Source organism: Palleniella muris (assembly GCF_004792655.1).
GTDB classification, from domain to species: Bacteria; Bacteroidota; Bacteroidia; order Bacteroidales; family Bacteroidaceae; genus Prevotella; species Prevotella muris_A.
In genome coordinates, this window is record NZ_SRZC01000020.1 from 1 (window position 1) to 57671 (window position 57671).

Consider the following 57671-nt stretch of genomic DNA (forward strand, 5'->3'; position numbering starts at 1 on the left):
GCTATGCCCGTGCATGTGGAGAAATCAAGCCAGATGGAGCTATTTTAAATGATTTATTAGCCCGAACTTGCGTAACTATTAGAAATATGCTATACATAGGAATCGACATCAGTAAAGCAACATTTGTGGCTGCATTCCCGGCAAAAAACGGCTACATGACAGAAACATTCACCAATGACACTAAAGGTATCCGCAAGTTCATCGGCAAACTTTCCGCCGGCATGCATCATTGTGTAATGGAGGCTACAGGTAACTATTGTTTCCTTCTTCTCTACTTATTGGAGCGTGCAGGAATCACAGCAAGTCTTGTCAATCCGAAAAAGATAAAGAACTGCTCGCGTGTGATGATGTCAGTTACGAAGACCGACGAGAAGGATGCCCGCCTGATAGCCGATTTCGGCAAGAAGATGCACCCGGCTACCTATAAATTCCATTCGGACAGTCTGATGTTGCCAACACAACTTAGCTTGCAAGGAATGTTACCGGCGATTGAGACAACGTGGCAAATCAGGGAAACTTGCTATGGTTGCCGTAGCCAACAAGCTCATAAGGCTGGCGTTTGCAGTTGTCATGTTCAATAACCCTTATGTTGACGGATTTGTCTCAACGAAGCCAAATACAGGCGCATAAAACAGCCAATGGGACAAGCCGGACGGATGGTATAAAACGCTATGATATGGACTCATATGTTGAAATACATCAAATAATCGAAGGTGAATGCTATTTTTTGCTTTTAATATAGTTCGTCCGCTAAAACTCCACAAGTTGTTGTGAAATCACGTTTTCATAGGAAATGTTTCTCATAAAATATGGCGGAGTCACAGTCCTTACGGTAACCGCCGGCTTCAGCCGTGCGGATTAGAGCTAATCTACATTAGTTGTGTGGCAGTGCCACACTCCTTTCTGTTTCAATTCCTTACACCCACAATAAAAGAGTGTGGTTCCACCACACAAAGTGAGCTCCTCTGTTTATAGCCGCACGGCTGAAGCCGGCGGTTACCGTAAGGGCTGTGGCTCCGCCACACTTTACAGCTAAATCATGTTGCTGTATGCGAGGATAGGGGTTTGTCACAACTGAAAAAGATGAATGATAATGTGTTGTATATGTTTACCGGACAGCAATATTTTGTTTTTATATCACTTTAGCCCTCATATTTTTCACCTTTAAGATACACCTCACGGATGAGGGGAGTGTGGTGCGCATAAAGGTAGAATTCGAGTGAGGGAAGTGGGGCGGTGATGTAGAAATTCGCAATCTTTCCCCGTGTTATTGTTCCGACAGTGGAGTTTAGTCCCATAGCATATGCACCGTTGATTGTTGTGGCGTTCAAGGCTTGTTCCGGTGTTAGGCGCATCCGTATGCAGGCTAATGAAGCCACGAAACGCATGTCACCAAAGGGAGAAGAGCCCGGATTATAGTCAGAGGCGAGGGCAACGCCCAAGCCCATGGCAATCATTGTCTTCGCGTTGGCATAAGGGAGATTGGAGAAGAATGAGCAGCCCGGCAGCAAGGTCGGCATTGTTCGTGTGCCTTTCAACGCATTGAATTCCACCGAAGTAGTGTTTTCAAGGTGGTCGACAGATAGCGCATTGTGCTTCACTCCCACCTGCACACCACCCGAAACTGCCAGTTCGTTGGCATGAATCTTAGGCACAAGTCCGTATTTCTCCGCTGCTTCAAGGATTTTTTCTGTTTCTTCAGGAGTGAAATAACCTTTGTCACAGAACACATCCACATAGTCAGCCAGTTGTTTGCGTCCTACTTCCGGAATCATCTCGTTGCATACAAGGTCAACATATTCACTCTGTCTGTCGGCATATTTTCGTCCCACGGCATGTGCACCGAGGAAAGTGCTTTTGATTTCCGCCTTTGTGGTTTGCTTTATGCGCTGTATGACGCGCAGCATTTTCAGTTCATCCTCAGTGTTGAGTCCGTACCCGCTTTTTATTTCTATGGCACCTGTACCTTTGCAAATCATCTCATCGACGCGGGTCATAGCCTGACTGTAAAGTTCCTCTTCGGTGGTATTGTGCAGCAAATCGGCAGAGTTTAGTATGCCACCACCGCGTTTGCCAATCTCCTCATAGCTCAGTCCGTTAATCTTGTCAAGCCATTCCGTCGCGCGGTTTCCTGCATAGACAATGTGCGTATGCGAGTCGCAGAAGGACGGAAAAATCCACCCTCCGCCAACGTCTGTTGTCTGTCTGTCGTCGGTTTCAGTGCTTTTTTCCAAAGAAGACATTGCACCATAATCCACAATCCGCTCTCCGTCAACAAGCAGCCAAGCGTTGTGCAAGATGCCGAGACTGTTCATCTCAGCACCCTGCTTTCTTTCCATGGTGCTCTCGTCTATGCCAACGAGAGCACCTATGTTTGTAAACAGCATCATTTTGTTATAAGTTTTTTGTTTCTCAAAGAGTTTTTTTTGTCGCTCGAAGAACTCAAAGAAAGGAAAGAAATTCTCTTTCTGCGCAAGTGAGTGTGCAAGCGCGAAGCAGTTTCTTTTTCTTCTTTATTTTCTTCGAGCAATGTTTCTCTTTGAGAAGTTATGGGCGTTGACGGTCTATAAACTCAATGGAAGTGTTAATCAACGGGTACATTACCGTGTCATTCTCTATGAACGGCACCTCCTTTCGGTAGTCAGCGACCATTTCTTCAAGCACAGGAGAAGTCTTCAACGGACGGCGGAACTCAAGTGCCTGTGCAGCATTGAACAGTTCTATGGCAAGCACGGCTCTTACATTCTTTATTATTTCCACCAGTTTTGTAGCGGAGTTCGCACCCATGGAAACATGGTCCTCCTGTCCTTGGGATGACGGAATGGAGTCGCAGGAAGCAGGCCAGCAAAGCACTTTGTTCCTGTTAATGATTGATGCGGCAGCATACTGCGGAATCATGAAACCGCTGTTCACGCCCGGTTTTGCCACAAGGAACGACGGCAGTTCGCGCGCTCCGGAGATAAGGCGGTAGATGCGGCGTTCGGAGATGTTTGCCAATTCTGCCATTGCGATAGTCAGGAAGTCCATAGGCAACGCTATCGGTTCGCCATGGAAGTTGCCTGCCGAGATAATCATATCCTCGTCAGGGAACAGGGTTGGGTTGTCGGTGACAGCATTAATCTCCGCTTCGATGACACGCTCCACATGGTCAATGGTGTCCTTGACCGCTCCATGTACCTGTGGCATACAGCGGAAAGAATACGGGTCCTGTACATGTTTTTTCGGCTGTTTGATAAGCTCGCTGCCCTCAAGGTAATGGCGCACAGCCTCGCCGGTCTTTATCTGTCCGTTGTGCGGGCGAATGTTCTGAATCTGCGGATAGAACGGTTCGATGCGTCCGTCAAAGGCATCGAGTGAGAGAGAGCCGATTTTGTCAGCCATTTTGCTCAGTCGTTTGGCATTTATCAGTGACCAAACGGCATGGGCAGACATGAACTGTGTGCCGTTCAGGAGTGCCAATCCCTCCTTTGAACGCAGTGTAAGTGGTTCAAGGTTAAGCTCTTTCAGTGCGTCGGCAGCATTCATTCGTTTGCCTTTAAGGTCAACCTCACCCAGCCCGAGGAGTGGGAGAGAGAGGTTTGCCAACGGTGCAAGGTCGCCGGAAGCACCAAGAGAGCCGAGTTTGTAGACTACCGGCAACATGTCGTTGTTGTAGAAATCCACGAGGCGTTCCACTGTGGCGGGCTGCACACCGGAATGTCCGTAGCTCAGCGACTGCACTTTCAGGAAGAGCATCAGGCGGACAACCTCCGGCTGAACCTCCTCGCCAACATTGCAGGCGTGGGACATGACAAGGTTTTTCTGTAAGTCCGCCAGTTGGTCTTCTGCAATGGAGATGTTGCAAAGAGAACCGAAACCGGTGGTGATTCCATAGATTGGTTTGTCCGGTTCGTAGGACTTGTCGTTCAGGTATTCACGGCATTTGGTGATGCGTGCACAGGCTTCGTCGCTCAGTTCGATGCGCATCTGCTTCTCGATAATCTCTTCTATGTGGTCGAGTGTTAGTCTCTCGGATGTTATGTAGTGTGTCATGATAGGAGGTTTTTTGTTAAAGTTTTTGGTCAGTACTGTCAGTTTTGTCAATATTGTCAAAACTGTCATTATTGACGATACTGTTACTGAATTATTCTTTTCAGGCTTTCGCGGATAAGTTCGTCATCGGCGAGGTTTGGCAGCGTGACTTTCAGGTCAGGAGTGCGCTGCATCTCGCGCTTTATGGCGTCCATGGCACCGTTGTTGCGTGCCCATGAGCGGCGTGCGATACCGTTGTTCACATCCCAAAAAAGCATGCGGTCGATGCATTCGCGAGCCTGCTCCGAGCCGTCAATGACCATACCGAAGCCGCCGTTGATGACTTCTCCCCAGCCTACACCGCCGCCATTATGTATGCTGACCCATGTCGCTCCGCGGAACGAATCGCCTATGACATTCTGTATAGCCATGTCGGCACAGAGGTTGGAACCGTCATAAATGTTCGAGGTTTCACGATAAGGGGAGTCTGTTCCAGACACATCATGGTGGTCGCGTCCAAGGACAACAGGAGCCGTAAGCTCACCCTTTGCAATGGCATCGTTGAAGGCGCGGGCGATTCTCATGCGCCCCTCTGCGTCAGCATAGAGTATGCGTGCCTGTGAACCGACAACGAGATGGTTTTCTTCCGCCTTGCGAATCCAATGCAGATTGTCCTCCAACTGTCCGCGTATGTCGTCGGTGCAGGTCTTAGTCATAGCCTCCAGTACCTCGCCCGCCAAGCGGTCAGTGACAGCAAGGTCTTCGGGCTTGCCTGAAGAGCAGACCCAGCGGAACGGTCCGAAACCATAATCGAAGAACATAGGTCCCATGATGTCCTGCACGTAGGACGGATAACGGAAACCGCCCGGCTTCGTATCATCCACCACATCGGCACCGGCTCTCGATGATTCCAATAGGAATGCGTTGCCATAGTCGAAGAAATACATGCCTCTGTCTGCCAATGTGTTGATTGCAGCCACCTGTCGGCGCAATGACTCCTGCACCTTTTCCTTGAACAACTGTGGGGCATCAGCCATCATCTTCTGGCTTTCCTCGTAGGAAAGTCCGGCAGGATAATAGCCTCCAGCCCACGGATTATGCAGCGATGTCTGGTCGCTGCCAAGGTCTACATGTATGCCGTCGGCAGCCAAACGCTCCCAAAGGTCGACGATATTGCCTTGGTATGCCAGTGAGACAACCTCCTTATTCTCAACCGCCTTCAATGCTCGTGGGATAAGTTCGTCAAGGGAAGCATGCACTTCGTCCACCCAGCCTTGTGCCTTACGCTTCTCCACTGCCTTCGGATTTATTTCGGCGGTGATGCTCACCACGCCGGCGATGTTGCCCGCTTTAGGCTGTGCACCCGACATTCCGCCCAGTCCGGCAGTGACAAAAAGTTTGCTGGCAGGCACTCCTCCAAGTTTTCTTGCTGCGTTAAGCACAGTGATTGTCGTGCCGTGGACAATGCCCTGCGGACCGATGTACATATATGAGCCGGCAGTCATCTGTCCGTACTGTGAGACACCCATGGCGTTCATGCGCTCCCAATCGTCAGGTTTTGAGTAGTTTGGTATGACCATACCGTTGGTAACGACAACCCTCGGTGCATTGCTGTGTGATGGGAATAGTCCGAGTGGATGCCCTGAATACATCACAAGTGTCTGTTCGTCGGTCATCTCCGACAAGTATTTCATCACCAGACGGTATTGCGCCCAATTTTGGAACACCGCGCCATTGCCTCCGTAGGTAATCAGTTCATGCGGATGTTGTGCCACTGCAGGATCAAGATTGTTCTGTATCATCATCATGATTGCAGCTGCTTTGCAGTTCTTTGCGGGATAATCGCCGATAGGGTGTGCATACATTTCATAGTCAGGACGGAAGCGGTACATGTAGATTCGTCCATAACGATGCAGTTCCTCAGCAAACTCCGGTGCAAGAACTGCATGGTGGCGTGGCTCGAAGTAGCGCAGCGCATTGCGCAAGGCAAGCTCTTTCTGCTCAGGAGTGAGTATGTCTTTGCGCCGTGGTGCGTGGTTCACGGCAGTGTCGTATGCTTTTGGTGCCGGCAGTTCCTGTGGAATTCCGGTCATCAGGTCTTTTCTGAAATCTTCTAAAGTCATAGTGTTATTAGGTTTTAGGTAGTATGTTTTAGGGGATGGAGTGGAGGACTTTTAAGGTCTTTAATGCCATTGAATTTTCCTTTCGACAATGCTTAAAATCTCCGCTTCAGCCTCAACAGCCTTGCCGGCAATAACCTCAGCCTCGTCGACAAGAGTTTGTGCGCGATTGCGGTCATCCAATCCGGAAGCATTAATCTTCACATTAAGTTTCGCACCAAGCACAGCACTACGTGCCGCCAATGCTCCTACACCGGCGTCACTGACAGAATTCGGGTTGCCACTCTCAGCCATAGCCTTCAGCAATGGGAATATTCTTGCTGCAGTCTTCATGGTGCGGATCGGAATCTCTGTTGCATAAAGCGTGGCAGCCTGCAACGCCTCGTTTCGCAACGTGATGTCCTCCGGAGTGTTCTTCGGCATTTTCAATGCAGCCATGATTCTGTTGAAGGCGGCAGTGTCCTCGTCAACCAATGCCAACAGTTCTTTCAGCAATGCCTGCCCTTCCTCGGCAGCATTGCTGAACTTTTCCCATTCTTCGTCCCATCCCGGCTTATGTGCCGACAGATTGGCAACCATAGTGCCCAAAGCTGCTGCCAATGCTCCCATGTAAGCAGAGATAGAACCGCCGCCGGGAGCAGGCGACTCGCTTGCCGTCTCATAGGCGAAAGCACTGCAAGTCATGTCAACAAGGTCGTTGGCATGCTTTTCGCTGATCATGTTTTCAATGATTTTCTCCTCCGGCTTGAAAGGATAAAGTTCGTCAAGTCCCATGGACTTTATGGCAATGCGTATAATCTCTTCATCGGAAATGCCAACGGAACGTTTTTGCTTCTTAAGGAAATACTTGCCTGCTTCAATCAGTGTGCGTCGCGGGACAAGCCCCACAATCTCCGTTCCTGTCACTCGGACACCGCGCTCGTTGGCAGCACGGCACACTTCGTCGAAAGCCACATGGAGTGGGGTGGCGTTTATGTCCGTGATGTTCATCGAAACCTGCACAATCCCATATTCCTCAATATACCAGCCTATGGCTTTTGTCCCCGGCAATGTCCCCGGAATCATCACTTTCCTGCCATTCTCGTCAAGCATGGCTTTGTCAGTAACTTTTGGTCCTATTCTTTTCGGGCGTCCTTTCTCACGGACATCAAAGGCAATGGCGTTGGCACGCCGTGTGGAGGTTGTATTAAGATTAAAGTTTACTGCGATAAGGAACTCGCGCGCACCGACGACAGTCGCACCGCTCCGTGCCATCATCTCGTCATACGGACGTGCACCGAAGTCTGGGGCTTCTCTGTCGGTCATAACCCTTTCCGCCAAAGCCTCGTATTCTCCTTTGCGCACAATGGCAAGGTTCTTGCGCTCAGGTGTGGCTGCGGCAGCCTCATAGCAATAGGTTGGGATATTAAGTTCGTCGGCAATTCTCTTTGCCAATACCTTCGCCATTTCCGCACATTCTTCAAGTGTAACGCCGGAAACAGGCACCAAAGGCAGTACGTCTGTGGCACCGATACGTGGGTGGGCTCCCTTGTGCTTGCGCATATCTATCAGCTGCTGTGCTCGGGCAACACCCTGGAAAGCACCTTCCACAACGGCTTCGGGACTGCCTACGAAAGTAACAACAGTACGGTTGGTTGCCTCGCCCGGGGCAACGTCAAGCACACGGACACCGTCAATCTGCGCTATGGCACTGACAATGCTGTCAATGACAACTTTGTCTCGCCCTTCACTGAAGTTAGGCACACATTCGATAACTCTTTTTTCCATAGTTTAGTAGTGTTTAGGTTTTTCATTGCAAATATACTCATTTTTTTTTCATTGGCATAAGATTATTTCGTTTTTTTCTTAAAGATTGAATGAATCATCTGCAAAAACGGTCAATTTTTTTGCGGATTGAAATATATTTGCAAGCAAAAGATAAATAGCTATATGACTGAAACTGAAATAATCAACAAAAGACTGGCACGATATGGAAGAAATGCCTATAATAGGGCAAAAAGCGAAGACAAAGCTTTTATCATTATAGGAAACAGTATCTATCGCATGTCAGCAGACGGCAGCAAACATAAGGTTGAGGAGTTGCCTACCACACGAGTGAAAGCAAAGCAGAAGAACTTTATTATAAAATAATTATGGTCTCCAAACTTCATAAACGTCTCAGAGGTTTTGCGGGTCCTAACGGTTCTGGCAAGTCTACCATTACGAAAGTTGTCATAGAGCATGTTCGTTTAGGTGTGTATGTGAATGCCGATGAATTGAAGGTCATTCTTCAAAGAGACAGAATGTTGGATTTTTCTGATTATGAAGTTATATTGGATGGGGAATGCTTTATGGAAGGATTCCGCAATTCATCCTTAGCGTCAAAAATACATGATGTAGATGACACTCTTTCAAATATAGAAATATCAGAGAATAAAATCATATTGAAGGACGATTATGAAGTTGAGGACTACTTTGTCTCATATATCACATCATTTATATGGAATAAGCTGCTTGAAACCTCACATAAGTTTACTATAGAGACCGTGATGTCGCATACTTCCAAGTTGGAATTCATGCGGCAAGCACAGAAAGCCGGATTTAAAGTATATCTGTATTTTGTGTCTTTAGTCGATCCGGAATTGAACAAACATCGTGTTTTGACAAGAGTGGCACAAGGAGGACACCCTGTTGATGAAAATAAAATAAGTCAGCGCTATTATAGGACAATGGAAAATCTTTATGAAGCCTTGCGTATTGCTGATAAGGCATATTTGTTTGACAACAGTACAGGTGCCCCAAATATGTTTGCTGTAAAAGAGGACGGTTCCCTATCGGTGATTTCCGACTATATTCCCAAGTGGTTTGCAACTTATGTTATTGATGCAATGGAGAAACTGCCAACATAAATTGTTGAATATATGGAATGATACTGTTTGAGGAGTTCTAAGAACGTAAAGAATCTGGGTGATATATGAAAATATTTTCACAAGTTCTGTGGTTTTGATAATGTTCATCATCTTTGTAGTGGAAAATCAACCAATAACAAAATCCTCATGCGGATTCAATAATCTGCATGAGGATTTTTGTTTGTAGTTATAAGAACAAATTAAACAAATATCCTGACAAGATGATGAACAGTGAGATAGTGCCGAAGAAGATAGCAATAAGTCTCCATGTCATCACCTTTTTAAGCATGGTGGCTTCGGGGAATGAAAGCCCTACCACAGCCATCATGAAAGCAATGGCAGTGCCCAACGGTATGCCTTTGCTTACAAACACTTGAATCACAGGCAATATGCCTGCTGCATTGGCATACATTGGCACTGCGAGGATGACGCTCAGTGGCACTGCATACCAATGGTTGGCGGACATGTACTGCTCAAAGAAGCCTTCGGGGACATAGCCGTGAATAATTGCTCCTACTGCAATACCTATTATAATATACAGCAGTACTCCTCTGACAATTCCACAAGCGTCCTTTGCAATCCGGGGCAAACGCTCACGGAACGAGATGCGCCCACTTTCCCACTGCTCACTTTGTGCCATTGACTGTGCTTGCAACTGCAGAACCCAAGGACTGAGGAAGCGGTATAAATTCATTCTGCCAAGGATAATTCCTCCAAGTACGCCCAACAGAATACCGCTGACAACATACACGAGTGTCACTTGCAATCCAAACGAACCGAGGAACATAGCCACTGCCACCTCATTCACCAATGGGGAGGTGATGAGAAATGCAAATGTCACACCTAAGGGAATACCGCCTTTGACGAAACCAATGAAGAGCGGAATGCTGGAGCAGGAACAGAAAGGAGTTATTGCTCCAAAGATACTTGCCAAAAGATACTGTGCTCCGTACATTTTATGTGTAGTGAGATAGACGCGCAGTCTTTCTATGGGGAAATAAGCGTTGATGATGCCCATCAGGATGCTGATGAAGAAGAGCAGGATGACAATTTTAATGGTGTCATAGACAAAGAAGTTTAGGGCTGCTCCCAAGTGTGTGGAGGCATCCAACCCACACACTGCATATATCAGCCAGTCAGCAAATTGTTGTATCATAAGTTCTATTTTGTTATGCGATAAAATATGTGTAACAATAATTGATGCCTACAATGATGAACACCAAAGCCACAATGCGGTTGAACCAACGTTGGAATGCGTTTATCTTGCCCATTGCACGTCCCATGGAACTCACACTGAATGCCAGCAGCCAAGCCACCAAAAGCACTGGCAACGCTGTGGCTATGGCGAAGACCAATGGCAAAAGATACCCACCGCTTTCGGCTGCTGACATAGGGATGAGCATACCGAAATAGAACAGTCCGCTTGTAGGACAGAACGCCATTGCAAAGAGTATGCCAAGCAACAGGCTGCCAACAGGACCGCTCAGACGCTCTGTCTTTTCGCCCGCCGAGAAGCCAAACTTACCGCCAAAGCTTACAAATTCACTCGCAAGCATAAGAAGGCCAATCAGCACCAAAGCCGGTCCGAGCACTGCTTCGCCCCATTCGGAGATGGTCTGCTGCAGGCTGAACGTGTCGGCTCCTGTCCTTATAATATAAATAAGGAGTGCCCCCAATCCCGTATAAGCCATGCAACGTCCGACGGCATAGAGCACACCGCTCCACAATACGCCCGAAGACTTGCCGCCATCCAGGCTTTTGCGAGCAATGAAGGCTATGGCAGTGATGTTGTTGGCAAGCGGACAAGGGCTTAAGGCGGTCAGCAAACCGAGCAGGAAGGCTGTGAGCACAGGAACCTGACTGTTGTCTGACAGTTGTTGTAAGAACTCCATTACTTGTTGGCGTTAAGGATTTTGGATTTCAGTTCCAAGCGGAATCCTTCGGCGTTTCTCAGTGCATTGGAGAAAGCAAAACGAGTCATGTCCTCGGTTTTCTCGTTATTTCCTTTGCCGGACACAATGTAAAGCGACGACCAGGACACTTTGTATTTCTGAGCCAGCTTCTTGCCTTTCGGAGTGGAAATGTCTATAACGCTCAATTTTGCCTTGCCTTTCAGTTCCTGCACCACGGTCTTTGTCTCCTTTTCAATAGCCATGCACGTCTTGCAACGCTGCTTGCCATGGAAATAAAGCACATCGACGTTCTGAGCCATCACTGTCATACTGACTGACAGCATGGCAACCATTATGACGAAAAACTGCCTCATAACAACACTTCTTTTACTTGTTCGTAACTCAATTTCCCTTTTGCCACGACTTTCCCGTCCACTACCAGAGCCGGAAGCGACATGACGTTGTACTCCATAATCTTCATGATGTCCTCCTCCTTTTGCACGGAAGCATCCAGATTAAGGTCGTTTACCACTTTTTCCACTGTAGTGTACAAGGCTTTGCATCCTGCGCAACCTGTACCAAGAACTTTGATTTCTTTCATAATGATATATAAGATGCAAATTTGTAGTTCGCAAAACAACGAACATTAAAAGCATGGTTAAAGGCGGCACACCGATATGAAAGGTTAAACCGCCTTGATTCTTTAAGTAACTTTCAATAGTTACTTATCCGCAGCAAGAGCCTTCTTCCTTGCATACACACTGACTCAAAAACTCCCCAAACAGGCTGCGGGCCATCTGCCAGTTCTCACGGTTGATGCAATATTTCACTTTGGGAGTCTCTATTTCGCCTTGGATTAATCCTGCTTCTTTCAGTGCTGTCAGATGCTGGCTGACAGTGGCTTTGGCAATGGGGAGCTCATCGTGTATGTCACCAAAATAGCAGGTCTTCTGCCGGGCAAGAAAGGTGCAGATGGCTATGCGTGCCGGATGACCCAGTGCTTTGGCAAACTTGGCAAGCAGTTCCTGCTTGATGGTGTATTCTTTTGATGTCATGGCGCTTTTTGTTTGTTGTTTGCAAATTTACGAACAATAATTGTTTTTACCAAATTAAAAGCGGGAATTTCATTTACATTAACAAAATCAAACTATTCGCAAGAAGGGCGAAGCGATAGGGGATAATTAGAAAACTCAGTGCCTTTTTCCCTCCGGAGAATTGCGTAGAAATATTTTTCAGAATGTTATTCGTAAATTTTGCATAATTTTTAATTTTGTATAAGTGGTTGATTATTAGTCTGTTGGTGAATATGTGGTGTTTATGGTTGGCTGTTTTTATGGCGTTTTGCACTGCAAAAGGTAACGATTTGCAGTGTAAAACCTTACCTTTTGCAGTGCAGAAGCTTATTGTTTAGTGCTCGTTTCCTTATGTTCTGCTGCCAAAATTGCCTTTTTTTGAGGCTGAAATAGTAAGGGAAAGGAGGCAGAAGTGTGTATTCTGCCCGTTATGATAAATAGGACATTAGAAAACCCATGTCATTTTTGGCATACTGTTTGTTGGTTATGGAGTAGGGGATTTTTCGCCTTGTGATGCGTGACCCGTCACAGAAGGCATAAGGAGAAATGATGCATTGTCATCCGATAAGATTCACTCATAAACCTATAAAATAATATAATATTTATGCACTTATATGTATTTTTGTTGCTTTTAGTGGAAAAAATGATACCTTTGCAGATATGAATGTACCACAGGATATTGTTTCAGTGGGTATATGAAATACAATAAAGACAAATAAATAAAACAAGAACAAAGTTATGGAATACAAAGAATTCGACCGTATGGTCAACGAAATGGAAGGCGGTTCACGCCGTTCCTATGTGCCGTCAGTGAGTTTTCCGGCACTCATGCGCAAGGTCTACACATGGATGACACTGGCAATGATTATCACAGGTATCACCTCCTATGGTGTGGCAAACTCTCCGGGACTCATCGAAATGATATTCGGCAACCGCCTTGTCTTCTGGGGACTGATTATCGCTGAGTTCGGACTTGTCTTCGGAATTTCAGGAATGCTCCACAAAATCAGTGTTGTGACAGCCACGATGATGTTCATCCTGTACAGTGTCATCAACGGTGCGGTGCTGTCAAGCATCTTCCTGCTCTATACGATGTCAAGTATCGGACAGGTGTTCTTCATCACTGCCGGCACTTTCGGAGTGATGTCATTGATTGGTTACACTACAAAGACCGACCTCACATCCATGGGCAAACTGCTTATGATGGCACTTATCGGCATCATCATCGCCACAGTGGTCAACATGTTTGTCGGCTCTACCGGTCTGCAGTCAATCATCAGCTATGCCGGAGTGCTTATCTTTGTCGGACTGACGGCTTACGATTCGCAGAAGATTAAGCACATGCTCTATGAGCAGGATGCCGACGATGAAGGCGCACAGAAGCTCGCATTGGTAGGTGCTCTGACACTTTACCTTGATTTCATCAACCTCTTCATCTATCTTCTCCGCATTCTCGGAAGCAGGAGAGACTGATGATGCAGTGTACTGCAGGAGACTGTTCAGGCATTAAGATGCTTCTCTGGCATTCCCATGCAGCCATGAAATTTAATCTTTCCGGCTCTAAAGCAACCTCTTTGTCAAGGTTCTTTAGAGCCGGAACTGTTTCTGAATATATGTGAAAATGTATGTCATTGGGTGGAAATCAATATGTAAAAACATGATATTTATTTTGTATATTGAGAAAAACTCATTATTTTTGCAGTGCGAATTATAATTCAGTAGAATATGAATACACTGACAACCAATACCACCAATGCTATGCCATGGCGAATTACAGATATGTATATGACTGTATTGTCTTCGTTAAGTGTGGATGGCAAACTCGACTTGATTGGCAAATTGACAGAGTCCATACGTAACAATACAAAGGTTGCAAAACCCGTTGCGGATGATATTTTTGCCTGTTTTGAAGGAGATTGGAATGATATTTGGGAACATGAAGTTTGAATAGGATTGATTCAATGTCTACATGAAAGTAGTTTGAGAGATGTTATATTAAAAACGCTGCACCACAAAAAGTTATTAAGGACTTCTGTGGTGCAGCGTTTTCTATTGCAATGTGTTTGCAGTGTGCTGTATGGAAGAGTTTATTTGTCTGCCAATTCCTTTGCCTTTTCCAATGCTACGTCAATGTGCGGACAGATATGGTCCTCACCGATAAGGTCGTAGAAATGAGCCTTTTCCAAGACATCGTGAACCTTTGGGTTTACTCCGGACAGGACAACGTCGATGCCCTGCTGCTTGGAGGAGATGATGATGTTGGTGAGGTTATGGATGCCCGTTGAGTCGATGAACGGCACATGACGCATGCGTATGATGCGGACGGCAGGCTTTTCGTTGAAGCGCGACATGAGTTCCTCGGCTTTATTGCCCGCTCCGAAGAAGTACGGACCGTCAATCTCGTACATTTCCACGTTGTTTGGAACCACAAGGTGCTCATCGTTGTGTGCGGAAAGGTCAGACTCCGCTTCGATGTCTATGTCGCGCACGAGATGCACATCGCTGGTTTCCGCCATGCGTCGCATGAACAACAAGCATGCAATGATTATGCCTACTTCGATTGCAATGGTGAGGTCGAAGATGATTGTGAGGAAGAATGTCACAAGAAGCACTGTGACATCGGACTTAGGATTACGGAGTATACCAAGGAAAGACGGTATTCCGCACATGTTGTATGACACCACTACAAGTACTCCGGCAAGGCAGGCCATCGGAATATATTGTGCCAACGGCATGAGGAACAGGAATATAAGCAGAAGCACAACTGCATGGATGATTCCGGCAACCGGGGTCTTTCCGCCGTTGTTTATGTTTGTCATGGTACGTGCTATGGCACCTGTTGCCGGAATGCCTCCAAAGAGAGGGCACACAAGGTTTGCAAGTCCCTGACCGATAAGCTCGTTGTTGGAGTTATGGCGGTCGCCGATCACACCGTCAGCGACTGTTGCGGAGAGAAGAGACTCAATAGCTCCGAGGATGGCAATGGTAAGAGCCGGAGAGACCAACCCTTTGATTGTCAGCCATGATAGCTCAGGAACTTCCGCGCCCGGAAGCTCGGAAGAGATGTTGAACCTGTCACCGATGGTCTCAATGCTTTCCACACCGGCATACTGTTTGAGCACAATGGCAACGATTGTCGTTGCGATAATGGCAATCAGGGAGCCGGGAATCTTTTTGGAAATCTTAGGAAGAAGTACGATAATGAGCACTGAGAGCACGCCAATGCCGAGTGACCAAAGGTCGATGGTGTCAAAATTTTGGAAATAGCAGATCCATTTCTCGATGAAATCAGAAGGCACCTTGTCTATTGTAAGGCCGAAGAAATCCTTCATCTGTGTGGAGAAAATGGTTACTGCAATGCCTGAAGTGAATCCTACGACAATAGGATAGGGGATATATTTGATTATTGTGCCGAGATGCAATAGTCCGAAGAGGACAAGGAACACGCCCGCCATCAGTGTGGCAATGGTGAGTCCGGACATGCCATACTGCTCTATGATGCCGTAGATGATGACGATGAACGCTCCCGTGGGACCGCCAATCTGCACTTTGCTGCCTCCAAAGACAGAAATCATGAATCCGGCAACAATAGCCGTGATTATGCCTTTCTCGGGAGAAACTCCGGAAGCTATGCCGAACGCAATGGCTAACGGCAGTGCCACAATGCCGACGATGATGCCCGCCATAATGTCTGCCACAAGAGTTTGCTTGTCGTAGTTCTTCAGGCAAGAAATAAGTTTTGGTTTGTACATGATGTTGTTTTGATAATCTTTGTTTGAGTATTTTGAGTTAGGATTGCAGTAACGTTCAAGCATAATTATTTGCACAGCATTCTGTCATTATGGAAAGAATGCTGTGCATACAACCATACCAATATGACAGTTGCTGTTGTTTTGGTATGGGGTTACTTGCAGGAATTATTTGTTTTTCAGCAAATCCCTGATTTCAGCCAGTAACTTCTCCTCATTGGAAGGCTCGGCAGGTGCTTCCGGCTTGGCAGGAGCTTCTTCTTGTTTTTTCTTCAGTGAGTTGATGCCTTTTATCATCATGAAGATACAGAAGGCTACTATAAGGAAGTCAACGATGTTTTGGATGAACTGTCCGTACTTTACCTCAGCGTCAATGACTTTGAAGGATAGGCCGCTGAAATCGACGCCTCCGGTGAAGAGACCGATGAGAGGCATGATGATGTCGTTGACCAGACTTGAAACGATTTTGCCGAATGCTCCACCAATGATTACACCAACTGCCATATCCATGACATTGCCACGCATGGCGAATTGCTTGAATTCATCAACAAATTTACTCATAAAAAATTGATTTATATTATTTAAAAGTTTGATTTGTAGTGCAAAAGTACTACATTTTTTGTTAAAGTGGCAATTGTTTCCAAGAAAAGTTGTAAATTTGCAGTGTCAAAAATGACATACGTTAGGTATTATCTTTAAAATAACAACAAAAATGACAAAAATTGGTATTAACGGTTTCGGCCGTATCGGTCGTTTCGTTTTCCGCGCTTCAATGAATCGCGATGACATTCAGGTTGTAGGTATCAACGACCTCTGCCCAGTAGACTACCTCGCATACATGCTCAAGTATGACACAATGCACGGTCAGTTCGACGGCACAATCGAGGCTGATGTTGAGAACAGCAAGCTGATTGTTAACGGTCAGGAAATCCGCGTGACTGCAGAGCGCAACCCGGCTGACCTTAAGTGGAACGAAATCGAGGCTGAGTACGTAGTTGAGTCAACAGGTCTCTTCCTGACACAGGAGAAGGCACAGGCTCACATCGAGGCTGGCGCTAAGTACGTTGTTATGTCAGCTCCTTCAAAGGACGCTACTCCAATGTTCGTTTGCGGTGTGAACTTCGACAAGTACGTTAAGGGTACACAGTTCGTTTCTAACGCATCTTGCACAACAAACTGTCTCGCTCCTATCGCTAAGGTCCTCAATGATAACTTCGGTATCACAGACGGTCTCATGACAACTGTTCACTCTACAACTGCTACACAGAAGACTGTTGACGGTCCATCAATGAAGGACTGGCGCGGTGGCCGTGCTGCTTCCGGCAACATCATCCCATCTTCAACAGGTGCTGCCAAGGCTGTAGGTAAGGTTATCCCTGAGCTCAACGGCAAGCTGACTGGTATGTCAATGCGTGTTCCTACTCTCGACGTTTCTGTAGTTGACCTTACAGTTAACCTCGCTAAGCCTGCAACATACGCTGAGATCTGCGAGGCTATGAAGAAGGCTTCTGAGGGCGAGCTCGCAGGTGTTCTCGGCTACACAGAGGACGCTGTCGTTTCTTCTGACTTCCTCGGTGACCCACGTACATCTATCTTCGACGCTAAGGCAGGTATCGCTCTTACAGACACATTCGTTAAGGTTGTGTCTTGGTATGACAACGAGATCGGTTACTCTAACAAGGTTCTCGAGCTCATCGCACACATGAAGAAGGTTAACGGTTAATCTTTTTCTCCATTGTGATTGGAAGGAAACGTTTCCGAACAATCAATGGAAAACGGGATGATCCGTTGAAATATTACAAAGCCACTTGGAATAGTCCGAGTGGCTTTTTCTGCATTTGCAGTGTCTTTGTTAGGCGCGTTTTCATACGAAAAATGGGTACGGAACAGGCTTTCAGGCACTTGTTTTTGGATTTTTCGTTTTTTTTGACTAATTTTGCAACAGATTTTACACTAACAAGACTAAATAACTAATGAGGAAATTTTTTATTACCGCATGCTTCATGGCATTGGCGATGTCTGAAGCATCGGCAGGAACCCAAGTAAAGGAAAAGTTGAACCGCGCTCCCGTGGCAGTTAAGACATCAGAGGGAATCTTGGTGTCTTGGCGTTATTTGAAGGCTGACGGTGATGCAACATTCACGTTGTATCGTAATGGTGAGAAGGTAAAAGAAGGTATCACTGATGTCACAAACTATCTTGATTCGGACGGACACAGTGGTGATGTCTACAAAGTCGTGTCAAGCAAGGGCGATGAGGCTTCCTGTGAGGCATGGGAAAGTATTTTCAAGAAAATCTCCATTCCGCGTCCTGCTGCACGCAAGGACAAGAATGGAAGTACGACAGGACGCTATCGTCCTGACGACTGCTCAGTGGCAGATGTTGACGGTGACGGCGATTATGAGCTGATTGTCAAATGGCTGCCGGACAACAGCCGTGACAGCGGAAAGGATGGAATGGCTTCTCCTGCATATCTGGACTGCTATGAGTTTGACGGAACCCGGAAATGGCGTATAGACATCGGTCACTCCATACGCTCAGGGCAGCACACCTCGCCGTTCATCGTCTATGACATGGACGGTGACGGTAAGGCAGAACTTATAACAAAGACAGGTCCTGACACCAAGGACGGCAAGGGCGTTTATGCAACTCAGGCAGCAAAGGACAATGCGATAAAGGCTATCAGTCCTGATGCAGTGACGGTTAACAGCAAAGGACGTGTCACTGTCGGAGCAGAGCTTCTTACTGTATTTAACGGTGAGACAGGTGCTGCCATGCATACAATATGGTATTCGCCAAACCGTGCTATGATCGATTTCCCTTCTGCTGACGGTACTTATAATTCAAAATGGGGAGACACAAGTTATAACCGTGGTGAGAGATACAATGCGGCAGTTGCGTATCTTGACGGACAGGCTTCATTGCCGACAGCTGTCCTTCAGCGAGGATATTATACGGCATGCTATATATGGGCTGTTGATTGGAATGGTACAGAGCTAAAGACCAGATGGTTGCATAAAGGCAGTTCAAAGGACGCTTGGAACGTTGTTGATGCAACAGGCAAGACTCTTTTTGCAGGAACCGGTAAGTCAAGCTATGGTCAAGGCGTTCATGGCATTTCCGTAGGCGACGTGAATGGCGACGGCTATGACGACATCGTTACAGGCGGTGCTACAATAGGACATGACGGACAGTTGATGTGTTCGACAGGCATGGGGCATGGCGATGCCATTCATCTTGCAGACTTGTGTCCTGACCGTCCGGGTTTGGAGGTTATGATGCCTCATGAGGAAAATCCTTTTGGCTATGATGTCCATGATGCGACGACCGGAGAAATTCTTGCAAGTGCTGTAGGCGAGGAGGACAATGGGCGTGGTTTGGCTGCGGACTTCATCCCTGCCAACCGTGGCTTTGAGTTCTGGTCATCGCATGACGGCAATACTTACGATTGTGCAACAAACAATGTTGTTCTTGCGAAGAAGGCTGACACAAGTTTCCGCATTTATTGGACAGGAGACCCGTATGACCAGACATTTGACGGTCGTTACGATAAAAATACATATTTTTGTTCTCCACGTATCCGAGCATATAACACCGCATCAAAGAACATAACAACCTTCTTGGAATTTGCCGGATATGGCAAGCCACAGACTGTCAACACAACAAAGGCAAATCCATGCCTTCAGGCTGACATTCTCGGTGACTGGCGTGAGGAAATCATAATGACAGGCTATGAGACGGACTGGAGCGCACCGACATGCGACATTCTTATCTATTCAACCCCTGAACCTACACGCTACAAGGTTCCTTGCCTTATGGAAGACCATCTCTACCGTATGGGTGTCGTTTGGCAGAACTCTTCTTACAATCAGCCTCCTCATCTCGGATTTTATCTTCCTGACTATCTTGGTGTTGACGGAGCGACCTATCAGACAAATGTCAAGAGCCATGCTCCGGAGGTCGTTCCTGCTACCGATGGTTCTGAAGCATTGAAAGCTCCTGCTGAGGACAAGGGAGTGATTGTCGGCGAATGCTATACCGCAGGCGCAAATGGTGAGATTACAGCTTCTGAATCAAACGGTTATCTGAAAGTGCGTACCGGCAATGCAGACAACACTATAACGTTCTCCGTGAATGCAGGTTATATCATTACAAAGATGTATGTGGAAGGTTATTCAAACAACACTTCCACCACAGCCGACCGTTCAATCACTATGACAAGTGTTGCGGTTGACGGTGCGGACATTGCTGAGAGCACACTCGTTTTCCCGGGTGGCAAGGCAGGGCAGACACCTGTTAACCGTACTTACAGTAATCTTGGTGCAAGGCAGGCGATTGTGCTGAACTTTGATAATTCAAAGATTACCACATCTGATGTCGATTCCAAGGGAAAGAACAAACAGATAATGGTGAAAGTCACTTTCACTTATGAGAAAGTGCAGACCGGCATATCAGAGATTGCTGTGCCTGAAAAGGCTCAGGGCAATGCTATCTACAACCTTGCCGGTCAGCGTGTTGCAGAAGGAACGAAAGGCATTGTTATAAAGAACGGAAAGAAAGTTTTTGTGAAATAAAATCATGTTAATGTGAATGGCGGTGTGCTAAATGCTGCCATTCACATTTATATATACGTAACAAATGAAAAGAAAGATGATAACAATTGTTGGACCGACAGCATCCGGTAAGACAACGTTGGCGGCACATCTTGCTGCAAGCTATATTGCTGAAGGACAACCGGCAGAGATAATATCTGGTGATTCTCGTCAGGTATATCGTATGATGGATATTGGAACGGGTAAGGATCTGTGCGACTATTCTGTTGACATGTCCACCAAAGCTATGCAGAAGTGGGCGTTGCCCGGCGTGCCTGCAATCATTGATGTCCCTTATCATCTGATTGATATTTGTGAACCTGGAGTCAAGTACAATATATTCCAATACCAGCAGGATTTTCTTAATGCATACTCTGATTGCCAGAGTAGGGGAGTGCTACCAATACTTTGCGGAGGTTCAGGACTTTATGTAGAATCGGTAATCCGTGAGTATAATCTTTCTCCCGTGCCAAAGAACGAACAGCTTAGGGCTGAGATGTCAACAAAATCCATGGAAGAGTTGACCGCTATCTTGACGGATTTGAAAGAGAGGAACAACTCCGACATGCACAACAAGACTGACGTAGACTCGCCGCAGCGTGCCATAAGGGCGATAGAGATTGAAACTTATAATGCAGAGCATAAGACGGAAGACAGACCTTTCCCCATGATAGACACTGTCGTGATAGGTGTAGACATACCGAGGGACGAACGCCGGAGCAAAATCAGTTCCCGCCTTAAGGCAAGGGTTGATGAGGGGATGGTCGAAGAGATAAGAACCATTCTTGATAATGGCGTGCATCCTGACGACCTGATATACTATGGTCTTGAATATAAATATGTGACAGAATATGTCATCGGCTGCCGTTCTTACGAGGATATGCTTGAACAGTTGGAGATACATATCCATCAGTTTGCAAAGCGTCAGATGACATGGTTCCGGGGTATGGAGCGGCGTGGTATAAAGATTCATTGGGTTTCGGCGCTTCTTCCGATGGAGGAAAAAGTAAGCCGGATACGTGAGATATATGAGTCTGTCTGCCAACTGTCTGAAAAGTGAAAATAAGGATGTAAGTGGCAATACTTCGGCAAAACATGGAATATATATAGTAAATAATGTTAAAAAAGAAGTTGTTTGATATTAATCAAGCAACTTTTTTGCTATCTTTGCCATAATGTTAGAGGAGCATTTAGGATGTTCTTAAGAAATCTATGAAATAAATATTATTAACCTTAAAATACAACTATGAGTTATCTTAAATTTGAGAAGGCTACGATGACCAACTTGGAAGCCGTTTTGAGCAAGGAACTGCTGCGCACAAACCGCTCAGGGGCTTATAGTTACTCTACTCTCGTAGACTGCAACACAAGAAAGTACCATGGTTTGCTTGTTATACCGGTTCCGGAGATTGATGATGACAATCATGTGCTGCTGTCATCTTTGGATTGCAGTGTTGTCCAGCATGATGTAGAGTTCAATTTGGGTCTTCACAAGTATCAGGGAAACAATTATGCCCCGAAAGGACATAAATACATCCGGGAGTTTGACTGCGACCATATTCCGACAACACTTTATCGCGTGGGAAGTGTTGTGCTGAAGAGGGAAAAGATTTTCCAGCATTACGAGAACCGCATACTTATACGATACACTCTTGTTGACGGACCGTCACAGACAAAGCTCCGTCTGCGTCCTTTTCTCGCCTTCCGCAGCGTGAATGACTTGTGCCATGAGAATGGTGTTGCGTCACGTGAATACCAGGAAATAGAGAACGGCATAAAAACATCCTTGTATGCCGGCTATCCTGAGCTTAACATGCAGCTGTCAAAGAAGAACGAGTTCGTCTTTGCTCCTGACTGGTACCGTGGCATAGAATATCCTAAAGAACAGGAGCGTGGCTATGCTTTCCAGGAAGATTTGTATGTTCCGGGATATTTTGAGGTGACAATGAAGAAGGGGGAGAGCGTTGTGTTTGCAGGCTGCACCTCAAAGATAAAACCTTCTACTTTGAAAAAACTTTTTGATGAAGAGTGCGACCATCGTCCTGCAAGAGACAATTTCTTCCGCTCTCTTTACTCTTCAGCGCATCAATTCTACAACCATAAGAAGGATGGCTCCTACATCATAGCCGGCTACCCATGGTTCAAATGCCGTGCAAGAGACACATTCATTTCTTTGCCTGGTCTTGCACTTGCGATAGAAGAGCCGGACCGTTTTGAACTGATAATGAAAACGGCAGGCAAGGCTCTTAATGATTTCCTTATAGGCAAGCCTTTACAGTATGACATTGCGGAGATAGAACAGCCTGACGTTCCGTTATGGGCTGTTTGGGCTATACAGCAATATGCTCACTCACAGGGTGAAGAGAAAGCATTTGAACTGTATGGCGAACTTGTGTGGAACATTATCAATACCATAGAGTCAGGCAAGCATCCTAACATATTTGTTGCAGACAACGGACTGCTGAGAATCAATGGTTCTTCAAAGGCAATGACATGGATGAACTCGACAGTGTACGGCAAGCCTGTCGTGCCTCGCTCCGGTTATGTCGTGGAGATAAACGCTTTGTGGTACAATTCCCTGAAGTTTGTTGCTGAATTGGCACGCTTCAAAAATGACAATTTCGCGTCTGACAAATATGAGAGCAAGGCTAATGCCATCAAGCAGTCTTTCCAAGAGGTGTTTGTGAATGAAAGCGGCTACCTTTGGGACTATGTAGACAATGGTGTGCCTAATGCAGAGGTGCGCCCGAACATGATATTTGCCGTTGCGCTTGACTATTCACCATTGGAGACAGCACAGCAGAAGAGTGTCATATATTTCTGTACCCGTGAACTGCTGACGGCTAAGGGACTCCGCTCCCTGTCACCGAAGAGTGGCAAATACACACCGTATTATGTCGGCACACAGAACCAGCGCGACTGGGCTTATCATCAGGGAACAGCATGGCCTTGGCTTGGCGGCTTCTACATGGAGGCTGTCATGAAGCTGCACAAACGCTCACGCTTGTCGTTTGTGCACCGTCAGATGGTTGGCTTTGAGGATGAGATGTTCTATCATGCAGTAGGAACAATGCCGGAACTATTTGACGGCAATCCGCCATTCCATGGCAGAGGTGGCTGTGCTTTCGCGATGAATGTTGCGGAATTGCTCCGTATGTCAAAACTACTTGAATCTTATACCTATTAACAATAAGGAGGAAAACATACTATGAAAGTTCTAATGTTTGGATGGGAGTTCCCTCCTAAAATCTATGGCGGACTTGCTGTAGCTTCTTACGGCATCACGAAAGGCTTGTCATTGCAGGGTGATGTGGAGACAACATTCTGTATGCCAAAGCCATGTGGTGACGAAGAGAAATTCCTGAAAATAATCAACATGTCACAGGTGCCTGTCGCATGGCGTGACGTGCAATATGACAATATAAAGAATCGCTTTGTCGGTCATACAGCGGAAGATTACTATCGTTTCCGTGATCACATCTATGCTGATTTCAACTACATGCAGGGGCTTGATGACATGGGATGCATGGGTTTTGCCGGAGGTTATCCGGGAAATCTGCATGACGAGATAAACAATTTCTCCATCATTGCCGGTGTTTTGGCGAGAAGCGAGCAGTTTGATTTGATTCACGCCCATGACTGGCTGACATTCCCTGCTGGAGTCCATGCCAAGATGGTAAGTGGCAAACCATTGTGCATACATGTCCATGCGACCGATTTCGACCGTTCGCGTGGCAAGGTGAATCCTACCGTCTATTCCATAGAGAAGAACGGAATGGACCATGCTGACTGTATCATGTGCGTGTCAGAGCTGACCCGTCAGACAGTCATCAACCAGTATCATCAGGATCCACGCAAATGTGTTGCCATGCACAATGCCGTTTATCCGCTTTCGGAAGAGTATCGCAATATTGTTCCAAAGAAGATTCCTAATGAGAAGGTTGTCACATATCTCGGACGTATCACTATGCAGAAAGGCCCGGAATATTTCATAGAGGCAGCAAAACTTGTATTGCAGCGTACACAGAATGTCCGTTTCTGCTTTGCCGGTTCCGGTGACATGATGAATGCTATGATAGAGCTTGCCGCTCGTTATGGCATTGCTGACAAGTGCCATTTCCCCGGCTTCCAGCGAGGACGTCAGGTTTATGAGTGCTATAAGAATTCCGATGTGTTTGTCATGCCGTCAGTCTCTGAGCCGTTTGGCATAGCCCCATTGGAAGCAATGCAATGCGGTTGTCCGTCCATCATCTCCAAGCAGTCAGGTTGTGGAGAAATCCTTACCAATGTCTTGAAGGTCGATTATTGGGACATTCATGCCATGGCAGACGCGATCTACTCATTATGTACGAATGAAGGCTTCCATAAATACATAGCCGAAGAAGGCTTGAAGGAGGTTGACCAGATTACATGGGAGAAAGTCGGTTGGCGCATACGCCAGTGCTATGACCAGCTTCTTGCGAAAGGATGGTTTGACAACGAGGAATATCTCCGTAACTACATCAAGTGATGAAGCTGCTTGACTATAAGCATAACAGCATAGAAACAACAAAAAAGAAAAGCGATTTTAATCGCATCCAAACATAAAACAAGCTAAAAGAACCACGCTATGAAAACAATATGTTTATATTTTGAGATACACCAGATAACACATCTCAAACGTTACCGCTTCTTTGACATCGGTACAGACCATTACTATTATGATGACTATGCAAACGAGCAGAGTATCAACTATATTGTAAACAACTCTTATATGCCTGCTCTTGACACCCTGCAGGAGATGCTTGACACCGCACCGGGCTTTAAGGTTGCGTTCTCTATCTCAGGTGTTGGTATGGAACAGTTGGAGATGCATGCCCCTCAAGTCATCGAGAAACTGCAGAAGATGAATGAGACAGGACGTGTGGAATTCCTGACAGAACCTTATTCTCACGGTCTTGCTGGTCTTGTCAATGAGGAAAGTTTCAAGCGTGACATTGAAAAGATGTCCGACAAGATTCAGGAATGCTTTGGCAAGCGTCCTACGGTAGTCCGCAACTCATCCCTTATCTATACAGATGAGATTGGTGCACAAGTTGCATCTCTTGGTTATAAGGGTATGTTGACAGAAGGTGCAAAGCATGTCCTTGGCTGGAAGTCCCCGCATTATGTCTATAACTGCAACATGGCACCAAACCTGAAACTTTTGCTTCGTGATGTCAACCTGTCGGACGATATATCACTCCGTTTCAGCAACACATCTTGGCCGGGTTATCCGTTGATGGCGGACACATACATGAACAATATAGCATCTTGCCCGGCAGAAGAGCAGGTTGTGAACATCTTCATGGAGCTTACAGCTCTTGGCATAGCACAGCCATTGTCAAGCCATATCCTTGACTTCCTGAAGGCGTTGCCGTCACAAGCAAGCGAAAGAGGCATAGAATGGGCTACTCCGAGTGAGGTGCTTGAAAAGTTCGACTCAGTAGGTTCCATCGATGTTCCTGACACATTGTCATGGGTTGATGAAGAGCGCGACTGTTCGGTATGGCTTGGCAACCAGATGCAGCAGGAGGCTTTCAACAAGCTTTACTCTGTCGCTGACCGTCTGCTGATAGCCAATGATCCTCGTCTGTTGCAGGATTGGGACTACCTACAGGCATCCAACAACTTCCGCTTCATGACCACCAAGGCAAGCAATTGGAACATTGACCGTGGCATCTATGACGGTCCGTTCGATGCGTTCACAAACTACATGAACATCCTTGGTGATTTCATCTCCCGCGTCCGTGCACTTTACGGTGGCATTGACAATGAGGAACTGGAGAATATGCTTACCACAATCACCAACCAGACAAAGGAGATTGAGAAGCAGCAGAAAGAGATTGAGCGTTTGCAGGCAAAGCTTGCAAAGGTTCTTCCTGCTGAAAAGCCTGCCAAGAAATCTGCCACAAAGAAGACTACAACAGCCAAGAAAACAGCAAAGGCTGAGGCTAAGAAATAATGTGCCGGCTTTATTGCAAGCGAGAGGCATTTTGCATTAACTAATGGCTGTTTGTCTCTTGCTGATTGAAAGTTTAGGAATAAGAAGAAAGGAGGTTGTCTCACACTCATGAGATAATCTCCTTTTCCTATTTAAAACCTTATTTTTTATTTATTTGTGTCCGGTAAAACACAAAATACATCTCTGATTGTGCACGCAATGTATGGATGTTTTTGTGCAGAAAACCGCGTTAGCGGTGACAAGACAAACCCCTTTTGAAGAAAACCTCATAAGATGGTGATATACAAGAGCTTTGCTGCATGTCATTGTTTTTTTTACCGGACAACAATAATTTTTATTGTTACAAAACCCTTTGGGAATTACGCCACATGTTGCAGTGTTGACTTTTGTTGCCTGTCGATAACCGGTGCTTCTTTACACCATGCACGAATAATGGTCTACCACTCCGAGAAGTCGGTGGTCATCGTCTGTAACAAGCACACTGTGGATTTTATGCTCGTGCATTATGTTTTGGATTTCCGATATCTTTGCCGTCGGAGCCACACACTTCGGTTCCCGGGTCATAATATCATCGACAGTATGGTTAAAGAACTCAGCCTGCCATTTCTCCATGGCACGCCTGATGTCGCCATCTGTTATGATTCCAATGACTTTCCCGTCTTTAAGTGCCACGCCAAGCCCGAGTTTTCCTTTGCTGACATGTATGATAGCCTCTCCAAGATGCATCTCTTGCGGAATTATAGGCATGTCATCCGTGCGCATGACATCGCGTGCTGTCGTGAGAAGCCTTTTGCCAAGTTCCCCTCCGGGGTGGAACTGTGCAAAGTCGCGCGGCTTGAAGTCACGCACCTGCATGAGTGCCACAGCCAGAGCGTCGCCCATGACAAGCTGCGCCGTTGTGCTGCTTGTCGGTGCAAGATTAAGCGGACAAGCCTCTTTCTCCACCTTCGTGTTGAGATGTACTGTACTGTATTTTGAAAGTAACGAGTCCGGGTTGCCGCTCATGGCTATTATCGGAATGTTCATGTGCAGTACCATAGGTATGAATCGAAGCAGTTCGTCAGTCTGTCCGGAGTTGCTTATTGCGAGGACAATGTCATCCTGTGTCATCACTCCAAGGTCACCGTGGAACACGTCCAATGGGTTGATGAAGAATGACGGTGTACCTGTACTTGACAGTGTCGCCGCTATTTTTGCCCCGATATGCCCGCTCTTTCCGACACCGGTCACAATAACCTTGCCGTGGCATTCGTGTATCATCCTTATGGCACGCTCAAAGTTTTCGTCAAGGCTTGGTATCATGTTCAGCACTGCCTGTGCTTCCTCTTTCATGCATGCGATGGCATAATCGCGTGCTTTGGATAGTCTGTCATTCATTTTTATTGTACGTTTTTGTCAGAAACGCTGTTTATTTTACAATATGTCGGTCATTGTCAATCCGCGATAACCAATTCCTTTATGAGAGATTCGAGTTTCTCCAATTCGAGCATGTTCGCTGCATCACTCAGCCCGTTGTCAGGGTCAGGATGCACCTCGAAGAAATATCCCGTGGCACCGAATGCCTTTGCGGCCTTTGCCATTGCAGGGACAAACCTCCGGTCGCCACCTGTTTTCCATCCACCGGCTCCGGGACGCTGCACGCTGTGTGTACAGTCCATAATCACGCGTGGGACGATGTCAAGCATGTCAGGTATGTTTCTGAAATCCACAACAAGGTTGTTGTAGCCGAAACAGTTGCCACGCTCGGTGAGCCACACGTCCTTAGCACCCGCTTCAAGCGCTTTCTCGACAGGATACCGCATGTCTTGTCCGCTAAGGAATTGCGCTTTCTTGATGTTCACCGTGCGCCCCGTCTTTGCAGCAGCCACCAGCAAGTCAGTCTGCCGGCAAAGGAAAGCCGGAATCTGGATTATGTCACACACCTCAGCCACGACCTCAGCCTGTTGGCTTTCGTGTATGTCAGTAAGTATTTGAAGACCATACTTGTCCTTGATGTCGCCGAGCATCCTCATGCCCTGTTCTATGCCGGGACCTCGGAATGATTTTATGGATGTACGGTTAGCCTTGTCGAAACTTGCCTTGAAGACAATGTTTGTGGACAAGCGGCTGTTGATTCTCGTGATTTCCTTGGCAATGATGTCAAGAAGTTCTGCCGATTCTATGACACATGGTCCGGCGATGAATATTGGTTTCATAATATGTCTGTTGTTTATGAAATGTGCTTTGTTTGCATATCCATGGGCAAAGGTACTGATTTTTTTTGTATTGCGGCCATTGATTGTTGCTTTTTTTGTTTGCGTATGCTGACATTTTTGTTGTGCAGACGCAATCATTGCCGACAGCGATAATTATCATGTATTTTTTTTGGAAAGTCGGATGATTTTTGTATCTTTGCAGATGTGCAAGGGCAAAGGTAACGCTTTACTGTGCCAAAGGTGGCACTTTGCATTGTGAATGCTAACCTTTTGCATGGTCAAAGGTAACCTTTTGAAATGTTATTTTACCTGTTTTGCATAATGTGTTGTGTATAAGTATGTTGTGCAGTGTCGTTAAATTGAAATGGATGATAACGCTTGTTGTGGATAATCATAAAATTTCACATTAATATATATTATGAAGATAGTAGTTCTTGACGGATATACAGTCAATCCCGGCGACATCAGCTGGGACGAGATTAGCAATCTCGGAGATTTCGTTTGCTATGACCGCACCGCTGCCGAGGACGTTGTCGAGCGTTCATTGGATGCGGACATAATCCTTACAAACAAGGTGGTGATAGGCAAAAAGGAGATGGACAGTCTGCCGAAGCTGAGATATATCGGTGTGCTGGCTACCGGTTACAATGTCGTGGACTATCGGTATGCCCGTGAGAAAGGCATCACGGTAACCAATATTCCTGCTTACAGCACTGATTCTGTAGCTCAGATGGTCTTTGCCCATCTGCTCAATGTTGTCAACGGTGCAGCCCATTATGCTGACGAAAACCGTCGCGGGCGCTGGTGCTCCTCACCGGATTTCAGCTATCAGGATGTGCCTCAGCGTGAGTTGGCGCAGATGACTATCGGGATATTCGGTCTTGGAAACATCGGTAGGAAAGTGGCAGAGATAGCACATGCTTTCGGCATGGATGTCATGGCTGTGACGAGCAAGGAGCAGGATAGGCTGCCTGAGTATGTACGGAAAGTGACATGGGAAACCATGCTTTCGGGCTGTGATGTCATCTCCCTGCACAGTCCGCTTGCCGATGACACGTTTGAGATGATTAATGCCGGCACCCTCGGGCGTATGCGTAATGGCTGCATACTTATGAATATGAGTCGCGGGCCGTTGGTGAATGAGCAGGATGTAGCCAATGCACTTGCCTGCGGCATTCTCGGGGCATATTGTGCCGATGTGCTGTCCGTTGAACCTCCAAGTGCGGAAAACCCTCTTCTGAAGGCTCCGCGCTGCTATCTTACCCCGCATATTGCTTGGGCGACAGTGGAGGCAAGACAACGTTTGGTACATATATGTGCCCAAAATATTTGTGAATTTGTTAGAAAAACGCCGCAAAATGTGATAAACTGAAAGTAAAATACAAATTTCTGCTTAAAGTTTTGGTGGATAACAGATTTTTGACTAACTTTGCAATATGATTGTGGGAGCATGCCTTTCATGGCGCACTTCCGTCAAGTTTGGTAAAAAGGAAATAAAGATACAACAGATTATGAAACATAAACTCCGCAGTGCTGTCTGTACAGAGGGACGCCGTATGGCCGGTGCCAGAGCCCTTTGGGTAGCCAATGGTATGAAGCGTGAGCAGTTTGGCAAACCGATTATAGCCATTGTCAATTCGTTCACACAGTTTGTTCCGGGACATACACATCTACATGAAATCGGTCAGATAGTAAAGGGTGAGATTGAGAGCATGGGATGCTATGCCGCCGAGTTCAACACCATTGCGGTTGATGACGGCATAGCCATGGGGCATGACGGCATGCTTTATTCGCTGCCTTCGCGTGATGTCATAGCGGACTCTGTGGAGTATATGGTCAACGCCCATAAGGCGGATGCCATGATTTGCATCTCGAATTGTGACAAGGTCACTCCGGGTATGCTTATGGCAGCCATGCGCCTTAACATCCCTGCTGTGTTTGTCTCCGGCGGACCTATGGAGGCAGGAAAGTGGAAAGGTGAGAATGCCGACCTTATAACGGCTATGGTTAAGGGCGGCGACCCTACGGTCAGTGATGAGGAACTTGCTCAGATAGAGAACTGCGCATGCCCCGGTTGCGGTGCTTGTTCAGGTATGTTCACAGCCAATTCCATGAATTCTCTTACTGAGGCGATAGGGCTTTCGCTTCCGGGAAACGGCTCAATATTGGCAACTCATGTCAATCGTATACAGTTGTTCAAGGATGCTGCGCGCCAGATTGTCAAGAATGCTTTGGCATACTATGAGGAGGGGGACGATTCAGTCCTGCCGCGTTCCATTGCCACCCGTCAGGCTTTCCTTAACGCCATGACGCTTGACATAGCCATGGGGGCATCTACCAACACCGTGCTTCATCTCCTTGCTGTCGCTCAGGAAGGAGAAGTGGAGTTCAGCATGTCAGACATCGATGCCCTTTCACGCAAAGTTCCTTTCCTTTGCAAACTCGCTCCTAACTGGCAGAAATACAGTATTCAGGAGGAAAATCGTGCCGGTGGTATTCTCGGTATCCTCGGTGAGCTTGCCAAGGGTGACCTTCTTGATCTCTCATGCAAGCGTGTCAACGGTGCAACACTCGGCGATGACATCAAGAAATACAGCATAACGGGAAGCGAGATTGACCCGGAGGCAGACCGCATCTACCGTTCCGCACCGGGAGGAAAGTTCTCTACAAAAATGGGTTCACAGGATACACGCTGGGAAACTCTTGATACAGACCGCGTTAACGGTTGCATTCGTGACATAGAGCATGCCTACACAAAGGATGGCGGTATGGCAGTACTCTTCGGAAACATAGCACAGGACGGCTGTGTGGTGAAGACTGCCGGCGTTGCTCCTGAGCTTTGGCATTTTGAAGGTCCTGCGGTAGTGTTTGATTCTCAGGAAGATGCCTGTGAGGGAATCCTTGGCGGAAAGGTGAAGAAGGGCGATTGCGTCGTGATAACTCACGAAGGGCCGAAGGGGGGACCGGGCATGCAGGAGATGCTTTATCCTACTTCCTACATCAAGTCGATGCACATGGGCAAGGAGTGTGCGCTGATTACCGACGGCCGTTTCTCCGGTGGAACTTCAGGACTGTCGATAGGGCATATCTCTCCGGAGGCAGCCAATGGCGGCAATATAGGAAAAATCAAGGACGGCGATATAATTGTAATAGACATACCAACCCGTTCCATAAATGTGAAACTTTCAGATGATGAACTTGCAGCCCGTCCGCAACAGCCATTGAAGCGCAATCGCGTTGTGTCAAAAGCTCTCCGTGCTTACGCCCAATCGGTATCTTCGGCAGATAAGGGTGGTGTAAGGATAATTGACTAAATAAGGAAAATGACAGAAAAGATTTCAGGAGCAGAGGCATTGATGCGCTCACTTGAGCATGAGGGTGTGGACACGCTTTTCGGTTATCCGGGTGGCGCGATTATGCCGACATTTGATGCTTTGTATGACCATAGAGACAGATTGAACCATATTCTTGTCCGTCATGAGCAGGCGGCTGTGCATGCGGCACAGGGCTATGCGCGTGTCAGTGGCAAGGTGGGCTGTGCGCTTGTCACATCGGGACCGGGTGCTATGAACACCATAACGGGCATTGCCGATGCGATGATAGACTCCACTCCGCTTGTCGTCATCTGCGGTCAGGTGGGTGCGGCAATGCTTGGCACGGATGCTTTTCAGGAGATTGATGTTGTAGGTGTTACACAGCCGATTTCCAAATGGAACTATCAGATTCGCCGTGCCGAGGATATTCCATGGGCTGTTGCTCGCGCTTTCTACATCGCTCGGAGCGGACGTCCCGGTCCTGTGGTGCTGGATTTCGCAAAGAATGCCCAGACGGCGATGTTTGAATATGAGCCGCAGCATGTGAATTTCATACGCAGCTACAACCCTAATCCGCTTTCCGACGTGTCCACAATCCAAGAGGCGGCACGCATGATTAACGAGAGTGTGAAGCCGTTCATGCTTGTCGGTCAGGGTGTTGAGATAGCCGGAGCGCGTGAGGAACTGCTTGCTCTCTGTGAGAAAGCGCAGATTCCTTTCGGACAGACAATGCTTGGACTGTCGGTTGCGCCTACCGACCATCCGCTGAACATGGGCATGCTTGGCATGCACGGTAACCTTGCGCCGAATGTGATGACCAACCAATGCGACCTGCTGATAGCTGTCGGTATGCGTTTTGATGACCGTGTCACAGGCAATCTGAAGACATACGCCAAGCAGGCGAAGGTCATACATTTTGAGATAGACCCTTCTGAGGTCAACAAGAATGTGAAAGTCAGCCTTGCTGTGCTTGGCAACTGCAAGCAGACCCTTGCCGATGTCCTGCCGTATGTTGACGAGGCGAAGCATGATGCATGGATTGACGGATTCAAACCTTATGCCGAGAAAGAATACAATAAAGTGATTTCTCCGGCACTTAACCCCACAGAAGGCCCTCTGCTTATGGGCGAGGTTGTGCGCAAGGTCAGTGAATTGTCCAATAATGAGGCTGTTCTTGTGACGGATGTCGGGCAGAATCAGATGTTCGGATGCCGCTATTTCAAGTACACCAAGCCTCGCTCTGTAGTCACTTCCGGTGGTGCCGGCACAATGGGATTCGGCATTCCGGCGGCAATAGGCGCGACATTCGGTGCTCCTGACCGTACAGTATGCATGTTCTGCGGTGACGGCGGATTCCAGATGACGATACAGGAACTGGGCACAATAATGGAGCAGCAGTGCCCTGTCAAAATGATTATCTTGAACAATAACTATCTTGGCAATGTCCGCCAATGGCAGTATATGTTCTTCAATAAGCGGTATTCGTTCACTCCGATGCTCAATCCTGATTATGAGAAGATTGCAGAAGGCTATGGCATTCCTTGCCGAACCGTCATTGACCGCAAGGACCTTGACGCTGCTGTTCATGAGATGCTGTCAACAGAGGGGCCATACATACTTCAGTGTGCGGTGAAGGAAGAGGACAATGTTCTGCCAATGACACCTCCGGGCGGAAGTGTCGATGAGATGCTTCTGGAGGTGAACTAACGGATTGTTCCATAAGTAACTGTTGGAAATTAGTTTTAGTATAAACATAACTTAAATATAAAGTAATTTACAATAGTTACTTAAAGACAAACATATTGTCATAACAAGAAAACAGAAAAATGGAAACGAATAAGAATGTCGGTGCTGCGGAATGTGGCGATTGCAACACTTGCGGAAAGTGTGATGAACAGCAGGAGATTACTCCGGAGCTGCGTGGATTCAATGATGCAGTGCGTGCAGCTGCTTCCAAGGATTACAATTCTTATGAGAAGAATCTTGCCCGTCAGCGCAGGGCAACACTTGAGGTGGATTCTGCCAAAGGGACACAGTATGAGCGCTTTTCACGCAATGCCGTGGTGCGCCCTTCCGTTCCGGGGCATGAGGGTGCGCTTCTCAACAGCCGTGCCGGACTGACATTGTACACGCTGATAATATATTCCGAGAACTATGCCGGCATACTGAACCAGATAACTGCTGTCTTCACGCGCCGCCAGGTGAATATAGAGTCTCTCAATGTTTCGTCATCCTCGACTCCCGGTGTGCATAAGTACACAATCACCTGCTATTGCAAGAAGGAAATGGCAGAGATGCTTGTCAAGCAGATTGAGAAGAAGATTGATGTCCTGCAGGCAAACTGCTTTGTCGATGACGAGATATTCATGGTCGAGACATCGCTGTTCAAGTTATCTACTCCCATGGTTCTTGCCAATCAGGAAATATCCCGCAGTGTGCGGCACGCCTCTGCACGAATGGTGGAAGTTAACCCTACATATACCATTGTGGAAAAGACGGGTGTCACGGAGGAGGTGCTTGGGCTGTTCAAGCAGTTGGATGGTTTTGGCTGTGTCCTCCAGTTCGTGCGCTCAGGACGCATAGCAATCACACGCTCTTGCATAGAGCGCCTTGACCAGTATCTCACACAACGTGAGGAAGAGCGTGACAACCAAATAGAATAATTAATCCTTGACACAGTAGTAATATGCAGACATCCATAGAGGAAAGATTGGAAAAGTGGGGCAGAGTGGGGCGTTACGAGAATGTGGCGGAGCCATTCCACTGTGATGTTGGTCACAGTCTCTTTATGGGACATCTCGGCAACCATCTGCTCAATGCGGCAGATTTCCACTCCTCCGACAGAGGTTTTGGAATGAAGTTCCTTAACACAGTTAACAAGACTTGGGTGCTGTCACGCCTTGTAATCGAGATGACGGACATGCCGAAGCAGTATGAGCATTTCTTTGTCGAGACATGGGTGGAATCGGCGATGCGCTATTTCACAAACCGTAATTTCCGCATAGAGTCTCATGACGGTCGCTCCATAGGCTACGGTCGCTCCATTTGGGCCCTCATAGACACTGAGACACGGCAGCCATGCAACCTGATGGACATCCGCGACGGTGAAATAGCCTGTTGGGTAGATGCAGACAAAGAATGCCCGATAGCCAAGCCGGGAAGGGTGAAAATGTCCAAGGACGTACCTATGGTAGCGGAGATTGCAGCGAAATACAGCGACATAGATGTCAACGGACATGTCAATTCAGTGAAGTACATAGAGCATGTGCTTGACCTCTTCCCACTGGACTTCTATCAGGACAAGTTCCTCTCCCGCTTCGAGATAGCCTATGTTGCAGAATCCCATGCCGGCGACACATTGCGCTTCTATAAGGAGCAGATGTCCGAAAACGAATATGAGGTGCGTATCACCAAAGCCGTATATGATGACGAGAATAATGCTTCAGAGACGGAATGTGTGCGCTCATCAGTGAAATTTATAGAGAAAAACAAATAATCATACATAACAATCAAAATTATCACACTATGGCAAAAATGAATTTTGGTGGCGTTATCGAGGAGGTAATGACACGTGAGGAATTCCCACTTGAAAAAGCTCGTGAAGTACTTAAGGACGAGAAGATAGCGGTTATCGGTTATGGAGTACAGGGACCGGGACAGGCTTGCAACCTTCGCGACAACGGTTTCGACGTCATTGTCGGCCAGCGTCAGGGCAAGACCTTCGAGAAGGCCATCGCCGACGGTTGGGTTCCGGGCGAGACACTCTTCTCCATCGAAGAAGCTGCCGAGAAGGCATCCATCGTCATGTGCCTGCTCTCTGATGCGGCAGTGATGTCCGTATGGCCTACATTGCAGCAGTATCTCACTCCGGGCAAGGCTCTCTACTTCTCCCACGGCTTCGCCATAACATGGTCTGACCGCACAGGCTGTGTACCTTCAAAGGACATCGATGTCATCATGGTAGCCCCTAAGGGATCGGGAACATCACTCCGTACAATGTTCCTCGAGGGACGCGGACTTAACTCTTCTTATGCTGTTTACAACGACGCTACAGGTCGTGCTTGGGAGCGCACCATAGCCCTCGGCATCGGTATCGGCTCAGGCTATCTCTTCGAGACAACATTCCAGCGTGAGGCAACATCCGACCTTACAGGCGAGCGCGGCTCACTGATGGGCGCCATCCAGGGACTGCTCCTTGCACAGTACGAGGTGCTCCGTGAGAACGGACACACTCCTTCCGAGGCATTCAACGAGACCGTCGAGGAACTGACACAGTCACTCATGCCACTCTTTGCCGCCAAGGGAATGGACTGGATGTACGCCAACTGCTCTACAACAGCGCAGCGCGGTGCACTCGACTGGATGGGTCCTTTCCACGACGCATGCAAGCCGGTGGTGGAGAAGCTCTACGCTTCCGTCAAGTCAGGCAATGAGGCACAGATCTCCATTGACGCAAACTCAAAGCCTGACTATCGCGTAGGACTTGAGAAAGAACTCGCTGCCCTCCGTGAGTCAGAGATGTGGCGCACAGCAGAGGTTGTACGCCAGCTCCGCCCGGAAAACAACTGATAATGTGTTTAGCCATTTAGCATTAATAGGTGTGTGCGATGGTGGAACAAATGAGATGCGCTCCCTTCCCAAAAGGTTGTCAGAACCTTAGGAAGAGAGCGCATTCGTTTGTCTGTTTTAATCATTCCGAAACTTGTGTGGGAATAATGATGTTCCCACGCAATTATACGCAAGTTCGGGCTAATAAATCATTTAAAATAGCTCCATCTGGCTTGATTTCTCCACATGCACGGGCATAGCCTCGGGCTTGTTGTCAAAGAAGCAGTATGCAGTCAGTGCCGATCAGATGTTCATTATGAAGTTGTGCACAGACCTGTGCCTTGAATGTACAATCTCCGCCTTGTTCTTCAGCAGGTCATTGATGCATTCGATGACATACCTCTTCCTCAGCATTATCTTGTCATACATTGGCATGAGCTTGTTCTTCATGTTCGCCTTCAGTCCATGGACAAGGTGTATCCCGTTGCTGAAGAGACTTTCGAAGAGTTCCTTCTTGATATCCCCCCTGTCGGCAAAGACCTTCCCATAAAGCTCCTTTGTGAACACGCTCCATGCCCTGTCGTCCCTGTCATCAACGTTAGCGCCTGTAAGACAGAATGTTATGACCTCACCTCTGTCGTTGCACATAAGATGCAGCTTGAATCCGTGGCACCCCCCCATGGTCCCCTTTCCATCCGTGGCAAGACCTTCGAACACCTTGTTGAAACAGCGCCTCACGTTATGGCACACCGGAATCATCGTGCTGTCAACGAACGTTATCCCAGAGCACTTGCCGAAAGCCTGCAGCCTCATGAAAAGCATAAGAGGGAAGAAGACGCGCGGCATGAGTTCCACGAAGCGGTTGTAGGATACGGCGGAAGGGAAATCCTTGGCAAGATGCCCCTTGATGAAGAACATGTAGTAGTGCTTGAAATTGGCGAATGTGCCGAAATGGTAGCATACAAGGATTGTCATTATCTCGCTCTCGGACATCATGCATTCACGCTTCCTGCGCTTGCGACCGTCCATGTCAGAAAGGCGCAAATACATGTTTTTTTCAAGTTCTGCGTGCAATTTCTTTGAAAACTCGTCGATAATACAGAAAATTTCAGTAACTTTGCAAGTGGTAATCATCGCTTATGTTTTTAGTATGTTATTGATTTTCATTTACAAATATACAAAATATTTGCGAGATTACCAACTTTTTCGGGGACTTTCTTATCCCGAACTCGCGTAATTATGGCAATGATTTGATTCTTGTTAATGAGAAGGTTTCATCATTAGTGTTGTCATACATAACCAATTTTTCTGATGTTAGTGTTTTTATGGTAAAAAGAGCCTTTGCAGATCCATGAGATGCAATCATAGTATTGCCTTTGACTGTATAACTGTAAGCTACAGACTCGTCTATTTCTTTGTAGTAATACCATCTATAGATGAAATCGCCTGAGGTTGTGAACTCCCAGATGAGATTATCATCACTATTGAACTCCGGATCCTCTGCCCATATACCAACCAGTTCGGAAGGAATTGCTGCATTGTTTTCCTCATCGTCATCACTGCACGATGTGAATACTGTAACCATTGCTAACATAGCAATCATTAAAAATAAATACTTTTTCATTGTATATGTTTTTTATGTTCCTTCCGCTCCTCAAAGGATGTTTTGTTATAGAGACGTGGAGCTGTATGAACCACGTCTTAACGAACTTGGCGGTAGGAAAAGCCATAAAGGAAAGAATGGAACAACAGCTCCACGCATATACTACGTGGAGACTATAACGCCTCTTTTTTACTAAAATGTCGCTGATAAGGATATAATATCCAAATCTGTTTGCAGATTTAGTAAAAAACTTTCAAACTCCAAAGAAAACAAAGATAAATATGATTTTTCTATAAAATAATTTGGTTTGTAAAATAAACTTTATTACCTTTGCATCAGAATCAAGAGCGGAAACGCGCGACCGCTCTTTTTTCAGAAGATAACGGTTTATAAAATAAACCTAATTTCAAACTCTTAAAACTTTTGATCATGAACGACAAAAAACTTACCCCACAGGAGAGTATGGAACTGATTACCTCCATGATTCAGAATTCCAAACAGCGTGTTGCTATGCCTGACCTCCGTATTTCAGTTATGTGGGCGGTTGTTACAATTCTGACTGCTGCCATTACATGGGTTCTTATTACTGTTACGCACAATCCTTGGTTCAACTTTGTCTGGTTCGCTATTCCTGCCATTGGAATACCTGCAAACATATTTCTTGCATCCAAGGCAGACCGTATAAAGACAGCCAAAACATATGTTGATTATGCAACAGACAGGCTGTGGCAAATTGTAGGTTATATTGCTATCGGTATCAGTATTGGTTGTTTCATTGCCCAACAATGTGGATACCCGCAAGCATGGCTTGCCATGTTGTTCTATGCTTTTATCATTGTAGGTTTCGGGGCAACCATAACCGGTGTGCTTCTAAAAGAGAATTCATACGTTTTCGGTGGTCTGTTTTCTGTTTTTTCAGGAGCAGCAGTGATTATCTGTACCCTTTGCCGCATCCAATTGCTGTATTCATGGGTAATACCACTCTACATGCTCTGTTTTCTTCTGATGTTCATCGTTCCGGCATTTGTTATAGCCAAGAAAATAAAAAGTAGAGAAAAATGAAAGAGCTTGACCCATTGTTGCACTCTCAACTGAGATTGGCTGTAATGTCAATTCTTATGAATGTGGAAGAAGCTGATTTTGTCTATCTCAGAGAAAAAACAAGTTCTACAGCCGGGAATCTCAGTGTGCAGCTTGACAAACTTTCTTCGGTCGGATACATTGTGTTGGAGAAAGGGTTTGTAGGAAAGAAGACCCGAACCGTTTGCCGTGTGACAGACTATGGACGTAAGGCTTTTGAGCAATATGTTAAGGACCTGAAGCAACTACTTAATTTATAGTATTCTTGTGTAACGTAAATTGGTCCATGACTTGAAGGCATGCCTGCAAGTCATGGACCAATTTGTTCTGTAAAACATTGTCTGCAGAAAACGTGACATTGGTAAAATGCAAAAAGGACTCAGTACTTTTGCACCAAGTCCTTTTTATTCATTTTTGCGGAGAGAACAGGATTCGAACCTGCGAATCGGTTTTGCCGATTACACGCTTTCCAGGCGTGCCTCTTCAACCACTCGAGCACCTCTCCAAGGCATGTTTTTGCGTTTAGCGATGCAAAGGTAGCAATAATTTTCTGTATATGCGGTAAATGGCGGGGATTATTAGAATATTTTAAGAAATCTGTTTGCATGCCTTGTTTTGCTGTCCAAATCTTTTTTATGATTTCTTGCATATATCAGTACCGCCACAACAGAAAAATACATTTCTTGTTTAACAGTCTCGAGTTTGCCGAGTCAGCGACTCGGCAAACTCTTGTCGCTGACTCGGGAAAATACTCTTTTCTGGATGTTGTTTTAGTGTTGTTGGGGGCGCTTGTTTTCTGCGGCAGGTTTACTCGCGTACGAGAGTAATGTCGTCCACAAGGCAGCGTGCGTTGGCATTGCCTTTGGCGTGGATGCCAATCTTCACTTTGCCACCAGTCAGGCGGATTCCCTTCAGTTCGACGGTCTGCCATTCGCCCTTTTGCTTTTTGGCAGAGGTCTTGAACGTGCGTCCTCCTGTCTCGGCGAAGAGCTGGAGTTGCTTCAGTGGCTGCTCTATCTTGACTTTTGCCGTCAGAGTGTAGCTGCCGTCAGCCAAAGGCACGTATGGCGTGGCGGTTATCTCCTGGCTGACACGACGCTCGAAATGTTGGCGGTCAGTGATGAGAAGTGCCATTTCGCCGACGGTTTGCCGTCTGTCCTCTCGGCTTTTCGCGTGGTTAAGGCGAGGGGAGAGTGTGTCTGCCACAGTGGCGACGCTGCCCTTCAGGAATTCCGTTGTCCACCCTGTGAGGTACTCTTGGCGAGGCTTTGCGGCGAGAGGGATAATCCTGCGGTCGGCATCGAAGCTGCCGTTTATGGCGAAATTGTTCTTGCTGCCGACGCTCCATGAGGCGTTCTTCGGGTCAAGATGCCATTCCGAGAGGGAGTTGAAATGAGGGACTTCCCCGTCAAATGACAATGGCACCCATTGGTTGTAGCCTATGCCGTTGCCTGCGAACTCCGCCCAGCGGTCGCCGCAGTACAGGACAAGTTCGCCGTTTGTCCCACGCAGTGTGTAGAAAAAGCCCGTTTGCGAGAGGTGGGCATAGTCACGCTCGCTGCCCGGCATTATCTGCATGGCGTTGCTTATGTTCAGCGGATAGTCGTTGTCCGGGCGTTTGTAGTAGGCAATCGCCTCACGGTAGGGGCCTTTCACATTGTCGGCGACAAGGAAATAGGCATAGGAACAGTCCCAGCCGTAGAGGTTTGAGGCGCAGAGATAGTACTTTCCGCCATACTTGAACATGCAGTTTCCTTCGCGGCCTGCTCCATCATAGACCTTTGTGCAGTCCAAAAGACCGATTGAGTCGTCCTTTGTGCGTCCGATTTCCGCTACGAAGATGCGGTTGCGCCCGTTGCCTTTGCTGCACACCAAGTAACCTTTGCCTGTGTCCTCATCCACGAAAACAGTCTGGTCGCCGGTGTTTGTCGTGCCCACCATGTCCTGCATGTTTATCAGTCTGCCCCATTTGAACGGGCCGGCTGGATTGGCAGACTCGGCTACAAGCACCCGGCTGCCGCACTGCACGAACATGGCGTAGACACTGTCCACCTTTACTACGCCGAGTCGTCCCAGCCATGTCTGTCCCGCATGCTTGTCAATCTCCTCATGGCTGACGGCCTCGCCAAGGGATTTCCAGTTGACCAAATCGTCAGAGACGTAGCATGTCACGCAATCATATTGCGCATTCGGCAGAGTGACCGAAGGGTCTTTGCGGTATTCCTCCGCAGCATAGTATTTCACGCCGTACCAGTAATAGCGCATTTTCTTTGTCTCCGGGTCTTCAAAGCGGAATATGCCTCCGCCTTGCGAATAGATTGTCTCCCCGTCGACTGTCTGCCGGAAGCAATCATTGCGTATTGTTCTTTCTGTGTTTTCAGGCTTTGCGAAACCATTTGCCATGGAGGCTGCAATAGCCAAAAGCATTAGGAATTGTTTCATTTTCAGTTTGTTTTGTGGTTTTATTTTAGTCCGAGTTCTTGCTCTATCCAGTTTGTTTTGTGGAGCAGTTCGTCACGTTGGTTGGATACACTGAGCCCCAAAAGCCGGATTTTATGCTCCTTGTCAAACTCTACATCGGCGAGAAGTCTTTTGGCAACAGGGAGTATGTTTTTCATGTTTGAGAACACGGTGCTGCCGGTATGGCTTCTTGTTATTTGCGTGAAATCATGATATTTCACTTTAAGTGTCAGTGTATATCCTTCAAATCCCGATTTGTCAAGCCGACGTATGAGTTCTTCGGCAATATGGTAGAGTTCGATGATTACAGCCGATTTCTTGTAGATGTCCTTCTCGAATGTTGTCTCACATCCGACACTCTTGCGCTCCCTTTCGGCAATCACGGGGCGCTCGTCTATGCCACGGGAAAAATTGTAGTACACCCTGCCTGCTTTGCCAAACTCCTTTGTCAGCCCTTGCAGTGACCATTGGCGCAACTGGAATCCGCAGTTTATCCCTAATTGGTGCATGCGCCTTGCCGTGATGTTGCCGACTCCCCAGAATTTCTCTATCGGTAAGGAAGCTATGAAGTCAAGCGCTTTTTCAGGTTGGATTACGCATAGTCCGTCCGGTTTGTTGTAGTCGGATGCAATCTTTGCGAGAAACTTGCAGTAGGACACTCCTGCTGATGCTGTGAGTGCCAGACGTTCTTTTATTTTTTGCTTTATCTCGCATGCTGTCTGTGTGGCAGAGACATTCCCATGTTTGTTGCTTGTGACATCGAGGAATGCCTCGTCGAGAGATATCGGTTCGATGAGGTCGGTGTATTCATGGAATATCTCATGTATCTGTTTTGACACGCGCTTGTATTTGTCATGGTCTCCTTTGATGACAATAAGCTCCGGGCAAAGTTCCAAGGCACGCTTTGTGGACATTGCGGAGTGCACGCCGGATTTCCTTGCTTCATAGCTTGCCGTTGACAGCACTCCACGGTCGGAGAGTCCGCCAACGGCACACGGCTTGCCTCTGAGTTCGGGATTGTCCCTTTGCTCCACAGAGGCATAGTAGCTGTCCATGTCGATATGAATGATTTTGCGTGTCAATTCTGTTATGTTAAGTAACTATTGTAAATTACTTTATATTTAAGTTATGTTTGTACTAAAACTTGTTCTTTTCCGCCGCTTAGTGCTTGTCACTCAGTCACAATGCCCGCATTGCTCCTTCGGCTCCGCACACTAATCGACTAAAAAACAACTGCGTTTTAGTATAAACTAATTTCCAACAGTTACTTACCTTATCTCGTCGAGCAATTTGCTGAAAGAGTCAATCATGGCAGAAGGGTGGGATGATGCGATGCGTTCTGCCGGGTGGTTGCCGTAAGTGATGGCTATGGTACGGCATCCGGCACTGTTTCCCATTTCGATGTCAAACGTTGTGTCGCCCACGACAAGAGCCTCGCCGGCATTGATGTGCATCCGTTCCAAAAGTGCCAGCACCATGTCCGGCGCCGGTTTGGGTGCAAGATTGTCAGAGTTGGTTATCTTCGTTTCAAAGAATCTCCCTATATCGTGGTGTTGGAGAATCATGTCCAAAGACTCAACGTTCCTTGATGTGCATATCGCAAGCCTTATGCCTTTGTCGTGCAGGCTTTGCAGTGTCTCCTTCACTTCGGGGAATATGGTGATGAGCGAAGCCTCCACTGTGGCAAACAGGCGGCGGTAGATCTCTGTGGCTCTGTCAGTATCCTTGTCATCAAGCCCGTTCAGTATTTGCAATGCCTTTGGCAATGGGAGTCCGATAGTGGCGCGCATGTCCTGCTCCGAAGGTATTGGCAGTCCCATTTCTTGGAAAGTGCACTCCATAGTCTTAACAATCCCCGGTGCTGTGTCTGCCAGAGTTCCGTCAAAATCAAAAAGAATAGCTTTTACCATGGTTCGTTTTTATATTAGTGTTCTTGTTTGTATGATTCAAAAAACAAGCCCAACTGTCAAAGGTTAAGCTTGTTTTGTATCGTTTTGCTTATTTGTTGCACTTTCTTTCCCTGCTTCGAGATGTCCGAGGCTACTTCTTCGCTTACCCCTTTCACGGCGTCGGTCACCTCCATTCGTGCCGAATGGATAGAGGAAAGGAACTCGCTGAACGCCGATTGCATCTTCGATGGCTGGCGCTTCTTTCTGTCTGCGTCAGGGTTTGTCACGATTTTTATTCCTTTCTCGCGTATGGAGATGTCAAGGTCAGAATCAGCCATTATCGGGTCGCCGTCATAATGTATGACTCCCGGTTCTGTGCGGTGGATGCGCACATGCTTGGAGCGGAAAGTCTTTATCTTAGAATTCTTGTCAAGTGTCTTGTTGAACATGTCTATCGACACCTGTGCAGCCTCAAGCATGTCAAACGGTTCCATGATGATGATGTCCATCAGCCCGTCACGCATGGAAGCCTGTGGTGCTATGTAGGCATCATTGCCATATTGCGACGCGTTGGCTATGGATATGAGGAACGCCTCATGCTTCTTTGTGCCATTCTCGTCCTCTATGATATATGTCTCTGGCTTGTACTTCAGCCCTTCCTTCAGCACATTCTCGACATAAGTGATGGGGCCGCGCTTGCCGGCGTTTGCGAATTTCATGGATATGAAAGCGTCAAACCCCATGCCGCATGTGCAGAAGAAAGGCATGGAGTTTATCACGCCATAGTCAAGGTCATGGATTTCGCATTTGTTGATTACCTCAATTGCACCCTTTGCATTCAGTGGCAGCATCAGGTGGCGTGCAAGACCGTTGCCGGAGCCGCATGGGATTATGCCGAGAGCCGTATGCGTGTTGACAATGGCACGCGCCACCTCATTGACGGTGCCGTCTCCGCCGACAGCGACAGCAATGTCGTAGTTCTCCTCGACAGCTTTGCGAGCCAGTTCCGAGGCATGCCCCGCATATTTTGTCTCAGCTATGGTGTAACAAAATTTGTCCTTGTCAAGAATCGTGTCAATAAGGTTGGGAATCCCGGCCTTGCTGATTGTCCCGGAAATAGGATTGAGTATGAAAACAATTTTCTTTTTATCCATAATTGAAATATGTGCAGCAGATGACAAAAAGATTGTCACTCACTGTGGCATTTAGTTGCAAAATTACTAAAAAAATCAATGATTTGCGCAATAGATATAAAATATTTTTACATGAAATGCACTTTTTTTACTCCTTTGTGTACTTTATTAAAGTTTTTTTGTACCTTTGCATACAGAAAAATCATATTATACGAAAGTATACCTATATAAAATGGGACAATTATCAGAAAAATTCAAGAGTTATCGTCTGCCACAGAAGTTTATGGAGGCAGGTGTGTATCCTTATTTCCGTGAGATACTCGGCAGGCAGGGTACAGAGGTGGAAATGGGAGGTCATAAGGTGCTTATGTTCGGCTCAAATGCATATACAGGTCTTGTTGGTGACAACCGCATCTGCGAGGCTGCCAAGGCAGCAATAGACAAGTATGGTACAGGTTGTGCCGGCAGCCGTTTTCTTAATGGCACGCTTGACATACACGTGAAACTGGAAAAGGACCTTGCGGAATTCGTGCATAAGGATGAGGCTTTGTGCTTCTCAACAGGATTCTCTGTTAACGCAGGCGTCATTGCTATGGTTTGTGGTCGTGAGGACTATATCATCTGTGACGACCGCGACCATGCTTCCATTGTTGATGGCCGCCGACTCAGTTTTGCAAAGCAGTTGAAATACAAGCATAACGACATGGAAGACCTTGAGAACATCCTCAAGAAACTTCCTTACGAGGCTGTGAAACTTATCGTTGTCGATGGTGTCTTCTCCATGGAGGGCGACCTTGCCAACCTCCCTGCGATAGTGGAACTGAAGCATAAGTACAACTGCTCTATAATGGTTGACGAGGCTCACGGTCTTGGTGTGTTCGGCAAGAACGGACGCGGTGTGTGTGACCATTTCGGACTTACGGACGAGGTTGACCTCATCATGGGCACATTCTCCAAGTCTCTTGCTTCTATCGGCGGTTTCATTGCCGGCGATTGGGACACAATCAATTTCCTGCGTCATAGTGCGCGCACATACATCTTCTCAGCGTCAAACACTCCTGCAGCGACAGCAGCAGCGCAGAAGGCTCTCGATATTCTTAAGGAAGAGCCGGAGATTATAGAGAAATTATGGGATGTGACCAATTATGCCCTTAAGCGTTTCAAGGAAGAGGGCTTTGAGATTGGCGATACAGAGTCACCAATCATTCCGCTTTATGTGCGTGATGTTGACAAGACATTCCTCATAACAGCACTTGCTTTCGAGCGTGGTGTGTTCATCAACCCTGTTGTGCCACCGGCTTGCGCTCCGACAGATACGCTTGTGAGATATGCTCTCATGGCAACTCACACAAAAGAGCAGGTTGACCGCTCAGTGGAAATCCTGAAGCAGATATTTGTGGAGCAGGGTGTGATCAAATAGTCCTTGCGCAAAGTTTATTTGCTAATATGTTCGTGAAAGCGAACCTCGTTTTATAAAAATATCTCCTTGCAAACCGGCAATGTGCCATGTGCAAGGAGATATTTTTATATTGTTATCGTCCGGAAAAAAAACAATGACAAGCACCAAACTCTTATATATCATCATTTTATGAGGTTTTCTTCAAAATGGGCTTGTCTTGCAAACCGCTAACGCGGTTCTCTGCACAGGAACATCTGGATATTGCGCGCGCAATCAGAGATGTATTTTGTGTTTTACCGACACCAATATATTTTTTTTGTTGTAATGTTGTGGGATGTAGATTGTCACTTTTGATACCCATTTGACCGGCGTCGCGAAAGGTATCACTTTGTAGGGCAGATTGTTACTTTTTGCGTTGTAAAGTGTTATCTTTTGCGGGATAAAGTGACACCTTTTGCTCTGTTGTTTGTAATCCGGTGAAAATCAAATGGTTAATATTGTTTGCTATTTTGTGAATTCGTAGATTTCAAAATCCCTGTATGGCCTGACAAACAGCATTATCAGTTTGTTGTCATTTATCTTGTAAAGCGTGCCGGCAACAGAGTTCCGGCTTCCGTATTCTGTTTGTGGCTCATCGTTCACAGACCATCCGCCAAGGAATATCATTGATGTTGGCTTGTTGGCATATATGAATCCCGATTTGCGTTGGCTGCCGGCTGTCTTTTCAAAGAATGGTTTGCCGTCTTGTTTTGTGAAGCGGCAGGCGAAGTAGTGGTAGGTGAATATTCCGTTGTTGTTTACTTGTATGGAGCGCACGCGATGATACCCGCGTAAATCTTCAAGTGAAATTTCATGTTCTTTTTGGTTTAAAAGTTTCTCGACAGCCTTACGGTTCTTGATGCCATGATCACTGTTGTCAAGTGTTGACAATATGCCCAGTGCCTTTTCCTTGCACATTACCAACGCGTCGTAGTCGTCATGTAAGATTGTACCTCTTAGTGACGGGCTGACATAAGACTCCTCCAATGCCTTTGCTGACATTTCTCTTTGCATGCCATTGTTGCTGCTTTGGGCACACAAATTTATGTCTTGGAATAACAATAAGATTGTAATGGCTAATATCGTTTTTGTCATTTTTTTTGATGTCGTGGTTGTTATGGAAATTTCCAATGCAAAGGTAATAATTCAATCTGAATGGCGCAAACTTTTCCGGCTAAACATCAAACAATGTGGATGTGATATTAATAATATAATGTATATAGTCCGGAAAAGGATTGATTTATGTCTAATCATTGACGAAGATGTAAAAAAAACGCTTTATAATTTGCATGGTTCGGAAAAAAGCAGTAACTTTGCATTCGCAATTCGGGGATGATTCCTGAATGATGCGAAAACAAAACCTTTCGGGGTGTAGCGCAGTCCGGTTAGCGCACCTGCTTTGGGAGCAGGGGGTCCCAGGTTCGAATCCTGGTACCCCGACAAAACAAAGAGACTTAAGCACACTGCTTAAGTCTCTTTTGTTTTATCCGGTTTTAATGGAGATACATTTTTATGGGAAACAAAAAACACAAATGGTCCATCCTTCCCGGACAGGAGCTTACAGAGATGGACAAACAGATACTGTATTGGCAGAATCGCTCAAAGAGTGTGCCAAGCCGTGACTTGGTGAAGACTCCTGAGCAGATAGAAGGCATACGCCGTGCAGGTGTGGTCAATACCGGAGTGCTCGATGCTGTTGCGGCAGTGATTCGTCCGGGCATGTCCACTCAGGAAATAGATGATATATGTATGGCATACTGCAAGGAACATGATGCTGTTCCTGCCTGTCTCGGATATGAAGGTTTTCCAAAGTCTGTATGTGTCAGTGTCAACGAATGCGTATGCCATGGCATACCGAAGCCAAACCAGATTCTCCACGAGGGTGACATCGTTAACGTTGACTTCACGACTATCCTTGATGGTTACTATGCTGATGCATCTCGTATGTTCATTGTTGGCGGAAAGACCTCCCTGGAGTGTGAGCAGCTTGTGCGTGTGGCAAAGGAATGCCTTGAGATAGGCATGGAGGCAGCCAAGCCTTATTGCTTCGTTGGCGACATTGGAAACGCAATACAGAAGCATGCCCACAAATACCATTACGGTGTGGTCCGTGACCTTTGCGGGCATGGTGTAGGTCTGAAATTCCATGAAGAGCCGGACATCGCCCATTTCGGAAAGAAGGGCAGTGGCATGCTCCTTGTACCTGGCATGGTCTTCACCATAGAGCCGATGATCAACATGGGCACTTACAAAGTCTTTATTGACGCAGATGACCCATTCGGCTGGGAGGTGATTTCTGAGGACGAGCTGCCTTCTGCTCAGTGGGAGCATACACTTCTGATGACGGAAAGCGGTGTTGAGGTACTGTCCTATTAGAGTGTTGATGTTAAAAAAATGAATGTGACATGGAAAAGAAACCTATATTCATTTTGGCGATAGAGTCCTCATGTGATGACACTTCGGCAGCAGTGTTGCGTGACGGTGTGCTTCTCAGCAATGTGACAGCTTCGCAGGCTGTCCATGAAGAGTACGGCGGAGTGGTGCCTGAGCTGGCTTCACGTGCGCATCAGCAGAATGTTGTGCCGGTCGTCGATGCGGCATTGAAGCGTGCAAATGTAGCGAAGGAGGAACTCTCAGCCATAGCTTTCACGCGTGGTCCGGGGCTTATGGGCTCTTTGCTTGTCGGTGTGAATTTCGCAAAGGGAATGGCGCGGGCGTTAGGCATACCGCTCATAGATGTCAATCATCTGCAAGGGCATGTCATGGCGCATTTCATAAAAGAAAGTGACGATGATAAAAACCAGCCTCCGTTCCCGTTCCTGTGCCTGCTTGTCAGTGGCGGAAACTCACAGATTGTGAAGGTCAATGCCTATAACGACATGGAGATACTCGGGCAGACCATTGACGATGCTGCCGGAGAGGCGATAGACAAGTGCTCGAAGGTCATGGGACTTGGCTATCCGGGAGGTCCTATCATTGACCGTCTCGCACGTCAGGGCAATCCTAAGGCGTATCAGTTTTCGGAGCCGCACATACCGGGATTGGACTACAGTTTCTCGGGATTGAAGACATCATTCCTGTATAATCTGCGCAAATGGGTTGCGGAAGACGAGAATTTCATAGAGAATCACAAGGAAGACCTTGCCGCTTCCTTGGAATGGACGATTGTCGATATCTTGATGAAAAAACTGAAACTGGCAGCAAAGGAGACAGGAATAAAGCATATAGCTGTGGCTGGTGGCGTGTCTGCAAACAATGGATTGCGCAACGCGTTCCATGATTATGCCAAGCGATTCGGGTGGACAATATATATCCCAAAGTTCGGTTATACTACCGACAATGCTGCGATGATAGGTATCGTTGGCACATATAAGTATCGTGACAAGGACTTTTGCGATATAGATGCTCCTGCATTCTCGAAAGTGACATTCAAGTGATAATGAATCTGTGATGTTTCTTCCTGAAACCACTACGATTATGGAAGAAGCAGAGAGATTAACTTTATAATGAAAAACAAATCAAAAAACTCATAGCATCCTGAGGGTAAAGTCTGTTTCTGTGGTAGTGGACAGTGCAAGATGCGGATGCCTAACATTATGGAATTTGGAAACAAGGTACTGAGCAAGGAACTGCTTTCATTGCTTTACGAGTCAGATAAAACCGTTGGTACAGCGGAAAGTTGCACGGCAGGTGGCATAGCAAGTGCCATAACAATGGTTCCGGGCGCGTCAAACTATTTCAAGGGTGGAATCATCAGCTATTGGGATGACGTGAAAACCAATGTACTTGATGTCGATGCAGAAGTCATCGCAGAGAACACCGCAGTATGCGAGGACGTTGCCAAGCAGATGGTTCTTGGAGCAATCAATGCCCTTGGTGTGGATTATGCTGTGGCTTCAACCGGCTTTGCAGGTCCTGGTTCTGAAGGCGACATCCCAGTCGGTACGATATGGATAGCTTGTGGAAACAAGGATGAGCAAGTTACTCTCAAACTCACGGATGACGAGGGACGTGACGAGAATGTCGGCAATGCTGTCACTAAAGCTCTGCGACTGCTTTTGGATTTTGTCAGTGCACATGAGCCAGCTCGCGTTGGTGAGGAAGTCGTGGAACTGATTGCTGAGTGAAACCTAATCTCTGCATCTCGTTCCTTAGGGGATTATTTTTGGAAGGGTATCATGAAGATTCAGAAGATATACGAGGCATACGACCAGATGATTACACTGATAGGGGACAACTATAATCTCCTGCAGTCACTTGGCCGTTTCGGAATAAACCTTGGTTTTGGCGACAAGACTGTGGAAGAGGTTTGTGAGGAGCAAGGGGTTGACACATACACTTTCCTTGCCCTTGTGAATTTCTCAATAAACGGGTTCAAGGAAATCGACGATGTTGATAAACTATCAGTGGAAACTCTTCTGAATTATCTTCGTTCATGCCATAGGTACTACCTGGATTTCCAGTTGCCTTTCATCCGCAAAGAGTTGATGCAGGCTTTGGATGAGAATGACAGTCTCGCAAACTTGATACTGAAGATTTATGATGAGTATGCTCATTCCGTCCATCAGCACATGCGGTATGAAGAGAAGGAGGTGTTCCCGTATGTGGAGAATCTCCTGGAAGGGAAAACTTCCTCACTGTATTCCATTGATACATATTTGCGCAACCATGGCAACACCGACAATAAACTGCGTGAATTGAAGAATATCATTATTAAGTATCTTCCTTCTGATGGGCTTCGCAACAATCTTTTGATGGCTGCGTTGCATGATATTTATAATAATGAGGAATGGCTTGTGCAGCACACAGATGTGGAGGAACATATCTTCATCCCTGCTATCCGCCACCTTGAGAACAGGCTGAGGCAGGATGATGTGTCTGTGAAGATATCCAGAATGATTCACCGTAATAAAGCGCAGGAAAGCCTGTCTTCGCGTGAGCGTGATGTGGTGGTAGCGCTTGTTCAGGGCATGTCAAACAAGGAAATAGCAGACCATCTGTGTATATCTACCAATACGGTGATAACTCATCGTAGGAACATTGCCAAGAAACTGCAGATTCACTCGCCGGCAGGGTTGACGATTTATGCAATCGTTAATAATTTGGTGGATATCTCAAGTGTGAAATTATAGGATTGTATTATTTTTTTAAAATTGTCACCTGAATATTTGGATTTATTGATAAAAATGTATAATTTTGTACAAAAATTAAAAATAGAATAGATTTGAGAACAACATCATACATATTGGTATTGGTTTTTTGCCTGATGTCCATTGTTGGATGCCACCTGAGTTTTTGGCCGAAAACGGATGTGGATGATGAATTCATGATAGAACGTTATGACCGTATACAGAGCCGGTTTCTTACAACTGGTGATTTCTCGGCTCTTCAGCAGATGAGCACACAATATTCTATGGAAACCCGTACTCTGATTGAAAACGTGCTGTCAATAGGCAATGTTGACCAAGAGGACATAAACGAACGCCTTTTCAAATTTTATCAGGACTCTGTCCTCCAGAATATCATTTTGGAAGTGGGCAAGCAGTATTCCAATATAGATGACATTAAAGACGAAATGGCATCGGCATTTGCTTTCCTTAAAGATGAAATCCCGGAGTTTGAGATACCGAAAGTGTACACTCAGATAGGGGCGCTTGGGTCGAGTATAATCATCGGAGATGGAAATGTTGGGATATGTCTGGACAAATATCTTGGGTCGGACTATTCTGTTTACAAGAAATACTATGCGGCACCACAGACAAAGTCAATGACACGGGAGAATATAGTTCCGGATTGCTTGTTGTTTTATCTTGTATCGGTTTATCCGTTGAAGAATTTTGAGACAGCTCCACAGAAGGTACGCGACAACTACATAGGAAAAATAATGTATGTTGTCAACAAGGCTCTTGACAGACCTTTCTATGACACTCTTGACACTCATAGGGTTGAGGAGTTCCACAAGAAACATCCGGATTACACTTTGAGAAAAATACTTGAACAATGAAAAAGACACTTATTTTATCAATACTGATAATGCTTGGCGTGTCGGCATTTGCCGGTACGCCATTTACGCTGGAAGATGCTGTCAGTGGTAATTTCCGTGCTGAGCGTCAAATGTTTGTCACTTCATTGCCTGACGGAGAGCATTATGCTTGTCTGGTGAAGGGAAAGGTACTTTCGTATAATTACAAGAATGGCAAGCAATCGGGAGTTCTGTTTGACCCTGCTGTGGCAAAAGGTGACAAGATTGAGAGGGCGGAGTCGTTTGTCATGTCCCCAAGTGGCAAGAAGATGCTGATTGCAACGGAAATAAAGTATATATACCGCCGTTCTTTCACGGCAGTATGGTATATTTATGATTGCAGTACCAACATTCTTGCAAGATTGTCTGCTGAGCCTTGTCAGTCACCGGTGTGGAGTAATGACGGAAATAAGGTTGCTTATGTCCGTGGCAACAATATTTTCCTTTATGACCTGACGGCAGCAAAGGAGACACAGGTGACATTTGACGGTAAGCGCAATGAAATAATCAATGGTATTCCTGATTGGGTGAATGAAGAGGAATTCGGTTTCTCTTGTTCGCTATGTTTCAATGCTGACGGTACACAGTTATGCTGGATAAAGTACGATGAATCAAACGTCAGGACTTATGACCTGCAGTTGTACAAAGGGCTCAAACCGGCAAATGAAGATTATGCTGATTATCCCGGATATTATTCCTATAAATATCCGAAAGCCGGTTACGACAACGCCAAAGTGACGGCATGGAGTTATGATGTGAAGTTAGGAGTGACAAGAGAGTTGCAAGTTCCGGTGGAAGCCGATGGATACATATGCCGTTTGTTCCAGACTTCAGACGCATCGAATGTGTTGTTTGTGACTCTCAACCGTCATCAGGACAAGATGTGTGTCTATGCGACAAACCCTGTTACGGCGGTTGCCAAGTTGATTATGAAAGAGGAGGTGGACAAGTATATCCCTGAGGTGGCGTACAACTTTGTCATGACAGACAAGGGATTCGTCATGATTTCCGACAGGGACAATTTCCGCCACATCTACCGTTACTCCATGGACGGCAAACTGTTGCAGAAGGTTTGTCCTGAGAACATGGATGTCACAGCAGTCTATGGTGTTGACAGTAAGACAGGTGACATATATTATCAGGCAGCTCCGACTCCGATGACACGCCACATTTATGTTGCTCACCGCAATAGCAAGATAGAAAGACTGTCTGTTAAGGAAGGAACGAATAGTGCTACATTCTCAGCCACAATGAAATACTATTTCAACACTTGGAGTGACTGTAATACACCGTATATCTGCACATCAAACACCAATAAAGGTAAGATTCTCTCAACCATTATTGACAATAAGGCTCTTTGCGACAAGCTCTCACAGTATGACATGCCGCAGAAAGAGTTCTTCTCGTTTACGACATCGGAAGGTGTTGTACTGAACGGGTGGATGATGCGTCCGTCTTGCAGTTCTTCCCATAAATGTCCTGTCATCATGCATCAATATTCAGGGCCGTCGTCACAGCAGGTTCTTGATTCTTGGAGGTTTGGCTCTATGGGCGAGGGGGCAATCTACGATGCATATCTTTGTTCTTTGGGCTTTATCGTTGTTACAGTCGACGGTCGCGGCACAGGTTGCCGTGGTGCGGAATTTGAGAAATGCACTTACCTTAACCTTGGTGTCCTTGAATCAAAGGACCAGGTGGAAGCAGCCTTGTGGCTGGCAAAGCTGGACTATGTAGATGCCGACCATATTGGTATATGGGGCTGGTCCTACGGAGGTTTCAACACACTGATGTCCATGAGTGAGGGGAGGGACGTGTTCTATGCCGGTGTTGCCATAGCTCCTCCTACAAACTGGAAATTCTACGACACGGTCTACACAGAACGCTTCATGCGCACACCACAGGAAAACCCTGACGGATATGCCGAGAATCCGATAGCAAGGGCGGCAAAGCTTCATGGGAAACTGCTTCTCTGCCATGGCACGGCAGACGACAATGTGCATCCTCAGAACTCTTACGAATACTCTGAAGCCCTTGTACAGGCGGATAAGGATTTCCGTGAGTTGCTTTACACAAACCGCAACCACAGTATCTTCGGAGGAAACACGCGCAAGCACCTCCTCCGTCAGGTGGCGCAGCATTTTGTTGATGCATTGAAGAAATAATATGCAAAATAATGTGAAATAATCACATTGCCGTGTAGTTTTTTTATAGGCAAGATAGTCTGACATATAGTTGGCGTGCTGACAGAGAACGTTCTCCGTTTGTGCGCCATTATCGTACAAATAATATTTAAAGTAAAGAATTATGGAAAAGACAACACATTCAGGAGAGTTTGAATTCAAAGGCGGCTCGCTCAATGGTTTCCTTATGATAGCCATTGCCATTCTGCTATGGTGCGCTACCGTGTTCTCTGTTGTGAAGGGCATAGTCAAAGCTGATGCAGGAGAGTCGTGTACATGGTGGTTTGTCCTCGGAGGACTGCTGTTTCTCATTGCCGTGATATGTTCATGCGGCTTCTCGTTGCTTGAACCGAATGAAGCAAAAGTGATGACATTCTTCGGACGATATGTGGGCACGTTCCGCAAAAACGGATACTATTGGCTTAACCCATTTATGAGTGTCAAGAATGTCAGCCTGCGTGCCCGCAACCTTAATGCCGAACCGATAAAGGTCAACGACAAAGCCGGCAACCCTGTCCTGATAGGACTTGTCGTCGTGTGGAGGCTAAAGGATACATACAAGGCGATATTTGACATTGACACGGATGTGTCCGCCAATGCTCAGACTCTGAATAGTGCATCTGCCCGCATGAACAAGTTCGAGCGTTTCGTCGCCATACAGAGCGACTCCGCACTCCGTGAAGTGGCAGGAATGTATGCTTACGACAATGAGGGCGGCAGCAACAATGAGGTGACATTGCGCGACGGCAGTGCGGAAATCAACGAAGTGCTGACAAGCAAGCTCAACGAACGCCTTGAAATGGCGGGTCTTGAAGTGATGGAAGCCCGCATCAATTATCTTGCCTACGCTCCGGAGATAGCGGCAGTCATGCTCCGCCGCCAGCAAGCTGCCGCAATCATCACAGCGCGCGAGAAGATTGTCGATGGTGCAGTGAGCATGGTGAAGATGGCGATAGACAAACTTTCCGATGAGGGCGTTGTCGAGCTTGACAATGCGAAGAAAGCCGATATGGTCAGTAACCTGCTTGTCGTCCTTTGCGCTGACGAGCCCGCACAGCCTGTTGTCAATACTGGGAAGTAACAATAAATATTAAGGTGTAATAATCAAGCATCCATAAGTTTGAACCTAAATCCTCAAACTTATGGATGCTTTCATTTATACATGAGCGTAATGCAAAAAATATCAGAGCAACGGCTCAAAATTCATTGCGCTGCGATACTCTGTGACAAGATTGTCCATAATCTCCGACACCGGCATAATCTTGTTTACAGCAGAAGCCACCTGACCGATTTCAAGTTCACCTTCGTTTGTGTCGCCCTCAAATATTCCGCGCTTTGAAGCCGCATGCCCAAGGATTCCGCGAAGCTCCTCGGCATCTGCACCGCGTGCTTCTGCCTCTGCGATACGACCGTACAAATCGTTCTTCACAAGTCGGGTAGGAGCGAGCTTCTTCAGGCAAAGCATTGTGTCGCCCTCTGACATTGCTACGCACCTTTGCTTGAATGCTTCCGCTGCAGAGCTCTCCTCCGCCAAAGCGAACAGCGTGCCAATCTGCACCCCCTCGGCACCAAGAGCCTGAGCTGCCAAAATTGCCTGTCCGCAGCCTATGCCGCCGGCAGCTATCAGAGGGAGGCTTGTCGCCTTGCGCACCTGAGGGATAAGAGCCATGGTTGTTGTCTCCTCACGCCCGTTATGCCCTCCTGCCTCAAAGCCTTCTGCCACAATGGCATCCACGCCGGCCTCCTCACATTTGCGTGCGAAGAGACTGCTTGACACTACGTGTGCCACGGTTATTCCTGCTTCGTGGAGCATAGGCGTGAATTTCTTCGGGCTGCCTGCAGAGGTGAAGACGATGCGCACACCACTGTCGATGATAATCTTCATAAGACGATCAATCTCAGGATACATCAGCGGTATGTTGATTCCCCACGGGCGGGCGGTGGCAGCTTTCATCTTATCGATGTGCTCCTGCAAAGTCTCAGGGTGCATCGAACCCGCACCAAGAAGCCCGAGTCCACCGGCGTTGCTCACTGCAGCTGCAAGACGCCAACCGCTACACCACACCATACCACCCTGTATGATAGGGTATTTTATTCCGAAAAGTTCTGTAATTCTGTTCATGTAATTAATATTAAGGTTAGAATATTGATTCGTTTGTTTTTGTAGTAAGAAGTTCTAGAGCCTTTATGCCCATTACCGAGTTGCCTTTAGAGTTAAGCCTCGGACTCCATACTGTCACGGAATAGCGTAGAGGATATATAGCGGATATTCCTCCGCCCACACCGCTCTTGCCTGGTAGTCCGACAAGAAAGGAGAACTCTCCGGCTTCGTCATAGAAACCACATGTCTGCATGATGGCATTGATGCGTTTTATTTGGGATGATGTAAGACGTATGCCGGCATAGTCGAATACTTGACGGTGATTGGCAAACGCAAGAAAGGCGCGTGATAAGTCGTGGCAGCTCATTTCAATTGAGCACATTAGAAAATAAAAATGCAGAACTCTTTCTATGTCACCTTCCACATTGCGGTGATATTTCAACAGGTTGGCTATGGCTGCATTTAGATAGCCGTTTTCCCGTTCCGACTGTGCAACCTCCTCATTGTAGTTGATATTATCGTTATTACATAATGTACGCACAAAAGCTATAAACTCCTTCTCTGGTTCAAGAAGGCATGAAAGTAAAATGTCTGCCACAACGATGGCACCGGCATTGATAAAGGGATTGCGGGGCTTGCCATGCTCGACTTCAAGTTGTACAAGAGAGTTGAAGGCTGTGCCTGACGGTTCTTTTCCTACACGTTTCCATAACCTGTCCCCTTGAATGCTCAAAGCTACAGCGAGTGCAAAAACTTTGGAGATACTTTGGATTGAGAAAGGCACATCAGCCTGTCCATATTCGGAAATCTCACCATGCACGGTATGTATGCAGATGCCAAATTGGTCAGGGTTGACTTTTGCCAATGCTGGAATATAATCAGCCTGTTTTCCGAATTTGGCATATTGTTGTATTTCGCTATAGATTGATTCAAGTATTTCTGTGTAGTCCATGTTTTTTATATTATTGTCCTGCGTTATATTAAAAAAGTAAATTCTCGGAATAATGTTATTTCCAATAGTCTTTTGTGTGAATGGCGGGCAAATTACAGGCTGTCTTCTGTTTGTAATGGTATAGCGGACTGTGATAATGTCACACCTTTATACTTTTAAAGATATGAGGAAAAACAGGGTGGCTCATTCCAATATCTTTAACAATGTCTTCATGTTCGATAGATAAGTAAAGTTAGTGTACCTCAAAGTAGTGTGGTATCTCTCAGTGGATTATACAATGGAGAAATGGTGTTTTGTTTTTATCTGCCCCATATATATAGTTATTTGTTGGAAACATACTTGTCAAGTTGCGGCAGCGTTTTCGGGTCAACAGAATCACATACCACCGTACCGACAGTGAGGTTGTTGACATTGGCACAAATGTTCTGAGGATTTGCGACACAGCCGA

General features: G+C 46.6%; 50 protein-coding genes, 2 tRNA genes and 1 pseudogene (1 of these 53 running past the window's edge). 29 read left to right on the forward strand and 24 right to left on the reverse strand.

Annotated features, from left to right (window positions below; all coding sequences use genetic code 11):
• Positions 1–86: 86 nt before the first annotated feature.
• Positions 87–581, forward strand: coding sequence for an IS110 family transposase (locus E5358_RS11305; RefSeq protein ID WP_338400498.1), 495 nt, complete (start codon positions 87–89; stop codon positions 579–581).
• A gap of 561 nt (positions 582–1142) precedes the next feature.
• Here E5358_RS11305 and hutI read toward each other — a convergent pair.
• The 4 genes from hutI to ftcD form a co-directional block, all read right to left on the reverse strand.
• A complete protein-coding gene (gene hutI, locus E5358_RS11310; RefSeq protein ID WP_135940291.1) occupies positions 1143–2390 on the reverse strand; it encodes an imidazolonepropionase in 1248 nt (415 codons plus the stop codon).
• A 157-nt stretch (positions 2391–2547) separates the two neighbouring features.
• Complete coding sequence (hutH, locus tag E5358_RS11315) at positions 2548–4032, reverse strand: histidine ammonia-lyase (RefSeq protein ID WP_135940292.1); 1485 nt, start codon at positions 4030–4032, stop codon at positions 2548–2550.
• Positions 4033–4115: 83 nt separating this feature from the next.
• A complete protein-coding gene (locus E5358_RS11320) occupies positions 4116–6134 on the reverse strand; it encodes a urocanate hydratase (RefSeq protein ID WP_135940293.1) in 2019 nt (672 codons plus the stop codon).
• Positions 6135–6194: 60 nt separating this feature from the next.
• A complete protein-coding gene (gene ftcD / locus E5358_RS11325) occupies positions 6195–7898 on the reverse strand; it encodes a glutamate formimidoyltransferase (protein ID WP_135940294.1) in 1704 nt (567 codons plus the stop codon).
• Between the two features lie 162 nt (positions 7899–8060).
• Here ftcD and E5358_RS11330 point away from each other — a divergent pair, with 162 nt between their 5' ends.
• The gene (locus E5358_RS11330; RefSeq protein WP_135940295.1) at positions 8061–8261 is read left to right on the forward strand and encodes a hypothetical protein; all 201 of its coding nucleotides are present in this window, start codon (positions 8061–8063) and stop codon (positions 8259–8261) included.
• Between the two features lie 2 nt (positions 8262–8263).
• On the forward strand, positions 8264–9019 hold the full coding sequence (locus E5358_RS11335; protein WP_135940296.1) for an ATPase: 756 nt from the start codon (positions 8264–8266) through the stop codon (positions 9017–9019).
• A 187-nt stretch (positions 9020–9206) separates the two neighbouring features.
• Here the strand turns inward: E5358_RS11335 and E5358_RS11340 are convergent, their stop codons facing one another.
• The 5 genes from E5358_RS11340 to E5358_RS11360 all read right to left on the reverse strand — a co-directional run bounded on the left by E5358_RS11340 (position 9207) and on the right by E5358_RS11360 (position 11966).
• Entirely contained in the window at positions 9207–10175 is a 969-nt protein-coding gene (locus E5358_RS11340) for a permease (RefSeq protein ID WP_135940297.1), read from the reverse strand.
• Between the two features lie 13 nt (positions 10176–10188).
• Positions 10189–10911, reverse strand: coding sequence for an aromatic aminobenezylarsenical efflux permease ArsG family transporter (locus E5358_RS11345; RefSeq protein WP_135940298.1), 723 nt, complete (start codon positions 10909–10911; stop codon positions 10189–10191).
• Entirely contained in the window at positions 10911–11285 is a 375-nt protein-coding gene (locus tag E5358_RS11350) for a nitrophenyl compound nitroreductase subunit ArsF family protein (protein WP_135940299.1), read from the reverse strand. Before E5358_RS11350 ends, E5358_RS11345 begins: the two co-directional genes overlap by 1 nt.
• Positions 11282–11512, reverse strand: coding sequence for a thioredoxin family protein (locus E5358_RS11355; protein ID WP_135940300.1), 231 nt, complete (start codon positions 11510–11512; stop codon positions 11282–11284). The genes E5358_RS11350 and E5358_RS11355 overlap by 4 nt, the downstream gene beginning before the upstream one ends.
• 124 nt (positions 11513–11636) lie before the next feature.
• Positions 11637–11966, reverse strand: a complete 330-nt coding sequence (locus E5358_RS11360) for an ArsR/SmtB family transcription factor (protein ID WP_135940301.1) — start codon at positions 11964–11966, stop codon at positions 11637–11639.
• 756 nt (positions 11967–12722) lie between these two features.
• On the opposite strand from E5358_RS11360, the gene E5358_RS11365 reads away from it, so the two are divergent.
• Both E5358_RS11365 and E5358_RS11370 read left to right on the forward strand, forming a co-directional pair.
• Positions 12723–13457, forward strand: a complete 735-nt coding sequence (locus E5358_RS11365) for a Bax inhibitor-1/YccA family protein (RefSeq protein ID WP_135940302.1) — start codon at positions 12723–12725, stop codon at positions 13455–13457.
• Positions 13458–13709: 252 nt separating this feature from the next.
• Positions 13710–13931, forward strand: a complete 222-nt coding sequence (locus E5358_RS11370; protein WP_277821275.1) for a hypothetical protein — start codon at positions 13710–13712, stop codon at positions 13929–13931.
• A 140-nt stretch (positions 13932–14071) separates the two neighbouring features.
• On the opposite strand, the gene E5358_RS11375 is transcribed toward E5358_RS11370, so the two are convergent.
• Together E5358_RS11375 and mscL are read right to left on the reverse strand one after the other, a co-directional pair.
• Positions 14072–15736 (reverse strand): SulP family inorganic anion transporter, encoded by a 1665-nt coding sequence (locus E5358_RS11375; protein ID WP_135940303.1) that lies wholly within the window; start codon positions 15734–15736, stop codon positions 14072–14074.
• A gap of 165 nt (positions 15737–15901) precedes the next feature.
• The gene (gene mscL / locus E5358_RS11380; RefSeq protein WP_135940304.1) at positions 15902–16294 is read right to left on the reverse strand and encodes a large-conductance mechanosensitive channel protein MscL; all 393 of its coding nucleotides are present in this window, start codon (positions 16292–16294) and stop codon (positions 15902–15904) included.
• Positions 16295–16445: 151 nt separating this feature from the next.
• On the opposite strand from mscL, the gene gap reads away from it, so the two are divergent.
• The 6 genes from gap to E5358_RS11410 all read left to right on the forward strand — a co-directional run bounded on the left by gap (position 16446) and on the right by E5358_RS11410 (position 26308).
• Complete coding sequence (gap, locus tag E5358_RS11385) at positions 16446–17456, forward strand: type I glyceraldehyde-3-phosphate dehydrogenase (RefSeq protein ID WP_135940305.1); 1011 nt, start codon at positions 16446–16448, stop codon at positions 17454–17456.
• Positions 17457–17706: 250 nt separating this feature from the next.
• Positions 17707–20307 carry a rhamnogalacturonan lyase family protein gene (locus E5358_RS11390; protein WP_135940306.1) on the forward strand — a complete coding sequence of 867 codons (2601 nt, stop codon included), beginning with the start codon at positions 17707–17709 and terminating at the stop codon, positions 20305–20307.
• A gap of 76 nt (positions 20308–20383) precedes the next feature.
• Positions 20384–21385: a tRNA (adenosine(37)-N6)-dimethylallyltransferase gene (locus E5358_RS11395; protein ID WP_135940307.1), complete on the forward strand. Its 1002-nt coding sequence runs from the start codon at positions 20384–20386 to the stop codon at positions 21383–21385.
• Positions 21386–21571: 186 nt separating this feature from the next.
• On the forward strand, positions 21572–23512 hold the full coding sequence (locus tag E5358_RS11400; protein WP_277821276.1) for a glycogen debranching enzyme N-terminal domain-containing protein: 1941 nt from the start codon (positions 21572–21574) through the stop codon (positions 23510–23512).
• 21 nt (positions 23513–23533) lie between these two features.
• Complete coding sequence (locus E5358_RS11405; RefSeq protein WP_135940308.1) at positions 23534–24835, forward strand: glycosyltransferase; 1302 nt, start codon at positions 23534–23536, stop codon at positions 24833–24835.
• 99 nt (positions 24836–24934) lie between these two features.
• Positions 24935–26308 (forward strand): glycoside hydrolase family 57 protein, encoded by a 1374-nt coding sequence (locus E5358_RS11410; protein ID WP_135940309.1) that lies wholly within the window; start codon positions 24935–24937, stop codon positions 26306–26308.
• Between the two features lie 414 nt (positions 26309–26722).
• Here E5358_RS11410 and E5358_RS11415 read toward each other — a convergent pair whose 3' ends face one another.
• Together E5358_RS11415 and kdsA are read right to left on the reverse strand one after the other, a co-directional pair.
• Positions 26723–27685, reverse strand: a complete 963-nt coding sequence (locus tag E5358_RS11415; RefSeq protein WP_135940310.1) for a KpsF/GutQ family sugar-phosphate isomerase — start codon at positions 27683–27685, stop codon at positions 26723–26725.
• A 56-nt stretch (positions 27686–27741) separates the two neighbouring features.
• Positions 27742–28503, reverse strand: coding sequence for a 3-deoxy-8-phosphooctulonate synthase (gene kdsA, locus E5358_RS11420; RefSeq protein ID WP_135940311.1), 762 nt, complete (start codon positions 28501–28503; stop codon positions 27742–27744).
• Positions 28504–28921: 418 nt separating this feature from the next.
• Here kdsA and E5358_RS11425 point away from each other — a divergent pair, with 418 nt between their 5' ends.
• From E5358_RS11425 to ilvC, 6 genes are all read left to right on the forward strand, one after another.
• On the forward strand, positions 28922–29875 hold the full coding sequence (locus E5358_RS11425) for a D-2-hydroxyacid dehydrogenase (RefSeq protein ID WP_135940312.1): 954 nt from the start codon (positions 28922–28924) through the stop codon (positions 29873–29875).
• A 139-nt stretch (positions 29876–30014) separates the two neighbouring features.
• On the forward strand, positions 30015–31817 hold the full coding sequence (gene ilvD, locus E5358_RS11430; protein ID WP_135940313.1) for a dihydroxy-acid dehydratase: 1803 nt from the start codon (positions 30015–30017) through the stop codon (positions 31815–31817).
• Positions 31818–31826: 9 nt separating this feature from the next.
• Positions 31827–33524 (forward strand): biosynthetic-type acetolactate synthase large subunit, encoded by a 1698-nt coding sequence (gene ilvB / locus E5358_RS11435; protein ID WP_135940314.1) that lies wholly within the window; start codon positions 31827–31829, stop codon positions 33522–33524.
• Between the two features lie 410 nt (positions 33525–33934).
• Positions 33935–34480, forward strand: a complete 546-nt coding sequence (gene ilvN / locus E5358_RS11440) for an acetolactate synthase small subunit (protein WP_277821279.1) — start codon at positions 33935–33937, stop codon at positions 34478–34480.
• A 23-nt stretch (positions 34481–34503) separates the two neighbouring features.
• Complete coding sequence (locus E5358_RS11445) at positions 34504–35313, forward strand: acyl-[acyl-carrier-protein] thioesterase (RefSeq protein WP_277821277.1); 810 nt, start codon at positions 34504–34506, stop codon at positions 35311–35313.
• Between the two features lie 29 nt (positions 35314–35342).
• Positions 35343–36386, forward strand: coding sequence for a ketol-acid reductoisomerase (ilvC, locus tag E5358_RS11450; RefSeq protein ID WP_135940316.1), 1044 nt, complete (start codon positions 35343–35345; stop codon positions 36384–36386).
• A gap of 192 nt (positions 36387–36578) precedes the next feature.
• Here the strand turns inward: ilvC and E5358_RS11455 are convergent.
• Positions 36579–37499, reverse strand: a pseudogene (locus E5358_RS11455) (IS982 family transposase).
• A 103-nt stretch (positions 37500–37602) separates the two neighbouring features.
• Positions 37603–37989, reverse strand: a complete 387-nt coding sequence (locus E5358_RS11460; RefSeq protein ID WP_135940317.1) for a hypothetical protein — start codon at positions 37987–37989, stop codon at positions 37603–37605.
• Positions 37990–38397: 408 nt separating this feature from the next.
• Between E5358_RS11460 and E5358_RS11465 the strand changes: the two genes are divergently transcribed.
• Together E5358_RS11465 and E5358_RS11470 are read left to right on the forward strand one after the other, a co-directional pair.
• Positions 38398–39030 (forward strand): hypothetical protein, encoded by a 633-nt coding sequence (locus E5358_RS11465; RefSeq protein ID WP_135940318.1) that lies wholly within the window; start codon positions 38398–38400, stop codon positions 39028–39030.
• Positions 39027–39308: a winged helix-turn-helix domain-containing protein gene (locus tag E5358_RS11470; protein ID WP_135940319.1), complete on the forward strand. Its 282-nt coding sequence runs from the start codon at positions 39027–39029 to the stop codon at positions 39306–39308. The genes E5358_RS11465 and E5358_RS11470 overlap by 4 nt, the downstream gene beginning before the upstream one ends.
• A gap of 157 nt (positions 39309–39465) precedes the next feature.
• Here E5358_RS11470 and E5358_RS11475 read toward each other — a convergent pair.
• From E5358_RS11475 to E5358_RS11495, 5 genes are all read right to left on the reverse strand, one after another.
• Positions 39466–39553: transfer RNA gene (locus E5358_RS11475), tRNA-Ser, on the reverse strand.
• Between the two features lie 302 nt (positions 39554–39855).
• Positions 39856–41490, reverse strand: a complete 1635-nt coding sequence (locus tag E5358_RS11480) for a family 43 glycosylhydrolase (RefSeq protein ID WP_135940320.1) — start codon at positions 41488–41490, stop codon at positions 39856–39858.
• A gap of 20 nt (positions 41491–41510) precedes the next feature.
• Positions 41511–42599, reverse strand: a complete 1089-nt coding sequence (gene dinB, locus E5358_RS11485; RefSeq protein ID WP_422121078.1) for a DNA polymerase IV — start codon at positions 42597–42599, stop codon at positions 41511–41513.
• A gap of 177 nt (positions 42600–42776) precedes the next feature.
• Positions 42777–43418: an HAD family hydrolase gene (locus E5358_RS11490; protein WP_135940322.1), complete on the reverse strand. Its 642-nt coding sequence runs from the start codon at positions 43416–43418 to the stop codon at positions 42777–42779.
• A 56-nt stretch (positions 43419–43474) separates the two neighbouring features.
• Positions 43475–44551 (reverse strand): diacylglycerol/lipid kinase family protein, encoded by a 1077-nt coding sequence (locus tag E5358_RS11495; RefSeq protein ID WP_135940323.1) that lies wholly within the window; start codon positions 44549–44551, stop codon positions 43475–43477.
• Between the two features lie 211 nt (positions 44552–44762).
• Here E5358_RS11495 and spt point away from each other — a divergent pair, with 211 nt between their 5' ends.
• Positions 44763–45950, forward strand: coding sequence for a serine palmitoyltransferase (gene spt / locus E5358_RS11500; protein WP_135940324.1), 1188 nt, complete (start codon positions 44763–44765; stop codon positions 45948–45950).
• A 483-nt stretch (positions 45951–46433) separates the two neighbouring features.
• On the opposite strand, the gene E5358_RS11505 is transcribed toward spt, so the two are convergent.
• On the reverse strand, positions 46434–46982 hold the full coding sequence (locus tag E5358_RS11505) for a DUF4893 domain-containing protein (RefSeq protein WP_168354652.1): 549 nt from the start codon (positions 46980–46982) through the stop codon (positions 46434–46436).
• Between the two features lie 58 nt (positions 46983–47040).
• Here E5358_RS11505 and E5358_RS15410 point away from each other — a divergent pair, with 58 nt between their 5' ends.
• The 9 genes from E5358_RS15410 (at position 47041) to E5358_RS11545 (ending at position 55251) form a co-directional block, all read left to right on the forward strand.
• Positions 47041–47304: a hypothetical protein gene (locus E5358_RS15410; protein ID WP_277821278.1), complete on the forward strand. Its 264-nt coding sequence runs from the start codon at positions 47041–47043 to the stop codon at positions 47302–47304.
• 29 nt (positions 47305–47333) lie between these two features.
• Positions 47334–47408: transfer RNA gene (locus E5358_RS11510), tRNA-Pro, on the forward strand.
• A 72-nt stretch (positions 47409–47480) separates the two neighbouring features.
• Complete coding sequence (gene map / locus E5358_RS11515) at positions 47481–48344, forward strand: type I methionyl aminopeptidase (protein ID WP_135940326.1); 864 nt, start codon at positions 47481–47483, stop codon at positions 48342–48344.
• 29 nt (positions 48345–48373) lie between these two features.
• Positions 48374–49405 carry a tRNA (adenosine(37)-N6)-threonylcarbamoyltransferase complex transferase subunit TsaD gene (gene tsaD, locus E5358_RS11520; RefSeq protein WP_135940327.1) on the forward strand — a complete coding sequence of 344 codons (1032 nt, stop codon included), beginning with the start codon at positions 48374–48376 and terminating at the stop codon, positions 49403–49405.
• A gap of 159 nt (positions 49406–49564) precedes the next feature.
• Positions 49565–50095 carry a CinA family protein gene (locus E5358_RS11525; protein WP_135940328.1) on the forward strand — a complete coding sequence of 177 codons (531 nt, stop codon included), beginning with the start codon at positions 49565–49567 and terminating at the stop codon, positions 50093–50095.
• Positions 50096–50146: 51 nt separating this feature from the next.
• Entirely contained in the window at positions 50147–51100 is a 954-nt protein-coding gene (locus E5358_RS11530) for a LuxR C-terminal-related transcriptional regulator (RefSeq protein WP_135940329.1), read from the forward strand.
• 179 nt (positions 51101–51279) lie between these two features.
• The gene (locus tag E5358_RS11535) at positions 51280–51972 is read left to right on the forward strand and encodes a gliding motility protein GldB-related protein (RefSeq protein WP_135940330.1); all 693 of its coding nucleotides are present in this window, start codon (positions 51280–51282) and stop codon (positions 51970–51972) included.
• Positions 51969–54152 (forward strand): S9 family peptidase, encoded by a 2184-nt coding sequence (locus tag E5358_RS11540; protein WP_135940331.1) that lies wholly within the window; start codon positions 51969–51971, stop codon positions 54150–54152. The genes E5358_RS11535 and E5358_RS11540 overlap by 4 nt, the downstream gene beginning before the upstream one ends.
• A gap of 142 nt (positions 54153–54294) precedes the next feature.
• On the forward strand, positions 54295–55251 hold the full coding sequence (locus E5358_RS11545; RefSeq protein ID WP_135940332.1) for an SPFH domain-containing protein: 957 nt from the start codon (positions 54295–54297) through the stop codon (positions 55249–55251).
• 102 nt (positions 55252–55353) lie between these two features.
• On the opposite strand, the gene E5358_RS11550 is transcribed toward E5358_RS11545, so the two are convergent.
• The 3 genes from E5358_RS11550 to E5358_RS11560 all read right to left on the reverse strand — a co-directional run.
• Positions 55354–56292 carry an NAD(P)H-dependent flavin oxidoreductase gene (locus E5358_RS11550; protein ID WP_135940333.1) on the reverse strand — a complete coding sequence of 313 codons (939 nt, stop codon included), beginning with the start codon at positions 56290–56292 and terminating at the stop codon, positions 55354–55356.
• A 16-nt stretch (positions 56293–56308) separates the two neighbouring features.
• Complete coding sequence (locus tag E5358_RS11555; RefSeq protein WP_135940334.1) at positions 56309–57223, reverse strand: glutaminase; 915 nt, start codon at positions 57221–57223, stop codon at positions 56309–56311.
• Between the two features lie 320 nt (positions 57224–57543).
• Positions 57544–57671, reverse strand: the 3' portion of a protein-coding gene (locus E5358_RS11560; RefSeq protein ID WP_135940335.1) for an alpha-d-galacturonidase. 1297 nt of this gene lie beyond the right edge of the window; 128 of the gene's 1425 nt are visible here — the last part of the coding sequence; its start codon lies off the right edge, out of view; the stop codon is at positions 57544–57546.

What these genes read in the sequence shown, in the direction of transcription:
- E5358_RS11305 (WP_338400498.1), top strand. Translation starts at nt 87, where the DNA reads ATGCTATACATAGGAATCGACATCAGTAAAGCAACATTTGTGGCTGCA.
- hutI (WP_135940291.1), bottom strand. Translation starts at nt 2,390, where the DNA reads ATGATGCTGTTTACAAACATAGGTGCTCTCGTTGGCATAGACGAGAGC.
- hutH (WP_135940292.1), bottom strand. Translation starts at nt 4,032, where the DNA reads ATGACACACTACATAACATCCGAGAGACTAACACTCGACCACATAGAA.
- E5358_RS11320 (WP_135940293.1), bottom strand. Translation starts at nt 6,134, where the DNA reads ATGACTTTAGAAGATTTCAGAAAAGACCTGATGACCGGAATTCCACAG.
- ftcD (WP_135940294.1), bottom strand. Translation starts at nt 7,898, where the DNA reads ATGGAAAAAAGAGTTATCGAATGTGTGCCTAACTTCAGTGAAGGGCGA.
- E5358_RS11330 (WP_135940295.1), top strand. Translation starts at nt 8,061, where the DNA reads ATGACTGAAACTGAAATAATCAACAAAAGACTGGCACGATATGGAAGA.
- E5358_RS11335 (WP_135940296.1), top strand. Translation starts at nt 8,264, where the DNA reads ATGGTCTCCAAACTTCATAAACGTCTCAGAGGTTTTGCGGGTCCTAAC.
- E5358_RS11340 (WP_135940297.1), bottom strand. Translation starts at nt 10,175, where the DNA reads ATGATACAACAATTTGCTGACTGGCTGATATATGCAGTGTGTGGGTTG.
- E5358_RS11345 (WP_135940298.1), bottom strand. Translation starts at nt 10,911, where the DNA reads ATGGAGTTCTTACAACAACTGTCAGACAACAGTCAGGTTCCTGTGCTC.
- E5358_RS11350 (WP_135940299.1), bottom strand. Translation starts at nt 11,285, where the DNA reads ATGAGGCAGTTTTTCGTCATAATGGTTGCCATGCTGTCAGTCAGTATG.
- E5358_RS11355 (WP_135940300.1), bottom strand. Translation starts at nt 11,512, where the DNA reads ATGAAAGAAATCAAAGTTCTTGGTACAGGTTGCGCAGGATGCAAAGCC.
- E5358_RS11360 (WP_135940301.1), bottom strand. Translation starts at nt 11,966, where the DNA reads ATGACATCAAAAGAATACACCATCAAGCAGGAACTGCTTGCCAAGTTT.
- E5358_RS11365 (WP_135940302.1), top strand. Translation starts at nt 12,723, where the DNA reads ATGGAATACAAAGAATTCGACCGTATGGTCAACGAAATGGAAGGCGGT.
- E5358_RS11370 (WP_277821275.1), top strand. Translation starts at nt 13,710, where the DNA reads ATGAATACACTGACAACCAATACCACCAATGCTATGCCATGGCGAATT.
- E5358_RS11375 (WP_135940303.1), bottom strand. Translation starts at nt 15,736, where the DNA reads ATGTACAAACCAAAACTTATTTCTTGCCTGAAGAACTACGACAAGCAA.
- mscL (WP_135940304.1), bottom strand. Translation starts at nt 16,294, where the DNA reads ATGAGTAAATTTGTTGATGAATTCAAGCAATTCGCCATGCGTGGCAAT.
- gap (WP_135940305.1), top strand. Translation starts at nt 16,446, where the DNA reads ATGACAAAAATTGGTATTAACGGTTTCGGCCGTATCGGTCGTTTCGTT.
- E5358_RS11390 (WP_135940306.1), top strand. Translation starts at nt 17,707, where the DNA reads ATGAGGAAATTTTTTATTACCGCATGCTTCATGGCATTGGCGATGTCT.
- E5358_RS11395 (WP_135940307.1), top strand. Translation starts at nt 20,384, where the DNA reads ATGATAACAATTGTTGGACCGACAGCATCCGGTAAGACAACGTTGGCG.
- E5358_RS11400 (WP_277821276.1), top strand. Translation starts at nt 21,572, where the DNA reads ATGAGTTATCTTAAATTTGAGAAGGCTACGATGACCAACTTGGAAGCC.
- E5358_RS11405 (WP_135940308.1), top strand. Translation starts at nt 23,534, where the DNA reads ATGAAAGTTCTAATGTTTGGATGGGAGTTCCCTCCTAAAATCTATGGC.
- E5358_RS11410 (WP_135940309.1), top strand. Translation starts at nt 24,935, where the DNA reads ATGAAAACAATATGTTTATATTTTGAGATACACCAGATAACACATCTC.
- E5358_RS11415 (WP_135940310.1), bottom strand. Translation starts at nt 27,685, where the DNA reads ATGAATGACAGACTATCCAAAGCACGCGATTATGCCATCGCATGCATG.
- kdsA (WP_135940311.1), bottom strand. Translation starts at nt 28,503, where the DNA reads ATGAAACCAATATTCATCGCCGGACCATGTGTCATAGAATCGGCAGAA.
- E5358_RS11425 (WP_135940312.1), top strand. Translation starts at nt 28,922, where the DNA reads ATGAAGATAGTAGTTCTTGACGGATATACAGTCAATCCCGGCGACATC.
- ilvD (WP_135940313.1), top strand. Translation starts at nt 30,015, where the DNA reads ATGAAACATAAACTCCGCAGTGCTGTCTGTACAGAGGGACGCCGTATG.
- ilvB (WP_135940314.1), top strand. Translation starts at nt 31,827, where the DNA reads ATGACAGAAAAGATTTCAGGAGCAGAGGCATTGATGCGCTCACTTGAG.
- E5358_RS11445 (WP_277821277.1), top strand. Translation starts at nt 34,504, where the DNA reads ATGCAGACATCCATAGAGGAAAGATTGGAAAAGTGGGGCAGAGTGGGG.
- ilvC (WP_135940316.1), top strand. Translation starts at nt 35,343, where the DNA reads ATGGCAAAAATGAATTTTGGTGGCGTTATCGAGGAGGTAATGACACGT.
- E5358_RS11460 (WP_135940317.1), bottom strand. Translation starts at nt 37,989, where the DNA reads ATGAAAAAGTATTTATTTTTAATGATTGCTATGTTAGCAATGGTTACA.
- E5358_RS11465 (WP_135940318.1), top strand. Translation starts at nt 38,398, where the DNA reads ATGAACGACAAAAAACTTACCCCACAGGAGAGTATGGAACTGATTACC.
- E5358_RS11470 (WP_135940319.1), top strand. Translation starts at nt 39,027, where the DNA reads ATGAAAGAGCTTGACCCATTGTTGCACTCTCAACTGAGATTGGCTGTA.
- E5358_RS11480 (WP_135940320.1), bottom strand. Translation starts at nt 41,490, where the DNA reads ATGAAACAATTCCTAATGCTTTTGGCTATTGCAGCCTCCATGGCAAAT.
- E5358_RS11490 (WP_135940322.1), bottom strand. Translation starts at nt 43,418, where the DNA reads ATGGTAAAAGCTATTCTTTTTGATTTTGACGGAACTCTGGCAGACACA.
- E5358_RS11495 (WP_135940323.1), bottom strand. Translation starts at nt 44,551, where the DNA reads ATGGATAAAAAGAAAATTGTTTTCATACTCAATCCTATTTCCGGGACA.
- spt (WP_135940324.1), top strand. Translation starts at nt 44,763, where the DNA reads ATGGGACAATTATCAGAAAAATTCAAGAGTTATCGTCTGCCACAGAAG.
- E5358_RS11505 (WP_168354652.1), bottom strand. Translation starts at nt 46,982, where the DNA reads ATGCAAAGAGAAATGTCAGCAAAGGCATTGGAGGAGTCTTATGTCAGC.
- E5358_RS15410 (WP_277821278.1), top strand. Translation starts at nt 47,041, where the DNA reads ATGGCTAATATCGTTTTTGTCATTTTTTTTGATGTCGTGGTTGTTATG.
- map (WP_135940326.1), top strand. Translation starts at nt 47,481, where the DNA reads ATGGGAAACAAAAAACACAAATGGTCCATCCTTCCCGGACAGGAGCTT.
- tsaD (WP_135940327.1), top strand. Translation starts at nt 48,374, where the DNA reads ATGGAAAAGAAACCTATATTCATTTTGGCGATAGAGTCCTCATGTGAT.
- E5358_RS11525 (WP_135940328.1), top strand. Translation starts at nt 49,565, where the DNA reads ATGGAATTTGGAAACAAGGTACTGAGCAAGGAACTGCTTTCATTGCTT.
- E5358_RS11530 (WP_135940329.1), top strand. Translation starts at nt 50,147, where the DNA reads ATGAAGATTCAGAAGATATACGAGGCATACGACCAGATGATTACACTG.
- E5358_RS11540 (WP_135940331.1), top strand. Translation starts at nt 51,969, where the DNA reads ATGAAAAAGACACTTATTTTATCAATACTGATAATGCTTGGCGTGTCG.
- E5358_RS11545 (WP_135940332.1), top strand. Translation starts at nt 54,295, where the DNA reads ATGGAAAAGACAACACATTCAGGAGAGTTTGAATTCAAAGGCGGCTCG.
- E5358_RS11550 (WP_135940333.1), bottom strand. Translation starts at nt 56,292, where the DNA reads ATGAACAGAATTACAGAACTTTTCGGAATAAAATACCCTATCATACAG.
- E5358_RS11555 (WP_135940334.1), bottom strand. Translation starts at nt 57,223, where the DNA reads ATGGACTACACAGAAATACTTGAATCAATCTATAGCGAAATACAACAA.